A 55,474-nucleotide genomic window follows, 5' to 3' on the forward strand; every position below is an offset into this window, starting at 1 on the left:
GGCCGCCCCGGGTGCGCGTGATGCCAGACGTGAGACGTGTTTTCACGGCTGGAGTGAAGCACCGGAGTGTTGGCAGGCAATGTCAGACCCCCTGTCCACACTCCGCCATGTTTCACCGCAGTGAACGCAGCAAATCACCCAGGAGAAGCACCATGTACATCCAGTCCCAGATCGTCCGCGTGTCCGCGTCGTCCGACAAGTGCACCTGCTCCAACGGCATGGTCATCGCCGCGACGACCGTGAGCGCGGAGTAGTCGCTCCCGTCGTTTCCCAACTCCAGACATCCATCCCAGGAGAACCACCATGTACATCCAGTCCGAGATCGTCCGCGTTTCCGCCGCCACCGACAAGTGCACCTGCTCCAACGGCATGGGCACCGTGATCGTCATCGCGGAGTAACGCGTTTCACGGCCGGGAGGAGGGCCTCGGTCCTCCTCCCGGCTGTGTCTTTCCCCGAAAGCGCCGACACGCCCCCGCCCATGCTGCCCGCATCCACGCAGTTGTTGCTCTTCACCCAGGCGGACGTCGGCGGACACGCGCTCTTTCGAGTCGTGCCCGTGGAGGTGTCCGTGCGCCCCGGCCAGGGACGGCTGTGGACGGACGTGTCGCGGGGCAACGCCTTCACCCCCGCGTGGCAGGACCACGCGCGCCACCTGTCGGCGGTGGGCCGCGCGCGCTACGCGCTGCCGTGGGAGCAGACCGACCTGCACGTCTCGCCGCGCGGCCGGAACGTGACGCTGGATGGCCGGAGCGCGTCGCTGCCGCTGTTCGTCGCGTGGGTGGCGCTGCTTTCGGGCCTGCCGCTGCCGTCGCCCTTCCTGGGCACGGGCGTGGCGCTGGAGGCGCATGGGGAAGCGCTCGCGCCCGCGCCGCGCGAGTTCCTCCAGGGAAAGCTGGGCGTGGCGCAGGCCTACGTGACGCAGGTGTTTCCGCGGGCGGGGAGGGTGGCGGTGTTCGTGCCGGAGGGCAGCGCCTTCGACGCGGCGCCCCTGACGGCGCTGGACGTGCGGCCGGTGCCCACGCTCACGAAGGCGGTGGAGGCGGTGCTGGGGCTGAAGCCTCGCGCCGCCGGAGCCGACGCCGGGGAAGGGGTGGGGGGATGATCCGCCAGGGCGTGGGGGCCATCCGGGAGATGTATGGGCTGACGCGGGGGCTGGGGAACCTGCGGGTGATGCTGGGCTCGGGGCTGTTGGGCATGGCGGCGTCCGGCCTGCTCAACCCGGTGATGCCGTTGTACCTGCGCTCGCGCGGGCTGGGCTTCCAGGAGATTGGCGCGCTCTACACGGTGGGGGCGCTGCTGCCCATCTTCGTGCAGCCGGTGCTGGGGGCGCTGTCGGACCGCCATGGGCGCAAGCCCTTCGTGGTGGGCCTGTCGCTCGTCACGTCGCTGATGGTGCCGGCGGTGGCGCTGGTGGACGACCCGCAGCCGCTCGCCGCCGTGATGATCCTCAAGATGCTGCTGTCGCGCAGCGCGGCGCCGGTGTCCAACGCGATGGTGGCGGACTTCGCGCCCGCGAAGCAGCGCGCCACGCTCTTCGCGCTGCTGGATGCCACGTCCAACCTGGTGTTCGTCGCCGCGCTGTTCGCGTCCTCCGCCGTCATCCGCGCGCTGTCGGTGGCGGGCACCTTCTTCCTGGCGGGGGGCCTGTTCCTCGCGGGCAGCCTGCTGCTGCTGGGGCTGGATGAACCGGCGCGGCCTCCGCGCGCGGAAGGAGTGCGTGGGGGCGCGGGGTGGGGCCTGGTGTTCCGGGGGCTGTGGTCGCCGTTCACCTACGTGAAGGAGCGGCCGGGCGCGGCGGCGCTGTTCCTCTGGCAGTTCTTCTTCACCTTCGCGCTGGCGCTGTTCCCCACGTACCTGCCGCTGTACGCGGTGGAGCTGGGCGCGCCCCGGGAGGCGGTGGGGCCGCTGGTGGCGGCGTCGTGGCTGACGTACGCGTTCGCGCAGCCCTTCGGCGGGCGGCTGTCGGACCGGCTGTCCCGGCGCGTGGGCCTCATTGTGCCGGGCCTCGCGGGCATGGCGGTGATGGCGGCGGTGCTGGGGGCCGCGGGGTGGCTGCCGGACGGCGCCGCGCTGGTGACGCTGGTGGGGGCCTGGGTGCTGCTGGCCATCCCCGACGGCCTGCACCGCTCCTCCGCGTCCGCGCTGGTGGTGGAGCAGTCCCCGGCGCCCTCCGAGCGCGGCCGGTTCATGGGCGCGCTGGGCGCCTGCGGCGCGCTGGCCTCCGTGCTCGCGCCCGTCACCTACGGCTTCGTCGCGCAAGCGGCCGGCATTGGCTTCACGTTCCTTCTTTCCTCGGTGTCCCTCGTGCTGGCGCTCGGCTGTGTGTCGCGCGTGCGCGAGGCGTCCTCACCCGTCACACCTCCACCGGCCCCCGTGGCCGCCCTCACCCCCACCTCGGAGCCCGGATGAGCCCCCTTCGCCACGTGTGTCGCTGGGGCACCGCGCTGTTGGCCGCGCTGGTGCCCACGCTGGGACACGCTGATTCAACGTACAAGGTCACCGCGACGCGGACGCAGGACGCCATCACCATCGACGGCAAGGGGGATGAGCCCGCGTGGCAGGCGGCCCCGGAGATTTCCGGCTGGTACCTCACGCGCGTCAACTACGGCAAGCCCGCGCCGGACGACACCAAGGTCCGCATCCTCTACGACCAGGACAACCTCTACTTCCTCTTCCACTGCATCGACTCCAAGCCGGAGCGCATCACCGGCTACACGGTGCAGAACGAGGGGTTCCTCCACCAGGAGGACAACATCACCATCATCCTGGACACGTTCCTGGACCACCGGAACGCGTACTACTTCTGGACCAACCCGCTGGGCGTGCGCACCGACGGGCGCATCGTGGATGACGGCGAGGCGTTCTCCACCAACTGGCGCGGCGAGTGGGAGACGAAGTCCACCATCGTGAAGGACGGGTGGATTTCAGAGGTGCGCATCCCGTTCGCCAACTTCCAGTTCGAGACGAAGGATGAAATCTCCTTCGGCATGCTCCTGGACCGCGAACAGTCGCGCAACCAGGAGTGGAGCAACTGGACGCCGGACGGCGTCAACAGCGCGAAGGTGAGCCGCTACCCGCACCTGGAGGGGCTCAAGGGCATCAAGCCGCGCAGCATCTTCAGCATCACCCCGTACGTGGCCACCACGGTGGCGCTCAAGACGACGGACGACCGGGGCGTCTTCCGTCCCAACGTGGGCGCGGACGCGCGCATCGACCCGACGCCCTGGCTGGCGGTGAAGCTCACCGCCAACCCGGACTTCAGCGACGCGGAGGCAGACCAGAGCTTCCTCCTGCTGGACACGGACCAGCCGCTCCTGCCGGAGCGCCGCGCGTTCTTCACGGAGAGCGAGCACCTCTTCATCGCGCCCATCAACGTCTTCACCTCGCGCCGCATCGCGCTGCGGCCGCATGACCGGGTGTGGGGCGGCCTGCAGCTCACCGGCAAGCTGGGGGGCTTGAGCTTCTCGATGATGGACGTGCAGCACCGCGACCTCACCGGCCGGGACGCCAACGGCCGTGAGGTCTTCGAGAACGTCAACTCCGGCGTCATCCGCTTGCAGCAGGACATCGGCAAGCGGTCGATGATCTCCCTGGTGGCGCTCAACCGCAGCGGGCGGGGCGGGCTGTTCGGGGACTCGGACTTCCAGACGGTGGGCGTGGACGGCAACTTCCACGTCTTCGAGGAGTTCTTCATCCAGGCGCAGGCGCTGAAGAGCTGGAGCCCGCTGGGCAACGAGGACTCGGACGCGTACCACGTGGGCCTGCACCGCTTCGACACGCTGTCGGAGTTCTGGTTGCAGTTCGAGGACATCGGGAAGAACTACGCGAACCCGCTGGGCTGGACGCCGGTGGTGGACAAGCAGGGCTACAACTCGCGCCTGTTCCTGAACCCGTTCCCCGGGTGGCGCTTCCTGCCCCGGCTGGACGTGACGTGGGACTCGCTGTGGCGCCGCAACCACGAGGGCGAGCGCACGCGCTGGCGCAACCGCCTCAACGTGCAGCCCTACCTGCACCACGACTTCGCGCTCTACCTGGAGGGCATCTACGACGACAACCTGGGCTTCCGGGACCGGCTGGGCACGTTCGGCTTCACCCTGTTCCCGCACGACTGGCAGAGCTACACGCTGACCGCCGTCGCCGGCCGCTTCCTGGGCGGGGAGATCCGCGGCTTCAACGGCGCGGCGAACATCAAGATTGGCCCGCACATCGTCGCGCGCTTCAGCGGCTTCTACACGCGCAACTTCAACGTGCCGACGAACAGCGACCTCTACGGCACGTCCGGGGACGGCTACAGCTTCTCCGGCTACGCGCAACTGCGTTACCACTTCAGCCCGGACCTCTACGCGCGCCTGACCTTGCAGAAGGGCGGCGTGTACGAGCTGGCGGACTACAACTCCGTGAAGGGCACGTTCCTGGACGCGATGGTGGGGTGGCACTACCGCCAGTGGAGCGACATCTTCCTCGTCTACACGGATCAGCCCTTCGGCGGCTCCCAGGAGCGGCGGATCCTCTCGAAAATCTCCTTCAACTACTGACCTGTCCCAAGGGCCATCCGCATGACCTCCGCCGACCCGCAGAGCCTCAAGCGCCGCTACGACGAGGTGTCCCCGAAGTACGACCAGGGCGCGCCGGACGCCACGGCCATCAAGCTGTTCTGGCTGACGTACGAGCACCTCACCTGGAAGCCCGTGGAGGCGCTCCTGCCGAAGGACGGCACGGCCTGGCGCGTGCTGGACGCGGGCGGCGGGGGCGGCAAGTTCGGCACGCGCTTCGCGGAGGCCGGTCACCACGTCACCGTGCTGGACATCTCACCGGGCATGCTCGACGGCGCGAAGGCGCAGTTCGCCGCGAAGGGGCTGCTGGACCGCGCCGCCTTCGTGGAGGGCAACGTCGCGGCGCTGGAGCTGCCGGACGCGGCCTTCGACCTGGTCTTCTGTGAAGGCGATCCGGTGTCGTACTGCCTGGACGCGTACCCGCGCGCGGTGAAGGAGCTGGTGCGCGTGGCGAAGCCGGGCGCGCCGGTGGTGCTGGGCGTGGACAACCGCTACGAGGCGTTCTCCGGCTACCTGAAGCTGGGCAAGCCGCAGGAGGCCTTCCGCACGCTGCACGACGGCCGCACCACGTGCCCGTACGGCCTGCCTGTGCACGCCTTCACGGTGCGCGAGCTGGAGCGCGCGGTGGCGGACGCGGGCGCGGAGCTGCTGGAGGTCTTCGGCAAGCCGGTGATGTTCTTCGACATGCTCAAGGCGATGGCGGCCTCGCACGGCGGCACCGCGGAGAAGCCGTGGGACGCGTGGGCCGCGCGCGAGGAGATATTGGCGTTGCAGGAGAAGCTGGCGCACGAGGGCTTCGCCGTCCTGGGGCAGCACCTCCAGGTGATGGCGCGGCGCAAGGGCTGACGCCATGGGCCTCCCCTTCCTGGGCGTGGGGCTCAGCTACCGCTGGGACCTCAATCCGCACCTGGCGCGCGGCAACCCCGGCGTGGACTGGCTGGAGGTGACGCCCGAGCACTTCCTGCCGCTCACGCCGGACTCGGAGCGGCGGCTGGAGCTGCTCGCGAAGCGCTACCCGCTGGTGGGCCACAGCCTGGAGCTGTCGGTGGGCTCGGACGGCGTGGACGCGCCCGGCTACCGCGAGGGCTTGAAGCGCATCCGTCACGTCACGAAGAGCGTCTGGCACGGGGACCACCTGTGCTTCACGCGCGTGGGCAACCTGCCCCTGCGCGCGCTGACGCCGGTGCCGCTGACGGAGGAGGCGGTGGCCACGTGCGTGCGCAACGTGAAGGCGGCGCAGGCGGACCTGGACGTGCCCTTCGTGGTGGAGAACATCGCGTATCTCTTCCACACGCCGCTCAACACGCTGGATGAGGCGGAGTTCCTGCGCCGCGTGGTGGAGGGCGCGGACTGCGGGCTGCTGCTGGATTTGCACAACCTCCACTGCAACGCGGTCAACCACGGGTTCGACCCGTATGCCTTCCTGGACCGTCTGCCATTGGAGCGCGTGGTGCAGGTGCACCTGGCCGGCGGCGTCACGGTGGAGGGGCTGAGATTGGACAGCCACTCCGCGCCGTCGCCGGAGGAGGTGTGGCGCTTGTTGGAGTACGTGGCGCCACGCAGCCCGGTGCGCGGGGTGAACTTCGAGATGGACAGCGGCTTTCCTCCCTTCTCGCGGCTGGTGGAGGAGCTGGCCCGCGCGCGCGCCATCCTCCAGCGCTGCGGTGCGAGCGCGGCATGAGCTACCCACGAACCTTGGAGGTCCTGGCGCGGCTGCACGTGGATCCCCGCTTCCGTGAAGCGTGGCGCCGCGATGCCCCCGGCGCCCTGGCCCCGCTGGGCCTGACGCCGTCGGACGCGGAGGCGCTCCAGCGGGTGGAGCCGGTGGTGGTGGAGCGCGCCGGCCGGATGATGGACTTCCACCGCACCGAGCGCGTGCGCGAACAGCTCCCCTGGGTGGATGAAGCGAAGCGGCCGGAGCTGGGATGGCTGCGCGCGCGCTTCCTCCAGGACGTGCCGCCGGAGGTGCTCAACCGCGAGGAGGCCATCGCCTACTGCCGCTTCCTGGAGGCCGGTGAGCACGCGAAGCTGCCCGCGTACGTGCCTCAGTTGGCCCGGTGCGAACGGCTGCGCCTGTCGCTCGCGTGGGGGCTCGTCCCCATGCCGGCGTCAGGGCTGTTCGTGGAGTCCTTCGACCACCCGGTGCTCACGCTGCTCGCCGCGCTGGACGCGCCGGGCTGGCCCCCGGTGGAGCCGAAGCCCACGCGCGTGGAGTACCTCAAGGTGCCCGGCCTGCCCGCCGTGATGCCTCGCGAGCTGCCGTCACCTTGAGGTGCCCCGTGAGCCTTCAGTGCTTGCGGTGGTGCGTCTTCTCGTAGGTGCCCATGAGCTGCGTCTCACCCACGATGTGGCCCTGCATCGCCTTGAGCAGCTCCGTGCGGGTGGGCTGGTTCAGGTCCGGCAGCACCGTGTCCAGGGCGTACAGCTTGAAGAAGTACCGGTGGCTCCCGATGGGAGGCATGGGGCCGCCGTAGTCCTGCCGGCCGAAGTCGTTGCGCCCCAGCTTCACCCCGTCGGGCAGCACGTCCAGGGTGGCCCCGTCCGGGATGTTCTGGGCGTTGACCGGGAGGTTGTAAAGGACCCAGTGGCAGAAGGTGCGCTGGGGGTTCGCCGGGTCCGGCGCGTCCGGGTCCTCCACGATGAGGGCCAGGCTCCTGGCCCCGGCGGGGAGGTTCTCCCAGTGCAGGGGAGGCGCCTTGTCGTCCCCCTCGCCGGTGTAGGCGATGGGGATGGGCATCCCGTCCTTGAACTTCGGAGAGGTGAGCTCGAGCGGCTTCGGCATGCGTGACTCCTCGGGCATGAACGGCCAACGTGACCCCTGCCAAGCTGGCGATGACGTGGGCCCGGTGCTGAGAGACGGAGGGCGCTCCGCCCGGCCGCCCGTCACCTCCCTGGGGCCCCGTCGCCGCTGATCCTCCGGGCGCCCCCCGGGACGCCTGCTCCTCCGAGCCCCTCTTTCAGAGGAGAAACCACCCCCATGGCCCCGGCGCCGTGGTAGCTGCGCTTGCGGGTGCCGCAACCGCTGCTGGCGGTGGGGTGGCCCGGGTCCCCGTACCGGTTGCACGCGCCGCGCATTCGGTGCTAAGCGGCGCCCGCGCGTGTATGGGCGGGGTCGGGGTTGGTGAAGGAAACCCAAGACTTTCCCGGGGTTTGGTGAGGCGTCCGCATGGCAGACCAGGAGCCTCGCAAGCAGGAGGACGCGCCGGGCAGTGAGCTGGGCGAGACGGCCCGGCAGATGCGGGCGGCGGAGCCGTACATCTCCGCGGTCTGGAAGCTGGTGGGCGGGGCGGTGGTGGGGGTCCTGGGAGGCTACTTCCTGGACCGGTGGCTGGGGACGTCGCCCTGGCTGCTCCTGGGCTTGAGCCTGGTGGGGATTGGCGTGGGGTTCTACGGCTTCCTCCACGCGATGGCGCGGCTGGGGAAGCGCAAGTGACGGGGACGGGCGGACAGCCGAAGCGGGACCCGTTCTGGTCGCACGCGGGGCTGGCGGCGGCGGTGATGGGCGTGGGCGCGGTGGTGGCGGCGGCGCTGCCGAAGGTGACGGAGGACCGGGTCTCCGCGCTGCTGGGCGTGGGAATCGCGGCGGTGACGGGCGTGCTGGCGCTGGTGCTCAAGCGGCGCGCGGCGATGCAGGCGGATTTGAAGGCGGCGTTGAAGGTGGTCGGGGTGGTCTTCGCTCTGCGGGGCGTGGGCGTGGGGATCGGGCTGGCGTGGGTGGTGTCCCGGGGTTTGAGCGCGATCGCGTTCGTGGGCGGCTTCTTCGGCGTCTACTTCGCGCTGCAGTGGATTGAAGTCAGCTACGTGATGGCCGCGTCGAAAGACACGGCGGGCGGAGACGAGTGATGCGCAAGGCAATGGTGCTGTTCGCCTGTCTGTTCGCGGGCGCCGTGTGGGCCTCCGACCCGGCCGGCGAGCACGGTTACGCGAACGAGTCCAAGGACGCCGAGGGCGAGGACGTCGCCGGCTACATCCTCCACCACGTGGCGGACTCGAACGAGTACGAGTTCGAGGTCCCCCTCAGCCACAACCACATCCCCATCCACCTGCCGCAGATCCTCATCCCGCTGAGCGAGGGCGCCTGCACGCCGGTGGCCGACCCGCACGGCGGCGGTCACGGCGAGGTCTACCCGGGCCTGGGCGCCGGCTGCCTGGACCTCTCCATCACCAAGCACACGGTGATGATGTGGCTGGCGGCGCTGCTGCTCATCGGCTCCATCCTCATCTGGAGCAACCGCGACAAGACGAAGCTCGTGCCGCGCGGCGCCGGGGCGAACCTCTTCGAGATGCTCGTGCTGTTCGTGCGCGACGAGCTGGCCATCAAGAACATCGGCAAGGAGGAGGGCCCCCGGTACGTGCCCTACCTGCTCACCGCGTTCTTCTTCATCCTCTTCATGAACCTGCTGGGCCTGTTCCCCTGGATGGCGACCGCCACGGGCAACATCGCGGTCACCTGCGGCCTGGCGCTGTGCACCTTCTTCGTCACGCAGGCGGCCGGCATCCGCGCGGCGGGCATCGGCGGCTACCTCAAGCACCTGACGGGCGGCGTGGCCCCCTGGCTGTGGCCCATCATGATTCCGGTGGAGTTCCTGGGCCTGTTCACCAAGCCCTTCGCGCTCACCATCCGTCTGTTCGCCAACATGCTGGCGGGCCACATCGTCATCTTCTTCCTGCTGGGCCTCATCTTCATGCTCCGCAACCCCGCGGTGGCGCTGGTGAGCGTGCCGTTCGCCTTCGGCATCTACCTGCTGGAGCTGTTCGTGGCCTTCGTGCAGGCGTACGTGTTCACCATGCTGTCGGCGCTGTTCATCGGGATGAGCGTGGCCATGGGCCACCACCACGACGAGCACCACGAGGGTGGCGCCAGCCACGACCACGGCAAGGCCCACCACGTCGGCTGAGCCGCAGAAGTTGACGGGGCGCACGTCGGTGTGACGGCGCGCCCCGGTTGAAGACCCGGCGGTTCGAAAGGCCGCCGGAGGTAGTCCTGAAGGGATTTCACGACCCCCCCACAAGCGGGTCCCGCCTCACGAAAGAAGACGTGCTCCCATGACCAACCTCGCTCTTGCCTTCCTCGCCGCCGGTATCGGCGCGGGTCTCTCCATCATCGGCGCCGCGCTCGGCATCGGTAAGCTGGCCGCCGCCGCCATGGACGCCACGGGCCGTCAGCCGGCCGCTGGTGGCGACATCCGCACCACGATGATCATCGCCGCGGCCCTCATCGAAGGCGCCACGCTGTTCGCGCTGGTCGTCTGCATCCTGCTGGCCATCAAGGTCTAGTCAGGGCGTCGGTGTCACCGGGAGCCGGCGTCCTCTTCGGGAAGAAGGGGCGCCGGCGTTCCGGCTCGCAGTGCGCAGCACCTGTGTCACCTGAAGTCTCCCGCATCCTCCCTCTGTCTTTCCGCTTCACCGGGACCCGCCATGTTCCTGCCCTCTGTCCTCGCCGCCAGCAGCTTCGTGGAGGTCCGTCCGGGCCTCATCTTCTGGACCATCGTCACCTTCGTCATCGTCCTGCTGGTGCTGCGGGCGAAGGCGTGGGGGCCCATCCTGTCGCTCGTCGAGGAGCGCGAGAAGCAGATCTCCAACGCCATCGAGAGCGCCAAGCGTGAGCGCGCCGAGGCGGAGAAGCTGCTCGCCGACCAGAAGACGGCCATCGCCGAGGCCCGCCGCGAGGCCGCGGAGACCACCCGCCGCGTGCAGGCGGACATGGAGAAGTTCCGCGACGAGCTGATGGCCAAGAGCCGCAAGGAGGCGGAGGAGCTGAAGCTGTCCGCCCGCCGCGAGATTGAAGACCAGAAGGCCAAGGCCATCGCGGAGGTCCGCGCCATGGCCGTGGACCTGGCCATGGAAGTGGCCGGCAAGCTCATCAACGAGCGCATGGACGACGCCAAGCACCGCGCGCTGGCCGAGCAGTTCGTGCAGGGCCTGCCCGGCGCCACCAGCGCCACGGCGACCCGCCGCTCGGCCTAAAGGCCGGGAGTCTTCCGCCGCGCCCGCCTGTTCCAGGAATCCATCATGGCTCTCTCCATCGGCATCGTCGGTCTGCCCAACGTGGGCAAGTCCACCCTGTTCAACGCCCTGTCCGCCGCGGGCGCGCAGGCGGCGAACTATCCGTTCTGCACCATCGAGCCGAACGTGGGCGTGGTGCCGGTGCCGGACGACCGCCTGGACCAGTTGTCGGCGCTCGTGAAGCCGCTGAAGAAGATCCCCACGTCGCTGGAGTTCGTGGACATCGCCGGCCTGGTGCGCGGCGCGTCCAAGGGCGAGGGCCTGGGCAATCAGTTCCTGGGGAACATCCGGCAGGTGAACGCGGTGCTCCACGTGCTGCGCTGCTTCGAGGACGACAACGTCACCCACGTCGAGGGAGGCGTGAACCCGGTGCGGGACCGGGACGTGGTCGACACGGAGCTGTGCCTCAAGGACCTGGAGACCGTGGAGAAGCGCCGCGAGCGCTCGCTGAAGAACACCAAGGTCGGCGGCAAGGCGGGCGAAGAGGCCAAGGCCGAGGTGGCGCTCCTGGAGCGCATCAAGGCGAAGCTGGATGAAGGCATCACGGTGCGCGCGCAGAAGCTCACCGACGAAGAGAAGGCGACCATCCAGGACCTGTTCCTGCTGACGGACAAGCCCGTGCTGTACGTGGCGAACATCAGCGAGAAGCAGATTGGCAAGGAGGACGCGGACCCGCGCGTGCAGGCGGTGCGCGAGATGGCCGCGAAGGAGGGCGCGGGCGTGGTGGTGCTGGCGGCGGCGCTGGAGTCTGAAATCCAGCAGCTCCCCGAGTCCGACCGTCCCGGCTTCCTGGCGGACTCCGGCCTGACGGAGCCGGGCCTGCACAAGGTGGTTCGCGAGGGCTACAAGCTGCTGGGCCTGTGGACGTACTTCACGGTGGGCGAGCAGGAGTGCCGCGCGTGGACCATCCACAAGGGCTTCAAGGCGCCGCAGGCGGCGGGCGTCATCCACTCCGACTTCGAGCGCGGCTTCATCAAGGCGGAGGTCTTCTCGTGGACCGACCTGGTGAAGCTGGGCAGCGAGTCGGCGGTGAAGGAGAAGGGCCTGCTGCGCGTGGAAGGCAAGGAGTACGTCGTGCAGGACGGCGACTGCATGCACTTCCGCTTCAACGTCTGACGCGAAGCCTTCCCCGCTGTGGGAAGTGACGACGGGCGCTGCCTTCCACTCACGGAAGGGGCGCCCGTTTCGTTTGCTAGCGGGGACCGCTCAGCCACGTATAGCCCCAGAGGCCCACGGCCAGTGCGGCCAGCACGGTGGAGAGGATGGCGGAGCGCTTCGTGCGGCCGGCGGGGTCCGGGTAATTCAGGGCGTACTTCCACACGCCGCCCACGCGCAGGCCCAGGAAGAGGAGCAGGAGCACGGGGCCCACGACCTGCCAGCCCTCGGGGCGCTTGAGGATGACGATCCACGAGGCGATGAACGCCACGTTGCCGAGCAGCATCAGGGCGGGATAGGGCAGGGTCGGGCGGGAGGTGTTCACGGGGCCGCCAGTGTGCGCACGGGAGCCCGGAGCACCAAACGGAAAGCCGCGCGGCGTGCACGCCATGTGACAGCCGTTTGAAATGTTTCACGGTGCTACCGGGCGGGGGCTTCCACGTAGCGTGCGCGGGGGCGGAGCAGGTGGCCCTGTTCCCGCTGCTCCAGGACGTGGGCGACCCAGCCCGCGGTGCGTCCCAGGCTGAAGAGCACGGTGGCGGCGCCGGAGGGCAGGCCCAGCGCGTCCGCGAGCATCACCAGGCCCCAGTCCAGGGACGGTGGGGGATGGCCGGCGTCGCGCATGGTGTCCATGACGGCGCGGGCCACGCGGACCCTGGGGGCTTCGGGCTTCACGCTCAACGCGGCGGCGACGAGGGGCGGCGTGCGCGGGTCGCCCTTCAGGTAGAGGCGGTGGCCGAAGCCCGTCACGGCTTCGCCCCGGCGCAGGCGGCCGTGGACGACCTGCGCGGCGCGCTCCGGACGGCCGACCTCCGCGATGAGCGCTTCCACGCGGTCGCAGGCGCCGCCGTGGCGGTGGCCGGAGATGGCCGCGAGCGCCGCGCTGATGCACGCGTACAGGTCCGCGCCGGAGGAGGCCGTCACGCGGGCCGCGAAGGTGGAGGTGTTCAGCTCGTGGTCGGCGCAGAGCACCAGCGCCAGGTTGATCAGCTCCGCGGTCCGCTTCGGCTTCGCGTCCCAGGCCGTGGCGAGTGAGGCGGCCACCGTGGGTTCCTTCAACGCGCGAGCCACGCGGCCGGGAGCCTGGGCCACGCAGACCCAGGCGCCCAGGTGACGGATGAGCCTGCGCGCGCGGAGCATGTCCTGCTCCACGGGCGCGGCGAAGCGGCCCGCGTCGTTCGCGGCGAGGAGCGGCACCAGCGCCGCGAGCGCGGAGAGGGGCGGGGTGTCTCGCGGCAGCATGGCCGCCAGGGCGGTGGGGGTGACGGGCGATGGCTGCGCTTCCGGCGCGGGCCATGCGGTGGGCTCCCGCGGCAGGTGCCCGGTCCACAGCAGCTCCGCCACGTCCTCGAAGCGGTGCCCTCGCGTGGCCAGCGCCACCGCGTCGTGGCCCCGGTACGCGAGCCCCTCTTCGCTGATGCGTGACACCGACGAGTCGATGACGGGCTCGCCCCAGCGCAGGGCTCCGGAGGCCACCGCCGCGTGGCCCGCGCGGGCGTCGTGGCGCGTCTTCAGCCGCTCCACGTCCGCGCGCAGGTAGCGGTTCTCCTTCGTGCCCTTCTCCGGCACGCACCGCACGAGCCCCCGGCTGACGTAGGTGTAGAGCGTCGCCCGCTTCACGCCCAGCAGGGCCGCCGCCTCCTCCGCGCGCAGCAGCTCCTCCTCAACTGGATGGTCGAATCGAGATTGAGAACGTCCCCCTGCACGACGCACCATGTTTCACGTGCCTCCCGGGCGCGGAGTCTCGACTCGACTGGACCCTCCTGTCGAGCTGGGCCGCTCGTGGGCGAGGCATGACCTGGCGGGGAGAACGACCATGAACGTGGATTTCGGACGCACGTCGTCGGACTACGCGAAGCACCGGGCAGGCTTCCCGGAGGCCTTCTACACACGGCTCGAACAGGACGGCGTGCTCACGCCCGGCCTGCGCGTGCTCGACCTGGGCACGGGCACCGGCACCGTCGCGCGCAACCTGGCCCGGCGCGGCTGCGACGTCACCGCCCTGGATGTGTCCGCTCCGCAGTTGGAGGCCGCGGCCCGGCTCGCCCGCGACGAGGGCCTCGCCGTGGACTTCCGTGAGGCGCCCGCGGAGAACACCGGCCTGCCCTCGGGGACCTTCGACCGCGTGTTCGCGGGCCAGTGCTGGCACTGGTTCGACCGCGCCGCCGCCGCGCGCGAGGTGTTCCGCCTGCTCAAGCCCGGCGGGAAGCTGATCCTCTGCCACTTCGACTGGACCGCCCTGCCCGGCAACCTGCTGGAGGCCACCGAGGCCCTGGTGGAGCAGTTCAGCCCCCGCGTCCAACTGGCCGTGGACCACTTCGGCCAGGGCGTGGGCCTCTACCCGCAGTGGTTCCGCGACGTGGGCGTGGCCGGCTTCCAGTCCCTCACGTCCTTCACCTTCGACACGCTCACGCCCTACACCCACGAAGCGTGGCGCGGACGGATGCGCGCCAACGCGCGGATCGGCGCCATGCTCGCGCCCGAGCAGGTGGCCCGCTTCGACGCCGCGCTGGCCGCGCTCCTCGCCGCGCGCTTCCCCCAGGAGCCGATGTCCGTTCCCCACCGCGTGTTCGCGCTCGTCGCGGAGCGCCCGTGAAACAGGAGCCCCCCATGGCCTCGCCCCACCTCATCCACGCCGAAGACGTTCCCTGGACCGAGCTCGCCCACGGCAGCCGCGTGGCGCTCAAGCGCAAGCAACTGGGCGCCGCCGCGCACGGGCGCAAGCTCGGGTGCAGCCTGGTGGAGATTCCGCCGGGCCGCCGCTCGTGGCCGCTGCACTACCACCTGGGCAATGAAGAGGCCGTGTACGTGCTGTCCGGCACGGGCTCGCTGCGCCTGGGCACGGAGACGCTGCCCGTGCGCGAAGGGGACTACGTCGCGCTGCCGCCGGGCGCGGAGTGCGCGCACCAGCTCATCAACGACGGCCCACAACCGCTGCGCTACCTGTGCTTCTCCACCATGGAGGCGCCGGACGTGCTCGTGTACCCGGACTCGAAGAAGGTGGGCGTCTTCGCGGGCGCCGCGCCCGGGGGCGACAAGGCCTCGCGCACGCTGCACGCGTACCTGCCCCTGGACGCGCAGGTGGATTACTGGGAGGGCGAGGAGCCCTGATAGGGTGACCCCGCCATGGCCTCCCTGCTGGATGCGCTCGACCGCGAGCGGCTGCTCAAGGACCCCGCCGCCGCGTCCGGGCTCGTCCCGAAGGGCGAGCCTCCCCACGTGTCGCTGCTGCGGCTGTGCGACGCGGGCCTGCTCGTGGGCGGGCTCACCGTGGGGTACGGCGTCCGGCCGGATGAGCTGGTGGGCCCGCTCACCGCGGCCATGGGCGGCGCGGCCCGCAGGCTCAAGGTCGTGGACGTGCGCGAGCGCCCCGCGCTGGAGCTGCACGTCGCGGCGGGCGACGTCACGGAGCGCTGGGAGGTGGAGGACGTGTCCGCGCTCGTGCACAACCTCAACGACCTGTACCGCGACGCGGCCGACGTGCGCGCGGTGGCGGTGCTGGGGGAGTGGGAGGACTCGCTGCAACTGCTCTGCGTCGAGCGCCGCGCCCTGGGGCGGCTGTTGCGGCAGCCCTTCTTCGCGCCCCTCAACGCGCGAGGGCTCCAGGACCTGATTCCGTCCCGCTGAAGCCGGGGGCCACCCTCGACCCCGGACGGCCGGTGGGGCACCATGGGGGCATGCGCATCACGCTGGCTCTCATCGTTGGATTGCTCCTGGCGCAGGTCGCTCGCGCGGAGCCGGATTCCTTTGACCTGGGCACCGGACGCGACGGCGCGCTCAACCTCGCCACGGGGCAGGGCGTCGCACTGAGCGAGCACGCCCCGCTGGGAAAGAGCGTCGCGGCGGGGGGGCTGGAGCTGGCCGTGTCCGGCCTCAAGCTTGCCGCCGGCGACCTGGTGATGATCCACGAGAGCACCGGCCTGTCCTCCGCGCCTGACGTGGGCAACACGAAGCCCGTGTCGCTGGTGGGGTCGGTCACGGTGGGGCGCTGGGAGCTGGCGCGGGTGGAGAAGGTGTCGGCCACCACGCCCGCCGTCCTCACGCTGACCGCGCCGCTGCGCTACGCGTACGCCACGGGGCGCGCCCAGGTGGTGCGCGTGGCCGAGTACTCCGACGTCACCCTCCAGGAGGGCGCGCGGCTCACCGTGACGCCGTGGAACGGCCGGTCCGGCGGCATCCTCGCGATGCTGGTGAGCGGGAAGGTGGTCAACGATGGCCGCATCGACGCGGATGGCCTGGGCTACCAGGGCGGCGTCTTCCAGCCTGACACCGCCGACCTGACGGGCTGCACGGCGATGGAGCTGGAGCAGGGCAAGGGCGGCGCCGAGCGCGGCGAGGGCGTGGCGGGCACGGTGTCCCGGACCGGGCTCGCCAGCGGGCGCGGCAACCTGACCAACGGCGGTGGCGGCGGCATCTGCGCGGCGGCCGGCGGTGGCGGTGGCGGACACGGCGGGGTGGGCGGTTTCGGTGGGCGCACGTCCGCGGGGGACGGCGCGCGCGACCAGGGCGGGGTGGGCGGCGCGCCGCTGAGCTACTCCCTCTTCGAGCGCTTCACGTTCGGCGGTGGCGGTGGCGCGGGGCAGGGCTTCGACACGGCCGGCTCCAACGGCGCCGCGGGCGGCGGCGTGGTGTTCATCCGCGCCAGCGCGTTCGACGGCAGGGGCGTCTACAGCGCCTCGGGCTCGACCGCGGGGGCGTCCGCGGGCAACGACGGCGCGGGCGGTGGCGGCGCGGGCGGCGCGGTGGTGCTGCGCGCGGTGGAGTTCGTGAACTGCGGCGGGGTGGAGGCGCGGGGCGGCGCGGGCGGCAACACCCTGATGGACAAGCAGCCCTTCGGGCCGGGCGGGGGTGGCGCCGGGGGCCGCATCCTGCTCGAGGGCAAGAGCATCGCGTGCGCGCCCAACGCGAGCGCGGGCAGCGCGGGCGTGTCCGGCTATCCGGGCGCGGGTTCGTACGGCGCGGGGCCGGCCTCCGCGACGTCGGATGGCGGCACGCCCCCGGCCGGCACGTCCACCGGGACGGTGGATCAGGTGGTCCAGTCCTTCCAGGTGCCCGTCACGCCCGCCATCACGGCGCCCGTGTCGGGCGAGGCCTCCACCACCACGCGCCCGCGCTTCGAGGGGACCGCGGGCACGACCGGCCCTATCGTCCACCTCGTCGTGGATGGGCGGGAGATTGGCGCGGTGGTGCCGGGCTCGGACGGCCGCTTCACCTTCGACCCCTCCACGCCGCTGAGCGCGGGCGCGCACGACGTCGTCGCGTGGGCGGAGGCGCTGGGCGTGGCGAGCAAGGCCTCCACGCCGGTGCGCTTCAGCACGCCCGCGGTGGTGCTCGCGGACGGCGGCGTCGTGCAGATGGCCGTGCTGGTGGTGCCCTCGAACGGGGACACCGTGGGGCCCACGCCGCTGTTCGCCGGCACCGCGCCCAACGGCGTGAACGTGGGCGTGGTCATCGACGACGGGCCGGACATCCTCGTGCCGTTGGACCTGCTGGGGCGCTTCCGCTACCAGGTGCCGGACTCCGCGCCGCTGGGCGTGGGGCCGCACAAGGTCACGGTGCACTCGCACAACGAGGCGGGGGATGACGGGCCGTACTCCGACGTCGTGGGCTTCGAGGTGGTGGTGGCCGGCGCGGACGGCGGCACCGACGCGGGCACGGTGGATCCGGCGACGCCCATGGTGCTCGTGCCCGAGGAGGGCGCCACGGTGGATCCGGCTTTCATGTTCGTGGGCGTGGCGCTGCCCGGCACGTCCGTGAGGCTGGAGCTGGACGGCGCGGCGCTCGCGACCGCCACCGCGGACGCGGAGGGCGTCTTCCGCCACGTGCTGACGGCGGACACCGCGCTGGCGACGGGGGCGCACAAGGTCGTCGCGCAGGTGGTGACGGCGCAGGGCGAGGCGGGGCCGCGCTCACCGGAGGTGGGCTTCCAGGTGCGAGGCCCCACGGACCTGGACGTGGGCTGCGGCTGCGGGTCCGCGCCCGCGGGGATGATCAGCCTCTGGGCGCTGGTGGGCCTGGGCGCCCTGGCGCGCCGCCGCCGTTCGTCGAGCTGACAGGGGCAGGGCGCGGTGCCTCGCGGGCGCCGCGCCCGGCCATCAGCCCTCGTCCAGGGCTTCGAGTTGAATTCGCGCGATGTCGCGGTAGAGCGGCACCACTTCGTCCTCCACGATGTCGCGAAGCACCTGCCGCGCGCCGTCCACGTCGCTCGCCTCCTGCAGCCGCGTCGCTTCGCTGAGGGCGCGTGACAACCGGTGAGACCCATCCCGGATGCGCCTTGCAACCTCAGTGAGCAGCGTCGCGGCGCTTGCCTCGCCATGGAGCGCCCGCTCGACGTCCGCTGCTGGAATGCCGACCTGGGGGCCGGTGCGCTCGAGGATGGCACGCGACTCGGCGGTGAGCTTGAACGGCTCCCCGTCCGAGACGCGACGCGAGAGGTCCCGAACGTCGTCCCAGTTCAATTCCTGCTCGTCCATGGGGCTCTCCTAGTTGCGGCGGGGGCGGCAGAGGTCGAAGGGCCACTGTTTCTGGCCCTCGCAGTATCGCAGGCAGGCGTAACAGTCCCCCAACCAGCGGGGCTTCTTCGAGTCCTTGCACTGCACGTAGCGGTCAATGCAGTGCTGTCGCCATCCCTCGTTCGGCTCATCCAGTTCCTTGAGCGTGGCGCCGACCGCTGCTGCTCCGATCGCCGCGGTGCCCACGAGGGCGGCGGCCTCGGCGTCCGTGAGTCCACAAGCGGCCGGGTTGCCCGGGTGTGCCTCCACGCAGCACGTCTCGCTGTCGATGCACGTCGCGGTCGCGCAGCCCGTTGTCAACACGCTGCACAGCGCCAGCGCGAGCCATGAACGCCAGGGGATGGACTCCATGTTCATCAAGAAATCCCAAGACAGCGCAGGCCCTCCAGGCGTCCGGCCGGGTCGGCGGGCGCGGCGGGGCGGGGGCCGTTATCTACCCGCGCTCGAAGGCGTCCCGGCTCCCGGGACGACAGGGTGGCGCGCGTGACGACGGACGTGTCCTCGGAAGAAGCTCCCTCCCGGCGGGCCCGGCGCCGGGCCCGGGCCCCGGCCTGGCGGTGGATGGTGTCCCTGCTGCTGGGGTTGGGCCTGCCCGTCGCGCTGCACGTCTACATTGGCCTGCGCCTCTTCACCGCGCCCGGCTGGCCCGCCCCCTGGGCCGCCGTGGGCTGGGGGCTGCTGGGCCTCTGCTTCCTCGTCCTGCTGGCGGGGTTCCGCGCCGCCTCGCGCCGGAGCGAGGCCTCCGGCTTCACCCGCGTCATCCAGTGGGGCGCGTACCTCTGGCTGGGCGCGTTCGGCGTGTTCCTCACCGCGGTGCTCGCCTCGGACGTCGTGGGCGCCGCGCTGTCGCTGTCCGGCGCCGTCACGGACATGCACGCGCTCGCCCGGGGCCGCGCGGCCGCCGTGCTGGGCACCGCCGTGCCCGCCGTGGCCTTCGCCTTCGTCACCGCGCGCGGCAGGGCCCGCGTGGAGCGCACCACCGTGGCCCTGAAGGACCTGGGCCCGGGACTGGAGGGCCTCCGCGTCGTGCAGTTGTCCGACGTGCACGTGGGCCCCACCCTGGACGGCGTGTGGCTCCAGCGCGTGGTGGACCAGGTCAACGCCCTGGCGCCGGACCTCGTCGCCATCACCGGCGACCTGGTGGACGGCTCCGTGGACGCGCTGCGCGACCAGATGACGCCGCTCGCGTCCCTCAAGGCCCCGCTGGGCGTCTACTACGTCACCGGGAACCACGAGTTCTACCACGGCGCCCGCGCCTGGATGGCCGAGGTCTCCCGGCTGGGCATCACCGTCCTCACCAACGAGCACCGCGTCGTGGAGCGCGGCGGCGCGAGGCTCGTCGTCGCGGGCGTCACCGACCACGACGCCGGCCACATGGATCCACCCCTGGCCAGCCGCCCCGACCTCGCGCTCGCCGGTGCCCCGCCGGACGTGCCCCGCCTGCTGCTGGCCCACCAGCCCCGCACCGCCCTGTCCCTCCAGGGCCTGCGCGTGGACCTCCAGTTGTCCGGCCACACCCACGGCGGGCAGATCTTCCCCTTCATGTTCTTCGTGAAGCTCCAGCAGCCCGTCGTCCAGGGCCTGGCCACCGTCGCCGGGACCCGGGTCTATACGCACCGCGGCACCGGCTACTGGGGGCCCCCCCTGCGCCTGGGCCCCGCTCCGGAGATCGCATCCCTCACCCTGGTAGGAGCTCCCCGTTCTGACGGTGATTCAAGCCAAGCTTGATATTTCCGTTCTTGCTGCTTATTGTTCGGGACGTGGCCACCGCACCGTCTTCCCTCCTTGTCCCGGAATTCGCTTTCAGCCGTCCCACGGTGCCCGGGGTGCCGGGTGCGCGGCGCGGGACCCGGGTCCCGGCCGCATCGCCCCGGACGGGGAAGGCGGCGCCGGTGCTGCTGGTGGTCTCCGAGGCCCCCGAGGTCCGGCTGGCGGTGGCGCGTGAGGTGGGGCTGGCGTGCCGGGTGGTGACGGCGCTGGGGGCGACGTCGGCGGACCGGCGGCTGGACATGGGCGTGGCGGTGGACGGGCTGGTGCTGGACCTGGACGCGGATCGCCGCGTCGTGAGCGACTTCCTCTGCCGTCTGGTGGACCGGGGCTTCCACGGTCCGCGCATCCTCCTGTCCTCCGGTTTCCGTCCCGAGGCGAGCGCCACCTTCCTGACGGCCTGTGACACCCACTTCGCACTCGGCCGGCCCTGGCGGGCCGGTGAGCTGCGCACGCTCCTGGAGAGGGTCCTTGGGGTCTCCCACCTCGCTCAATCCGCAAGCCGTCCGTGAGTCCCGCCGTGACGCTCCCCGCCTGGCGCCGTTGACGGCGCGGGTGGCGGACGCGGGCCACGGGCTGTTCACCGGCATCGCCGGGGCGTCCGCGGGCGCCGCGCGCAGCGCGTACCTGGCGCTGGTGCTCTTCGCCAGCGGCATGGCCCGCTGCGCGACGGGGCGCTCGCGGGACGGGCTGCCGCAGCTCAAGCGCTGCCTGTTCCGCGTGGCGCAGGTGCCGGTGGACCTGGTGCTGATGCTGGGCGGGCGCGTGCTGTCCGCCGTGCAGGTGGTGTCGGGCCTGGAGCCCGTGGGCCGCCGGCTGACGGACGCGGAGGTGGACCGGCTGCGTCCCATCTTCGGCGACAGCCTGGACTACCGCTGCGTGCGCGTGAAGGAAGGCGCCCTGGGCCTGCTGGGCCTGCCGGGCCGCGCGTTCGCCCACGGGGACGTCCTCTTCATCCCGCCCGGCTACGGCGCGGTGGGCTTCCGGCTGCTGGTGCACGAGCTCACGCACGTGTGGCAGCACCAGCACGGCGGCACGGGCTACCTGAGCGGCGCGCTCGCGGCCCAGTACCTGGGGGACGGCTACGACTGGCGCAAGGCCGTGGGCCACCGGCGCTGGGCGGAGCTCAACCCGGAGCAGCAGGCCCAGTTCATCGAGGACGCCGCCGACGCGCAGCTCATCCCCCACGTGGGCCGCCCCACGCCCCAGCAGCGGCTGCGCGGCTGGAGCGACGCCGCCCTGTGCCTGCTGGACGAGGCCCTGGACTGCCTCTACGCCGGACGGGGCGCCCCCTAGGGCCTTCCCCCAGGCGGCCCGGCGCAACCCCGGGCCCCGAACCCGGACAATCCCCCAGGACTCCCAGGACGCGTGTGTCGTTTCATGTGGGCTAATGGACCCGTGAACGGCGCGCTTCCCGTGGACGGGGGAATGCGGGACTACCTGCCATATAGGGATGGGCCCGGGTGACGTGGCGGGTTATAACGACCTCTGAACCGTTCCGGCGGTGGCGGGGTCGCGAGCCTTGCGGCCACCCCACCGGACGTCACGTGCAAGGTTGATGTGGTGAAAACCCACCCCCGAGGTCGTCTCGCATCCGGCCGCGTCCGGAAGAAGCCCCGTGTGGCGCCCGCGTCGGCGGCGGCGCTGTCGCGGCGGCAGTTGGAGCGCAAGCTGGCGGTCAGCGTGGGGGCGGCGGCCCGGGCCGCGCGGCTGCGGGCTGGCCTCACGCAGGCGGACGTGGCGGATCGCGTCGGCATCGCGTCGGAGGTCTACGGCCGGCTGGAGCGGGGCAAGATGATGCCCAGCGTGCCCACGCTGTTCCGCCTGTGCCTGGCGCTGCAGTTGTCCGCGGACGCGTCCCTGGGGCTGGCCCTGGCGGCGGCGGCGGGCGCGGGGCTGTGGGAGGAGGACTCCACGGACAAGGACGACCTGCCGGAGATGCGCCGCCTGTTGCGCGCGGTGCGCCGGCTGCCGCGCCCCCAGCTCAAGCTGATGAGCCTGGTGGCCAGCGCCATCCTGCCCACGCGCCGGTAGGGGCCTCCCGGCTCCGGCGGCGGCTCTTGGGGCTCAGGGAGCCGACGCGGGAGGGCGGGCCGTGCCCTTGCGCGGATCGGCTTGCGTCACCCGCCACACCCAGCCGGACGGGGTGGGGTCGCGCTGCGCGGTGTTCACGTCCACCGCGTACACGTCCAGGGTGTGCTCGCCCAGGGGCAGGTCCTTCAGGCGCCACGGGGATTCGCAGGGGATGTAGAGGCTGCCGTCCAGCGAGCACCAGAACACGGGCTTCAGCGTGGTGGCGGTGAAGACGAAGGTGGCCTCCCTGGAGGGCGTGGCCCCGGGGGGCCCTTCGTCGATGAACGTGTCCGGCCCCTCATTGCCCGCGCGCGCCAGCGACGGCGGGAAGAGCAGCGGCATCAACATCAGGCACAACAGCAGTGACGCGAGCAGTCCGTGGGGAAGGTAGCGCAGTGACGGCGGGGGAATCATAAGCAGGCTCGCGTGACGCCGGACGCCGCGCGCACCCTGCCTTGGAGCATGTCGTGGAAGAGAGGTCTGGGAGGGGTGGGGCGTTCCACCATGGGCATGGCGTCCGGGGAATGGGAAAGGGCGACTTCCTGGAAGGTGGGGATGGATCCGAAATGGGGCGCCCCGTCCCGGGGAGTGGCCCCGGCATCCACGGCGAGACGTGACGCGCGGAGACAATGTCCTCCAGCGGAAAGGGCGCGGCGCGGGCGGGGCCCCGGCCGGGCGGTGATGGCACGCGTCACGGCGCAGCGCTTGTCAGGGCGGACATCCCCTGGCCTCATGGGCGCTGGCCGGGACCTTCCTTGCACGAACGCCATCGCCCATGACCTTCGCGAAGAGGAGCACGCCCTGGCACGCCGCCGCGCTGGCGCTTTCCCTGGGCCTGTCGTGCCTGGCGCTCCCCGCCCGGGCCCAGGCTCCTGAGCCGGCCCCTGGCAGTGCCCGGCTGGGCGACACCCTGGACGCGGGCCTGCCCGTCACCGGGGAGAACCTCACGACCGGCGCGGCCCCGCGGAGCATGGACGCGCCGTGGACCGAGGGGGACGGCCCCCAGGACGGGGGCACGGGCACGGCCGCGAAGGAGGCGGAGCTCCAGCGCACCCCGGACGGCGGCTGGGCGGTGGAGCCCGGCGCGGCTCCGCCGGGGCAGGCAGGCGGCGCGGACGCGGGCCCCGCCCTGGCCGCCTTCGTGCCGCCCGCGCTGGTGCGGGACTCGCCCGCGCCGTACCCGCCCCGGCTGGTGGGCGAGGGCGTGGCGGGCACGGTGAAGCTGGAGCTGCTGGTGGACGAGGCGGGCGAGGTGGACACCGCCACGCTGGTGGAGGGCGTGCACCCGCTGCTCGACGAGGCCGCGCTGCACGCGGCGCCCTCCCTGCGCTTCTCCCCCGCGATGATGGAGGGCCAGCCCGTCGCGGTGCGCCTGTTCTTCGAGTACCGCTTCGAGGCGCCCGTCCCGGTGGCCACCTCCACGGACGGCGGCACGCTGGCGGGCTCCGAGCTTCGGGGCCCCATCACCCTCAAGGGCCTGGTGCGGCAGAAGGGCAACCGCCGGCCGCTGATTGGGGCGACGCTGGTGTCGGACGCGGCGCCGGACTCGCCGGTGCAGACGGACGAGAACGGCCGCTTCGAGGCGCGCTTCCCCACGGGCGGCCAGGCGGTGCGCGTGTTCGCCCCCGGCCACAAGCCCGGCCTGTTCCGCGAGGCGCTCAAGTCCACCGAGTCGCTGGAGGTCGTCTACGGCCTGGAGCCGCTCGTGGTGAACCCCTACGAGACGGTGGTGCGCGGCGACCGCGAGCGCACGGAGGTCAGCCGCATCACGCTGCACGACGCGGAGCTGCGCGAGGTGCCCGGCACCATGGGCGACCCGTTCCGCGTGGTGATGCTGCTGCCGGGCGTGGGCAGCATGCTGTCCGGCGTGGCGTACCCGGTGGTGCGCGGCAGCCAGCCCGCGTCCACGGGCTACTTCCTGGACGGCATCCGCATCCCCATCCTCTTCCACCTGTTCCTGGGGCCCGCGGTCATCCACCCGGACTTCCTGGACGCCATCGACTTCTATCCGGGCTCGCCGCCGCCGCAGTACGGCCGGCTGATGGGCGGCGCCATCGACGGGCGCCTCACCCGGCCTCGCGACGACCGCGTGCACGGCAGCGCCTACGCGGACTTCATCAACGCGGGCTTCTTCATTGAGACGCCCTTCAAGTCCACCGGCACCAACGTCAGCCTCGCGGGCCGCTATTCCTATACGCCGTGGATCATCGCGCTCGCGGCCAATCAGTTGCAGGACCCGCCGCCGCCGGGGCGCACCAACCCGAAGGTGGTGCTGGACTTCTGGGACTACCAGGCCCGCGTGGAGCAGGATGTGGGGCGGGGCAAGCTGCGGCTGTTTGCCTTTGGCTCGTCGGACACCTTCGGCTCGGAGGCGCAGGACGACCAGGGCGACACCGCGCTCCAGTCCGTCGCCTTCCACCGCGTGGACCTGAGAGGCCGCCACCCGCTGGGCAAGGGCGAGCTGGAGGTGGGCGGCACCTGGGGCCTGGACCGCTTCGCCGTCGTGTCGCGCGGGCCGGACAACGGGAACGAAATCTACATCGACCAGGACAACTTCTCCGGGCGCCTGGGCTACAGCGTGCCCTTGGATGAGCGGCTCCTGCTGCGCGCGGGCGCGGACCTGGAGCACAAGCGCGCCATCGTGGACGTGCTCACGGTGGAGAACGGCCAGCCGGTGGACGAGGACACGGTGCGCGTGCCCGTGGCGCTGGCCACCTTCACCGGCGCGTACGCGGAAGGCGTGTGGACGCCCGATGACAGATGGACGGTGGTGCCCGGCCTGCGCCTGGACAGCTACCACCTGTCCGGCGGCTTCGACCACAAGGTCATCGAGCCGCGCCTCACCGTGCGCCACAAGCTCACCGACACCGTGACGCTCAAGGGCGGCGCGGGCCTCTTCCACCAGCCGCCCACCACCCTCATCAGCCTGCCGGTGGTGGACGTGGGCAGTCTGTTGTTGGGCCTCCAGGAGGGCGTGCAGCTCTCCACGGGCGTGGAGTGGAAGGCCTTCGACAAGTGGGAGGTGGGGCTGGACGTCTACGTGAACCCCATGCTGCGCACCATCGAGCTCACGCCCTTCTCCGACGAGGGCCTGACGGATGACATCGGGGACCCGGGAGATCCGGACGTCATCGAGCCCCCGCCCTCCGGTGGGGGGCCCCCTCGCCAGGACGGCTTCCGCCGGGTGCGCGCGCGGCAGATTGACGTGGACGGACCGCCGGTCAGCCGGGACGACTGGGACCTCCCGGACTTCACCAGCCACGGCCTGGCGTATGGGTTGGAGCTGCTCATCCGCTACCCGCTGGGGAACAACTGGTTCGGCTGGCTTTCGTACAGCCTCCAGCGCAGCACGCGGCGCACCACCTTCTTCCGGTATGACTCGTCAGGTCGGGCCGTCTCCGAGGACTCCGCGGACCTGCCCTTCGCGTTCGACCAGACACACATCCTGAACCTGGTGGTCAGCCACAAGTTCTCCAACAACATCACCCTGGGGGGCGTGCTCCACTTCAACAGCGGACGTCCGGAGTACGGCACCCTGGGGAGCCAGACGCACCGCGAGGGCGTGGACGCGGACGGCCGCCCCGCGTGGGTGCAGGTGGATCGCGATCGGGTGGACCGGCTGCCGCCCTTCTTCCGCTTCGACCTGCGCGTCTCCAAGGCCTGGGCCTACGAGACGTTCAGCCTGGAGGCCTACCTGGACATGCTCAACGTCACCCTCAACACGGAGACGCTGGGCTTCGACTACCTGGGCGGCGGCTACAGCCGGCAACCCCTGACCAAGAGTGCGGTGGGACTGCCCATTGCCCTGCCCATCATCGGCGTCAAGGGCCGGTACTGACCTGCCCTGGAGGGCAGGTCCACTGCTCGGGGGTGAACCGATTTTCGCGCCCCCTGCCCTCCAGGGCTGCTCCACTCTTGGCCAGATGTGTCAGTATTCCGTGAGACGCGGGTTTTTCCAGCCTGCCCGGCACCGACGTGAAGGGTGGGGGAACAGACCTGTAGCGTCGGGGGGAGCACGATGATGGGTTTGTCCTGGGGGCCGGGAATGGCTCCGGCATGGGAACTGCCCGCTGACAGCGAGACGCCCTGCATCCTCCTCGAGCCGTTGTACGGGGAGACAGGCGAAGCGCTCGACTTCCGGTGGACGTCCATGAACGTCCCGGCGGAGGGATGGGTGCGCTCCCTGGAGCTGGGCCGTCACGTGTCCCTGTGGACGCGGGAGGGCGCCGCGCTGTTCGACGTGGCGGCGTTCGTGCGCGTGCTGATGCGCGGTGTGCCGCACGTGGGGATGCTGCCGGGGGACGCGGCGGGGCGGCGGTACGTGGTGGTGCGGCACGCAGAGGGATTGGCGCTGTGGCTGCTGCCTCGCGACGAGGGCCAGGCGGCGGACGCGCACCAGGCGGAGCGGGAGCGGGCGGCGCGGCAGGAGGTGGAGGCGGCGCTGGCGCGGGCGGAGCAGACGGTGAGCGCGCTGCGCGAGGCGGAGGAGCGCTACCGGCTGGCCACGCGCGCCACGCATGACGTGCTGTGGGACTGGCACTTCGCCACGGACCACGTGCGGTGGGACCCGGGGACGGGGAACGCGTTCGGCCACGCCACGTCCGTGCTGGAGCACAAGCTGGGCTGGTGGGGCGAGCGCGTGCACGACGACGACCGGGACCGGGTGGTGGACCGGTTGGTGGAGTTCGTCGCGTCCACGGGCGACGTCTGGAGCGAGGAGTACCGCTTCCAGCGCGCGGACGGCAGTTGGGCGCACGTGCTGGACCGGGGCGTGCTGGCGCGCGACGACGAGGGGCGCCCGGTGCGGATGATTGGCTCCATGATGGACGTCACCGAGCGCACCCGTCAGATGGAGACGATGGTGGAGGAGGCGCGGTTCCGCGAGCGCTTCATCGGCATCCTGGGGCATGACCTGCGCAATCCGCTCAACGCCATCGTGCTGTCGGCGCGGGCGCAGAAGCGCCGGGGCCCGCTGGAGTGCACGCCGGAGCAGCACCGGCAGCATGCGCAGCGGATTGAGGCGTCCGCGACGCGCATGGGGAACATGATCGCGGACCTGCTGGATTTGACGCGCGCCCGGCTGGCCGGCGGCATCCCGCTGCGCAAGGGCCCCACGGACCTGGGGGCGGTGTGCCAGCAGGTGGTGGACGAATTGTCCGCGGCGTACCCGGACCGCGCGGTGGCGGTGGACGTGGACGGCAAGGCGGAAGGGGAGTGGGACGCGGAGCGGCTGGCGCAGGTGCTCTCCAACCTGGTGGGCAACGCGCTGGAGCACGGCAGCCCGGACGCGCCGGTGTTCCTGCGCTGCTGGGCGAAGGGCGAGCACCAGGTGCTGGAGGTGCAGAACCCGGGCAACCCCATCCCGGAGGAGCTGCGCGAGCGGCTGTTCGATCCGTTCCGCCAGGGCGAGGGCGAGCGCGAGCAGGGCGGCCGGCGCAACAGCGGGCTGGGGCTGGGGTTGTTCATCGTGAAGGAGATCGTCCAGGCGCACGGGGGGACGGTGGAGGTGACGTCGAATCAGAAGGAGGGGACGACGTTCACGGTGCGGCTGCCGCGGCCGCCGCGCCCGAAGGCGAAGGCGAAGTCCGGCCGGGGTCGGACGCGAACCGCCTGATCTTTTGGAAGGGGTGAGCGTTCGCCTCCGTGCGGTGAGGGAAGGAGCGTCCGCCGCCGCACGCCGCGCGTGTTGTGCGAAGGACCGAAGGGGATGGGCCGGGAGGGCAGGGGCGCTGCTCGCTTCGTCGGAGTGCGTTTACCGGTTGATCAGGCCGCACGGCTCGTGAGGCCAACCCACGCGGAGGCAGTCCCCATGCATCTCCCTCGCCCTGTTTCATTCCCTTCCTCTCCCTGGGTGGCGCTGTGTCTGGCCGCGGCGCTGGTGGGCTGCGGCGCTCCCATTGAAGACGCCGCCGAGGCGACGGGCCGGTCCTCGGACGCGCTGGTCTCCACCAATGGGCTGACGGTGAATGGCCTGACGGTGAATGGGCTGACAGTGAATGGGCTGACGGTGAATGGGCTGACGGTGAATGGGCTGACGGTGAATGGCCTGTCCACGAACGCGTTCCAGAGTTGGTTCAGCCAGGACCCCGCGTCGTCGGAGATGGTGATGCGTTACGTGGTGAAGTGCGCGATGGCGGCGGGGATGCGCCTGACGTACCAGTCGCCGGCCACGGGGAAGAGCTACCAGTGGGACGGGAGTCTGGGATTGGCGCCGGGGTGGGCCGGGGGGCAGCCGGCGACGGTGGCGGAGCAGCAGGTGGTGAGCGCGTGTCTGGCGGCGCACGCGAACAAGTACGGCGTGCACGTGAACATCTCCGTGCTGGGGCGCGACGCGGTGGGCGGGGCGATGCCGTACTCCACGGACGAGCTGAGCACCTACAACGAGAAGGAGGCGTGCTTCTTCGGCAACCTCTTCACGAATGAGGGCGTGTTCGCGGCGAACGACGGCGCGTACCTGGACTACGACGAGAGCACGGTGCGCACCTGCGGCCTGTCGTCCTGGAGCGAGACGACGGCGTGCACGCCGATGAAGCACGTGGGGGCGTGCCGGTACTACTGCACGCTGGACACCACGCGGACGTACTACACGCGCTGCACGTACAACGGCGTGAACTACCGGCCCATCACCACGCGCATGCTGCCCCAGGACATCTACCGCTGCGGTGACGGCGTGTGCCAGTTGACGGAGAAGTGCGGCACCAGCAACACGGCCGATAGCTGCGCGGCGGACTGCGGCGCCTGCCCGTAGTCATGACTCGCGGCCCCTGGAGGAGCGGGTGCCGCAGCGGTGTTCGGGGCGGGCGTTGAGGGCTCCCAGCGGGTCCGCCCGCTAGAAGATGCCGGGGAGGGGCCGGTCGCGGCCGGGGGGCCTGGGGGCCTGGCGGGGGTCCTTCGGCGGTTCCACGCGGGGCCCGAGGATGGCTGGCAGGGAGGCGGTGAGCCTGCCCACGTACAGCAGGCCCTGGAGGCTTTCGTTCGCGGACGTGGGCTGCAGCAGGATGTGCGGGCTCTGGCCGGGGAGGGCGGCCACCTTGGGCGCGGGCGTCGCGCCCACGATGCCGCAGGCCAGCTTGCTGTCGCGGTCCAGGTCACAGCCCCAGCGCAGACCCTGCGCGTAGCTCATCTCCAGCACGACGAGGGAGCGGTGGTCCTTCATCAGGTGCGCCATGGGCGTGAAGGACGGGTCCCACTGCGTGCCCTTTTTCATCTGGGTATGCGTGTTGCCCGCGAGCACCACCTGGACCTCGTCTGGCTTCGCGGCCCGGCGCTTCGTCCAGACCTGGGCCTGGGCGGCGTCGCGTTCGCTGCCGTTGAGCACGTCCGTGTCGTAGGCCACCACCGTCACCCGCAGCCCCGCCGCGCGCAGGGCCCGCACGCGGTCGATGAGGTCCATGACGGCACGGCTGCTGCGGCCGTCCTGATACGCGCGCGTCCAGAAGCGGCCCTCCAGCAACGCGTCCTGGTCCGCCGGGGCGCCGGGGCTGGAGAGGTACGTGTCCACGCGCGCCTGCTCCGTTTCGGGGAGCGACAGGCCCAGCACCACGGCGAGCCCTGTCCGAGCGGCCTGGCACACCACGTGGCCCACGACGTCAGGCACTTCGTTGGAACCCAGTTGCTCGCCGATGAGCAGCGTGAGGCCCGGGTGCAGCAGCTCCGCCAGCCCGCGCACGGGGGGGGTGCACGGGCCTGCCGCGACGGCTTCGTCCTTCCAGCGCTCCAGGTAGAACTCCGGCGCGCGGACGGGGTCCGGGCGCTTCTCCTCCGCGACGTTGCCAGCGAGGACCTCCACGGAGGGCGCGGACTCCAGCCTGAGCGTGAGCGCCTGTTCCAGGTCCAGGTCTCGCGCGCCGTGCTGCGCGCCGCGCAGCATGGACAGACGTTTGGTCATCGTGTCGTCCTGGTCGAGGTCCACCTCCTTCACGAAGGGATTCGAGGTCTGCTCCCATCGCTCCGTGGCGACCTTCCACCACAGCTTGCGCCACTCGACGTCGTTGCCGGTGGTCTGCTGGGTCATGCGGAAGATGCGCACGACGGACTGGCGCGGGGCCACCTGGATGCCCGTCACCAGGTAGCGCGTATAGGTGGTGTTGAGCGTGCCGGCCCGGTCAGGCTCGGACCAGGTGGTGACGAGCTGGTTGGGGTCTTCCGTGTCCTCGAACGTGTAGCCCCGCGCTTCCAGCAGTTCACGCGTGGCCGCGAGCGCCTCCGTCAGGGGTTTCTGGAAGACATGCTCGTATTTGGGCAGCTCCGCTTCGGGTGCACGCTTCGAGTGGGCACAGCCGACGGACAGCAGGGTCCATGCGACGACGAGCCAACGACAATGCATTCTGCCCCCCCTGGGAAATGCAAAGCGGCTCTCAGCTAATCCCATTCCACGCCGACAAATCCAGAGGGGGTGCCGCGGAGTTGTGGTTCTTTTACGTGATTGTCATTGATTCCAGCTCCAGGTCTCCGGGTCCCAGCGGGTGATGGAGGCTCCTTCCAGGACGGGGTCGAGGAAGCGCTTCGCGGCTTCGGTCACTTCTTCAAGCGTGGGCCAGGGGAGCTGGTTGTCCTGGGCCAGGTCCTCGTAGGCCATCTCCCAATCCTTGGAGGGAGAGGCAAGGGCGCCCGGCAGTGGATGGGTATTCCGGAAGTCGAAGGTCAGCTTGAGCGCTTGCCGCAGCCGCTCTGCCTCCAGTGACTTCCGTGCCTGCGCCAGCAGCGCGAGGTCGGGCAGGTCCTTCACGCGGGAGTTCGGCCGCAGGCGAGGCATCGTGTATGCGTGCAGCTTCTCCGCGAGATGGGTTTCGACGGGGTAGAGCCGCAGGCGGGGCGGAGCGATGTTCGCGAAGCCGAGCACGTCGGGGGCCGTGACCTCATCCGGCGTTCCCAGCATGGGCTCCCCAAAGGCGACGTCCACGTCCACGTCGAAAGGGCGGCTGTAGATCTTCTGTGCGAGCCTGCACTCCGCGCGAAAGCGCAGGCCTTCATAGCGCATGCCCTCATTCTGGATCTTGGGATGCTCGTGATCCGGGCGGACCTCGAACGAAAAGAAGTCGCCAAGCTCGTGCCTTCCGGCGTCCTGCAGTTGGAGCAGCAGTCCGCTGGGGTCGCCTTGGATGCGAAGGTCGATATCCTTCGTGGCTCGCGCCCTTTCGATGCGGAGCTCCAGGACCAGCCCTCCCTTGAGGGTGACGCTGGAGCCCAGCTTCGCGTGGACACGGGCGAGGAACCTGCTGAAGACCAGCAGCTCCCGCTGACGCTCGAGTGGCACCCCTCGCTTCGAGGCCTCCGCGCGAAGCCGCAGTTCCAATGCCTGCTTGAAGGCCGCGGGCGAAGCATAGGTGCGGCCCGTCACGCTCCGAGTCCTCCAAAGGGCTTCAGGGCCTCCTCCACGGTTGGGAGGGCGCCCCTGACCATGCCGCGCTGCAGGGCTTGCAGCGCGGCCTGGCGCATCAGGTCTGGAGTGAGCGCGCCCCTCGCGCAGTCATCCAATGTCCTGGAGGGAGTCGTGACCCGCACGGCCCCCACCCACTGGCGCTCGGAGTCGAGCAGGTCTGCGTAGTGGAGCACGACGGGCTTTGGCACGCGCAGGCGGCGCGTCTTCCACGCCTCCGGGAGCGTCAGGTGGATCCTCGCGGGCAGGACGTCGGAGAGGTCGTAGAGCGAGAGGGCGGTCTGGTGCGAGAAGGTTCCTACCTGCTCGGACCAGAGCCACACCGCGACCAGATCCTCGTGCTCACCGGCAGGGAAGTGCACCAGCCGGTAGATGCCTCGCTGGAGTCGTGAGACGCGACCGATGCGCACGTAGTGGGCAAGGAGTTGTGGCGAATAGCCCGCGTGCGCGGCCTGCTGGGTCGTGAAGAGGCCCTCTTGCCCCTCGGCCACGCGGTAGAGCTGGTCCCAGTCCGGCTTGAGCGGGGGCTCGATGCTCATGCACGAAACTATAATTTCACTTTAGTTTCGTGCAACAAGCAGATCCGTCTGTTGCGCGAAGGTTAAACCTGATTTTAGTTTTGTGTGGTTGTGGGCGCCCGGGTCAGCGCGACGGCGGGTACTTCTGCAGCTTCCGCTGGAGCGACCTTCGATGGATGCCCAGCTTGCGCGCGGCTTCGGAGATGTTCCCGGCGCTGTCCGCGAGCACGCGGTGGATGTGTTCCCACTCCGCTCTCGCCAGCGATGGCGCCTGGAGGGTCTCCGGCGCGGCGACGTTGGGGGCCTCTTCCGCCCTCGCGAACGCCGCCAGGATGTCGTCCGCGTCCGCGGGCTTCGGCAGGTAGTTCACCGCTCCCAGCCGGATGGCGTCCACCGTCGTGGAGATGCTGCCGTAACCCGTCAGCACGATGACCCGCGTGGACGCGTCCACCGCCAGCAGGTCCCGCACCAGCTCCAGCCCGCTGTGGCCCGGCATGCGCAGGTCCACCACCGCGTACTCCGGTGACTCGCGCCTGGCCGCGACCATCGCCTCGTCGTGGTTGCCCGCCGTCGTCACGTCCCAGCCGCGCTCGCGGAAGGCTCGCGCCAATCGCTCGCGCAGCGTGCTGTCGTCGTCCACCAGCAGCAGGCTGGGGCGTTGATCCACTGGCGCCGTGCTCATGCCGCCGCCTCCTTCGCTTCCGCTCCCGGCAGGCTCAGGCTCGCCGTCGTGCCCTCCCCGGCCCTCGAGCGCAGCTCCAGCGACCCTCCCAACTGCTCCGCCAGCGAGCGCGCCAGGAACAATCCCAGACCCATGCCTTCTCCCGGCGCCTTCGTCGTGAAGAACGGCTCACCCGCGCGTGTCAGCACCGCCTCCGGCATGCCCTGGCCCTCGTCGCGCACCTCCAGCCGCGCCCCCGTGCCCTCCGGCAACACCCGCAGCTCCACGCCCCGGCCCGCGGGCGTCGCCTGGAGCGCGTTCTTCACCAGCCCCCGCAGCACCCTCGCCAACGCCCTCGGCGGTCCCTGGACCGGGCGCGCCTTCAACGCCTCCGGCACGTCCACCCGCACCCGCTCGCGGCCGGACAGCTCGGACAGCGTCTCCTCCACCAGCCGCTCCAGCGGGATGGGCTGGAAGGGCTCGCCCGTGGTCTGGCCCGCGTCCGCGGACATCTGCACCAGCACGTCCCGGCAGCGGTCCACCTGCTGGCGGATCAGCCTCAGGTCCTCCCTCACGGAGTCGGACGTCTGGGAGGCCGCGAGCGCCCGCTCCAGCTCCTTCGCCACCACCGCGATGGTGGACAGCGGCGTGGACAGCTCATGCGCCGCTCCCGCCGCCAGCGTCGCCAGCGAGGCCACCTTCTCCTGCCTCGCGTGCCTGGCCCGGGTCTGCTCCAACTCCTGCTCACGCAGCGCCAGCGCCCGCGTCACGCGCTGGATGAAATACACGATGAAGCCCGCCGCCACCGCGAACGCCACCCACATGCCGCTCAGGTGCAGCCGCATCAGCTCCGCGTGGTCCGGCCGCTCCAGCCCCGGCAGCGTCACGTCCTGCAACACGAACAGCGACCCGAACGCCATCAGCGTGAAGCCCAGCATCGCCCACGTGCGGCGCGGCGGCAGCAGCACCGTGCCCAGCGCCACGTTCACCAGGTACAGCGCCGTGAAGGGATTGTGCGTCCCCCCGCTCAACGCCAGGAGCCCCGTCAGCACCAGCGTGTCCCAGAGCATCAGCCCGAAGATGGCCGCCTCCGCCACCGGCCTCGCCCTCGCGAGCCCCGCGCGCACCGCCGCGTTCGTCACCGCCTCGATGCCGAGCAGCGCCACCAGCGCGGGCACCGGCAACGCCAGCTTCAGCCCCCACGCCGCCACCGCCACCAGCACCGCCTGCCCCACCAGCACGCCCCAGCGCAGCCGCAAGAGCCACACCAGGTTGATGCGGGCCCGGAGCGAGGGTTCGGAGGGAGGCGGCGGGGAGGGCGTCATGGCGCGACGGAGGACATCGCCACGGAGCGGGCCACCGTGTCCAGCGCCGCCGCCGCCGCCCCGGGGGACTCCAGGTCCACCGCCGCCAGCCACGTGTCCCAGGCGAGCACGAACGTGCGCTCGGCCGCGGGCGCGTCCTCGGACAGCGTCAGCCCGTCCAGCACCACGTCCACCGTGGCGATGTTGGACGTCACCAGCCGGAAGGGCTGGGGCTCGCCGCCTCCCGCGGGCACCCGCGTCCCCTCCAGCCACAGCGTGTGCTCCACCATGTCCACGCCGCTGTCCGCGCCCGGCAGCCCCTGCGCGTCCGCGTCCGCGGGCTCGAAGGTGAGCCGCGCCCGGCAGTAGCGCCCCGGCGGCGGCCGTATCGTGCCCAGCGGCAGCACGCTCCCGTCCGGCCGCTCCAGGCCGCTGACGTGCGGCGTGCCCAGCCTCAACGGCGAACCCTCCGAGTGCGCGTGCGCGGTGCCGATGGGCGACAGCGCCTTCAGGAGCCGCCACCCCAGCGCCTGCTCGCACGGCTTCAGCTCCACGCTGCCCAGCGCCACGTAGCCGCGCGTCAGCGTGAGCACCTGGCCATCCGCTCGCGTGAAGGAGCGCTCGCCTCCCGCCGCCTGCACGCCCTGCGCGGTGGCCCGGTGCTCCAGGCCCAGCGTGACGGTCATGCCGTCCACGCGCTCACCGCACGCGCCCAGGGCCCACAGCGCCAATGCCAGACACGCGAAACGGAGCATCACAGGTCGTACGCGAGCGAGAGCACCGCGATGGGCGTGGACGACACCCGGCGCAGTTGGTTGACGACAGGGATGCGCACCCCGGCCTGCACCACCACATCCATGCCCGGGCTGAAGAGGACGTCCGGCGACGCGTACGCGATGAAGCCCCCGCCCGCCTCTTCCGGCGTGCCGTTCGTGTCCGGCGCCTTCTCCGCGCGGGTGTCCACGCCCAGCCGCACCGCCCAGCGGGGGGAGGGCTGGTATTGCGCCGCCACCTGCGTGCGCACCGACGCGCCCAGCCGGAAGTCGTCGCGCCCCCGCGAGGGCAGGAAGCCCAGGGCGCTCGCGAGGAACGACCAGTTGCCCCGGAAGCCCTGCCACGCCAGCCCCGCCATCGGGTCCACGGAGCCGCTGCCGGGCTGCGCGTCGATGCCCAGGCTGGTGCCGTCCCTCGCGTGCAGCCGCGGGCCGGTGGGCAGCTTCACCCCGCCCACCACGCTGACCAACTGGTCCGGGGAGAACGCCTTGTCCCTCCACACGAACGCCTTCGCCGTCACGTCGACGTCGCCCAGCCCCCAGCCGCGCTCCAGCCCCAGGCTCACGTCCTGGACCTCGCGGGCCTGGAGCGGCAGGTTCACCGCCAGCACCAGCCAGGGCCTGGGCGCGTACGCGACCGCCACGTCCATGCGCAGCTCGCGCAGCCGCTGCGCGTCCACGCCCGTCACCCCTTCCGTGTGCCCCCACGCGCGCAGCATCGTGGACAGCCGCAGGCGCCCCTCGAAGGGCTGCTCGCCTCCCATGGACGTCAGGGTGGGGTCGCCGCACGCGCAGCTCGCGCAGGCCCGGGCCGGGGCGGTGGGCACGAGGAGCAGCGCGGCGCTCAGGAGGGCCAGGGTGGGGGTTCTCAAGGCGTGGCCACCCTAGCGTCCCCCCGTCCTGGGGCACTGTGGCGTGTTGTCGCAGCCCTCCAGTGCGAACGGACCGGCGGTCCCCCCGGCCGGGGAGCGGGCGTCCGGGCGGGGGCCGGCTGTCCGGCCGCCCATCCGTGCCTATCTGGAGAATGACACCGACCCGTCCGCGTTGAGGGAGGACACGCCGGAGGCATGGAGGTCATTCATGGGGCTGCTCGCACCGCTGGGACGGCTGTTGTTCTCGGTCATCTTCATCACCAGCGGGCTCAATCACTTCATCCAGCTCCAGGCCCTCACGGCCTACGCGCAGGCGTCCGGCGTGCCCGACGCGCGCACGGCGGTGCTGGTGTCCGGCGGGGTGCTGGTGGTGGGGGGCCTGTGCGTCCTGCTGGGCGCCTTCGCCCGCCTGGGCGCGGCCATGCTCGCGGTGTTCCTGGTGGCGTCCGCCTTCATGGTCCACCACTTCTGGAAGATGGATGACCCGGTGCAGGCGCAGAACAACCTCATCCACTTCATGAAGAACCTCTCCATGGCGGGAGGCGCCCTGCTCATCGTCTACTTCGGGCCCGGCCCCTTCAGCCTGTCGCGCAAGAAGCGCGAGAACGCCCTGGGCGGCATGAAGCTGGGCACGCCCCTGCGCTGAAGCGAGCGCGGGGCGCGGGCGGGTTGCTCAGAGCGCCCCGACGTAGGCGGCCTGCTGCGTGCGCAGGGTGAAGAAGGCGACCTCCGGCGTGCTGCCCCGGCGCAGGTACGGCCCGCCGAAGCCGAAGCCCAGCCCCTGGTTCACGTACAGGTGGTTGCCGTTCACCCGGTAGTGGCCGCGGATGTACGGCTGGCCCGCGCGGCGGAAGAGGGCCTCCGTGAGGCCCCGGACGATGAACTGCCCGCCGTGGGTGTGCCCGGAGAACTGCACCAGCCCCGCGTGCGCGGGCAGCTTCTCCGCGGTGGGCGGCGTGTGGGCCAGCACCAGCCGCGTGCCGGACGTGGGCGCGCCCCGGAAGGTGGCCTCCACGTCCTCCATGCCGGTGAGCCCGTCGTCGATGCCCAGCACCGTCACCGGCGCGCCCTTCACGTGCACCACGCGGTGCTCGTTCTGGAGCACCGTGTAGCCCAGGTCCTCGAAGCCCGCGCGCAGGTAGGGCGCGTCCACCCAGTGGTCGTGGTTGCCCAGCACGACGAAGACGGGGCCGTTGAGCCCCTGGAGCAACTGGCGCACGCGCGGCAGCGGCTTGGGGCTGTGCGTGACGTAGTCGCCCGTGAGGAACACCAGGTCCGGCGCGGCCTCGTTCACCGCGGCCACCGCGCGGCGGATGCGCACGTCGCTGGTCGCCTGGCCCACGTGCACGTCCGAGAGCTGCGCGATCCGCAGCCCGTCATGCTCCGGGTGGATGGCGTCCAACTGGAGCAGGTGCTCGGTGAGGACGAAGTGGTCCCGCCAGCGCAGCCGCCGGTCCGGCCGGAAGGGGTCGGGGCCTCGCGCCTGGAGCTCGTTGCGACCGTGGGGTTCCACCGCTTCGGAGATGGCGAGGGTGGAGGCGGCACCAGCGGCGTGACGGCGGCGGGCGAGTCTCAGGCGCATGCGTTCGGATTCCTCCGGCGGGGCGAGGGCGATTGTAGTGAGCGGTCCGGAGGGCCGTGAAGCCCGGGGGCCCGGCCCGCCTGCCCCCTTGCACGAAGGCGCGGGGGCGGAAGCAGAACCGGGCCTCGTTCCAGAACATTTCCCGCGCCTTCCGGGCAGCCTGGCCCTCCGTGACGCCGGGTGCGACATGCGCATCGCACCGGCGTCAGGGTGGGAGTCCTGCTCAGTAGCCGCGCAGGACGGTCAGGCCCTCCGACGTCAGCACCAGCAGCATGCCGGAGGCGGTGGAGCCGTCGTACACGAGCTGGAGCACCTTGTTGCCGCGCACGTTCGCCACCTTCTCCACCGTCTTGCCCGGGGTCAGCCGGTAGAGGCCGCCCGCGTTGGTGCCGATGAAGAGCGAGCCGTCATTGGTGGAGGCGAGCGCGTTGATGTTGCTGAGCGCCGGCACGTCCGCGCCGATGCGCGTCCCCTTCTGGAAGGGGTTGTTGGCGGAGAGGATGGTCATCTCCCACAGCCCCAGGTCCTTGCTGCCCAGGTAGTACTTCTTGTCCGTGGTCTGCTGGAAGCCGCGCCAGGAGTCGAAGTCCGCCTGCGAGTTGACCTCCGGGAGGTAGGAGGACTTCACCTTCTGCAGGTTGATGCCCGGCGTGGTGGTGTCGTCCCAGTTCTCCATCTTCGTGTCGGGCGTGACGGTGCCGAAGTTCCACTCGTTCGCGATGAGCACGTCCCCGTCCGGCGAGATGCCCAGGCCGTAGGTGTAGCCGGCGTACTGCGAGCCCTTCGCGTCGAACCACACCGGGTGACGGTGGGCGTTGTAGGTGAGGCCGCGGATGCGGGTGACGCCGTGGTTGGAGCCGAAGAAGACGTCGCCCTTGTTGGGGCCGCGCAGCACGGACGTGCAACTGTACATGGCGCGGTCTTCGTCGAAGTGGTGGTCGTTGCTGTTGCGGATGCCCAGGCTGACGCCGTCCACCACGCTGGGGCCGGTCTGGATGAAGGGGTTGCCGTTCGCGTCCTTGTTGGCGCGGCGGGACTGGTTGATGTGGCCCTCCAGGACGACCTGGCCGCTGGCGTCCAGCTTCACCGCGTCCACGTCTCCCTGCTTGTAGAACTGGAGCCGGCGCGTGCTGAAGGGGAAGCAGGTGGTCTCGTTCACCGGGACCTCGCACGGCTTCGCGGTGACGATGAAGTTGGTGTGGATGTCCGGCCACTCCGGATCCACGCCCAGGTCATCGGCGTAGTAGCCCACGTAGGCGCGGCCCGCCTCGCCGCCGCAGATGACGCTGGAGGGCTGACCCGCGGCCGCCTGGCCCACGGGGCCCGGCACCCAGACCAGCTTCTGCGTGTCCGCGCGCACCACGCCGATGCGGTCGCCGTCCAGCACCCAGACGTTCCTGCCCAGGTCGATGCCGACCGACTTCACCCTGCCGATGCCGTAGCGGTCCGAGTAGTTCGTCACCGGATCCGCCGGCCAGGGGTCCACCGTGCCCGCGTCCGTGCCCGCGTCGGTGCCGGCATCCGTGCCGCCCCCGGTGCCCGCGTCCGTCTCTCCGCCGGTGCCCGCGTCGGTGCCGGCGTCCGTCTCACCGCCCGTGCCGGCGTCCGTGCCCGCGTCCACTTCCGTCCCGGCGTCGGTGTCACCGCCCGTCCCCGCATCCACCCCCGGCCTTGGATTGATGGTGTCCGTGTCATCGATGGGGGCCGTGGGCGAGTCCGACCCGCCGCAACCCCACGCCGACAGCATCACCGCACCCGCACACACGCCCAGCCCCAGCAGTCGTCGATTCACCATGGTCTCCCTACGCGTACGCGCCACCTAAGCAAGCGGCGTACCCGCCCCGGGGAGCAGGCTTCCCGTGCGGCATTGCGTGGAGAGAGGGCAAATTTCTTCCCAGTCAGGGCAGGGGCCGCCCCTGGGAGGGCAGTGAGGTGATGGCTGTCAACTCGTGGCCGGTCCCGCCTCGGGCAGCTCCATCACCACCTCGGCGCCGGGGCCCTGGGGCTCCGCCACGAAGGCGTGGCCGCCGTGACGCCGGGCCACCTCCTGCACCACCGCGAGCCCCAGGCCCGCGCCCCGGCCGGAGGGCTCCGCGCGGTAGAACGGGGTGAACACCTTCTCCCGGTGCTCCGGAGGAATGCCGGGCCCCCGGTCCCGCACGGCCAGCCGCCACAGGCCGTCATGCCGCTCCGCGCGCAGGGTGATCTCCGTGCCGCGCGGGGCGAAGCGCAGCGCGTTGGCCAGCAGGTTGTCCACCGCCTGCCGCACGGAGCTGGCGTGGACGGGGCACGGCGCTGGCTCCGGCGCCTCCACCGTCACCCAGACGCCCTGCTCCTCCGCCTGGGCTCGCGCCGCCGCCGACGCATCCTCCAGCAGCACGCGCAGGTCCTCGGGTTTCACCTCCCACGTGCCACGGCCGAAGGAGGCGAGGTCCAGCAGGTTGCCCGCCAGGAGGGACAGGCGCTCCACCTCGCGGCGGGTCTCCTCCAGCGACTCGCGCAGCTCGGCGCCATCGCGCTCCTTCCACAGCGCCAGGTCCAGTTGGGTGCGCATGAGCGCCAGCGGTGTGCGCAGCTCGTGCGCGGCGCGGGCGATGAGCTGCTCCTGGGCCTCGCGCGCGGACGACAGGCGCTTGGCGGCCTCGCGCAGCGCGGCCTCCACCTCCGCCACCTCGTCCCGGGCCGTCCCTGCCGCGGGGGCTCCGGACCACAGGCCCTCGCGCAGGTGGGTGATGAGGCCGCGCAGCTCCGCGAGCCTGCGCTCCAGCCACCGCGCCTGCCAGGTCTGCAGGCCGAAGAACACGAGCCCCAGCAGGCCGGCCAGCCCCAGGGTGATGCCATGGAAGGCGCGCACCGCCGTCTCCTCCCACGCCAGCGACGCGGACAGCCGCAGCACGTACGGCATGCCCCGGGGAGACACCACGCGCACCGTCACGCGGCGCAGCAGCGCGCCGCCCTCGCGCACCGTCTCCAGCCGGGGCGCGTCCGTGTCGGGGAGCCGCTGGAGCGGCGCTCCGGACGTGTCGGCCGTGGGCGGGAAGGACAGCACGCGCCGCCCGTCCGGCCCGTACACCTCCGCCACCGGCGCGAAGGACCGCACCAGGTCGGAGAGCGGCGAGTCCTCCATGTGCAGGTGGGGCTCCCCGCCGGGGCCGTCGAAGAGGCTCACCGCCTCCGTGGCGGCCTGCGACAGCAGCGCGTCGTCCACCACGCGCTCCAGGTAGGCCTCGAAGAGCTGGCCCGCCAGCAGCAACGCCAGCACCACGCCCAGCACCGGCACGAGCGCGCCCAGCAGCCACAGCCGCACGGCCAGCCTCACGGCGCCTCTCCCTTCACCAGCCGGAAGCCCACCCCGCGCACGGACTGGATGGACACCGCGCTCCCCGCTCCCAGCCGGGCCAGCTTCCCGCGCAGGTAGCCCACGTACACGTCCACGATGTTGGGGGGCCCGTCGAAGGCGTCACCCCACACGCGCATGAGGAGCTCCGAGCGCGAGTGCACCTCGCCCAGGTGCCCCGCGAGCTCCTGGAAGAGGGCGAACTCGCGCCCGGTGAGCGGCTGCTCCTGGTCCCCGTGCCGCAGCACCCGCCGGCGGGCGTCCAGCACCAGCGGGCCGATGTTCCGCACCGGCGTGCCCGTGTCGCCCCGGCGGTGCAGGGCCTCCAGCCGCGCGAGCAGCTCCTCGAAGGCGAAGGGCTTCGCCAGGTAGTCGTCCGCGCCGGCGCGCAGCCCCACCACCTTCTCACCCACCGTGCCGCGCGCGGTGAGGAGCATCACCGGCGTGCGCAGGCCGCGCTCGCGCCAGCGCCGCAGCACCGCGAGCCCGTCCAGGTCCGGCAGGTTCCAGTCCAGCAGCACGACGTCGTACGGCACGTCCATGCCCTGCTGGAGCGCGTCCTCGCCCCGCTCGCACACGTCCACCTGGTGGCCCGCCTCGGACAGCCCCCGGCGCAGCAGCAGGGCCATGCGCTCCTCGTCCTCCACCAGCAGCAGCTTCATGCGGGCTCCTCCGGTGCCACGGGCAGACGCCCGGCCCGGGTGCGGCGCCGGGACAGCCACGGATAGAGCGAGGGCAGCACGCCCAGGGTGAGCAGCGTGGACGTCACCAGCCCGCCCACCACCACCGTGGCCAGGGGCCGCTGTACCTCCGCCCCCATGCCCCGCGCCAGCATCATGGGCACGAAGCCCAGGGTGGCCACCAGCGCCGTCATCACCACCGGGCGCAGCCGCTCGCTCGCGGTGAGGCGCACGGCCTCCGTCACCGGCATGCCCTCCGCTTCATGGTGCAGCAGGCGCGACACCCACACCACGCCGTTGAGCACCGCGATGCCCGACAGGGCGATGAAGCCGATGGCCGCGGAGATGGACACGGGCATGCCTCGCAGCGACAGCGCCAGCATGCCGCCCACGCAGGCGAAGGGGACGTGCGTGAAGATGATGAGGGCCGGCCTCGGCCGCCCGAAGGCCGCGATGAGCACCGTCACGATGAGCAACGCCACCGCGGGGATGACCACCGACAGCCGCCGCGTGGCCGCGGTCAGCGTTTCGTACTGGCCGCCCCAGACGGCGCGGTAGCCGGACGGGAGCGGGACCTCCGCCGTCACGCGCGCCCGGGCGGTCTCCACGACCGTGCCCAGGTCCGCGCCGCGCACGTTGAAGCCCACCACCAGCCGGCGCTGCCCCTCCTGCCGGTTCACCAGCGCCGGGGCGGACGTCAGCCGCACGTCCGCCACGCGGGACAGCGGCACCAGGCTCCCCGACGCGGTGGGCAGCGGCAGGGACTCCAGCGAGAAGGCCTCCGTCGTCTCGCCGAGCCGCAGGACGATGGGCACGCGCACGGGCCCGTCGAAGGTGGCGCCGACCTCCAGCCCCGTGCGCACGCCCTGCACCGCCTCCAGGACCTGCTTCACGGAGAAGCCCACGCTCGCGGCGTCCAGCGGGCGGGGCTCCACCTCCAGCAGGGACACCTCCGGCGGCGCGAGCACGCGCACGTCCACCGCGCCCTTCACGCCCGTCACCCTGGCGGCCACGGCCTCCGCCAGCCGGTGCAGCTCGCGCAGGTCCTCGCCGTAGAGGCTCACCGCCACGTCGGCGACGGAGCCTCCGAGCAGCTCGTTGAAGCGCATCTGGATGGGCTGCGTGAAGGAGGGCTCCCCGCCGGGAGCATGGGCATCGAGCGCGCGCTGCATGTCCTCCACCAGTGTCTCGGGTGTGAGCCCGGGGCGCCACTGCTCGCGCGGCTTGAGGGTGACGAAGACGTCCGCCTGCTCCAGGCCCATGATGTCGGTGGCCACCGCGGGGCTGCCCACGCGGGACACCACCTGCGTCACCTCGGGGACGTGGCCCAGCAGGGCGGCCTCCAGCCGGCCGGCCTCCTTCGCGGCGGCCTCCAGGCCGATGTCTCCCCCGCGCGTCGTCTGCACCACCAGGTCGCCCTCGCTGAGCTGCGGGGTGAACTCGATGCCGGCGCGCAGGTAGAGGACGACGCCCAGGACGAGCAGGGCCCCCGCGCCGCCCGCCACCCAGGCGGGGTGGCGCAGCCCGTGCTCCAGCAGGGGGCGGTAGGCGCGCTCCACGGCGCGCACCAGCCAGGGCTCGCGCTCGGGGATGTCCTGGGGACGCAGCACGAGGCTCGCCGCCGCGGGGATGAAGGTGAGCGCCAGCACCAGCGAGGTGGCGAGCGCCAGCACCACCGTGAGGGCCATGGGGCGGAACATCTTTCCGTCCACGCCGGTGAGCGACAGCACGGGCACGTAGACGAGCATGATGATGAGCACGGAGAAGAACACGGGCCGCGACAGGGAGGCCGTCACCGAGCCCACCTTGTCGCGCCACGCCTCGCGGGACAGCTTGCCGCGTGCGTGGCCCAGGTGGTGGAACACGCCCTCCACCATCACCACCGCGCCGTCCACGAGCAGGCCGAAGTCGATGGCGCCCAGGCTCATCAGGTTGCCGGGGATGCCCAGCAGCACCATGCCCATGGCGGCTCCCAGCATGGACAGCGGAATCGCCGAGGCGACGAGCAGCCCCGCCCGGAGGCTGCCCAGCAGGGCGAGCAGCACCGCCATGACGAGCAGGCCGCCCTCCGCGAGGTTCTTCGCCACCGTGCGCAGCGTGCCGCGCACGAGGACGCCCCGGTCATAGACGAGGTCCACCCGCACGTCCCCGGGGAGCGCGGCCTTCACGTCCGGCATGCGGGTGTGGAGGGCCTCCACCACGTCCAGGGCGTTGGCGCCGCGGAGCATCTGCACCATGACGTAGACGGTCTCGCCCCGGCCGTTGGCGGTGGCGGTGCCGATGCGGGGCAGGGCGCCCGGGACGACCTCGGCGACGTCCGACACGCGCACGGTGGCGCCGTTGGGCGTGCGGAGGATGGCGCCGCCCAGCTCCGTGGCGCCCGGGGGACGGGCCACCGCGCGCACCAGGACCTGGCGCTCTCCGGCGGGGAGGCTGGCGCCGGGGACGGCGCCCGAGGCCTCCTCCAGCGCGCCCCGCACGTCGGAGAGGGTCAGCCCGCGAGCCGCGAGCTTCGCCGCGTCCGCGCGCACCTCCAGCGTGCGCTGCTGGCCTCCCCAACTGTTCACCTCGACGACGCCCGGGACGGCGCGCAGGAGCGGGGCCACGCGGAACTCGGCCAGCTCGCGCAGCTCGGCGGGGGTGCGCACGGGGGAGCCCAGCGTGAAGTGGAAGACCTCCCCGAGCCCGCCGGTGAGGGGGCCGAGCTCCGGCGCCTCCACGCCGAGGGGCAGGCTGGAGGCGAGCCCGTTGAGGCGCTCCTGCACGCCCTGGCGCGCGCGGTACGCGTCCACGGAGTCCTCGAAGACGGCGGTGACGGAGGAGATGCCGTAGCGGGAGAGGCTCCGGTGCTCGACGAGGCCGGGGATGCCGCCGAGCGCCGTCTCGATGGGACGGGTGACGAGCCGCTCGACCTCCTCCGGCGTGAGGCCCGGGGCCCGGGTGAGGACGAGGACCTGGTTGGTGGTGATGTCGGGCAGCGCGTCCAGCTCCAGGCGCCACGCCACCACGCCCGCGGCGATGGCGAGCACCGCCGTCAGCACGAGCACCTGGACGCGATACCGGACGCTGGCTTCCACGAGGCGGGCAATCATCGCGTGCCCTCGGCCAGGAGCAGGGCCTCCGCGTCCTCGGCCACCACGTCCGCTGCTCCGGCGCCACGCACCAGGGCCTCCGCGCCGGAGGTGGCCACGACCTCCACCGGCTGACGGCGGAAACCGTCCGCCGTGCGCACCAGCACCTCCGCCTGGCCGGACTCCAGCAGCAGCGCTCTCGCGGGGACGACGCTGACGCCCGGCAGGCTGTCCGCGCGCACCCGCACCCTGCCGGTGAGACCCGAGGGCAGGGCGCGCGGTGTCTCCGGGATGAACCACGCGGCCGTGGTGCCATCGCGCGAGTCCATGGCGGGCGCGCGGCCGGCCTCCTTCAGCGGCAGCGGGGGCTCTCCGGGGAGCACCAGCTCGAAGCGCGCCTCGGCGGGGAGGGGGCGGGCGAAGCGGGCTTCGAGCAGGGCTTCACCCGCTCCCATGACGCGCACCAGTGGCTCGCCTCCGCCCTCACGCGTCTCGCCCAGCACGCCGGAGACCTCGGTGACGACGCCGTCCACGGGGCTGCGCAGCGGCACCGGGCCCCCGCGCGCCACGGCGGCCGCGTCCGCGGCGTTGAGTCCCGCCACCGCGAGCAGCGCGAGCGCGGCCTGGGCTTCGGCCTGGGCCTCCGCGAGCTGGGTCTCGGCTTCGGCCAGCTCCGTCAGCCGCGCCATGCCTTGTGCCTGGAGGGCGAGCAGTTGCTCCCGCCGCCTGGCGTAGGCCTCACGACGGAGCGTCGCCGCCTGGTGTCGCCCCGCGGCCTGGACGGCCTCGGGCATGCGCACCTCCATCAGCACGTGGCCCTTCTTCACCTGCTGGCCGGGGCGTACGGCGACGCGGGACACGCTGGCTCGCAGGGGCACGCCCACCACGGCGGCGCCTTCAGGCGAGGGCAGCACGCGGGCGGGGGCCTCCGTCAGCGGGACGCCCCGGGCGGGACGGGGCTGGACCCACGCGGAGGCGGAGCTGGGGCGGGGCGCCTCGGGACGGGTCGTCGCGGGGGGCTCCTCCTTCGGCGAGGCGCAACCCGGTACGGCTCCCAGCAGGAGGGTGTGAAGCAGGACGTGTCTCATCATGGGTTGGCGAGGAGTGAGGGAGCCGGTGCGAAGCGGCGCGGCCCCGTGTTGAAGGCAGGTGCAGGCCGTGCTCAGGGGGTGGCTTCGTTCGTGGCGGACGCGTCGAGCGCGTCGATGAGGAGCCGGGCTCGCACGCGCGCCAGCGCCTCGTCCGCCAGCGCGTGGCCCAGGCGGATGCGGGCCTGGGTGCGCGCACGCCGCAGGCGCACCACTTCGAGGACCGTGGTGTCTCCGGCGCGGAAGAGCAGCTCGCCCAGCCTCGCCGCCTCCTCCGCACCGGGGAGCAGCGTGTCGCGCAGCACCTCCACCACCTCGTGGGAGTGCTCCACCTCGTGGAGCGCGAGCGCCAGCGCTGAAGCCGCGGCGGCGGCGGCCTCCAGGCCTTCACCCTCCAGCCGCGCGGCGTTCGCCAGCAGGGTGCCCCGCTCGCGTTCGCCATGGTCGAACACGGGAGGTGTCAGGCCCACCGTGGCCACTCCACCCACCGCGCCGTCGTACTCGCGCAGGGCCGCGACGCCGAGCTGCAACTGGAGCCCCCTGGCCGCCTTCGCCTCGTCCGCGCGGGCACGCTCCGCGCGGGCCAGCGACATGCGAGCGGTCACCTCCGGAAGACTCGCGGCGCGCTCCTGCAACGCGGGCCACCGGGACTCCTCGGGCAGGGCCACTTCGGGCAACGGGCCCGTCGCGGTGACGGAGACCGCCTGCCGTGCGCCCACCTGCCGGGAGAGCTCCGTGCGGCGCGCGATGGCCACGCCCTGGACGTCCAGCTCCGTGAGCCGCGCATCGGCCGCGTAGGTCGCGGCCTCCGCCACGTCCAGCTTCGTCGCCGCGCCCAGCGCCGCCGCGGACTCCACCGCCTCGCGGAACGCGTCGGCGAGCCGCGCCTCCTCGGCCGCTCGTGCCTGGGCCTGCTCGGCGGCCCACAGCGACAGCCAGGCCTCCGCGACGGTCAGCCTGCGGGCCAACAGCGCGGAGCGGGCCTCCTCCGACAGCGCCTGGGTCTCCCGCCGCACGGCCTCCTTGCGCGCGGAGCCGAGGCCGGAGAGGTGAAACGGCTGGGCCACGCCGACGCGCAGGTCCAGTCCGCTCCCCGCCGTGGCCGAGCTCCGCCATCCGGGCTCCACCACGAGCTGTGGGTTGGACAGCGAGGAGACCCGGGACGCCTCGGCGCGCTGGGACACCACGGCGCGCGCGGTGGCGGCGGGCAGGGGAGCACGCTCCGCCAGCGCGAGCGCCTCCGCGAAGCTCATCGAGGTCGGCTCGGGCGAAGCGGCGAGCAGGAACGCGGTCAGGACAACCACCATGCGCGGCACCGTAAAGGCCTGGCGCGAGGGCATCCTGAGACGTCCGTGAGAGGAGTCTCAGAGAATGCCGGGCCCTGTATCGAGCACGCAGCCCTGCTTATGGCGTCCCGCCTCCTTCCCGCGAAGACGCCGGGCCCGCTCCCAGCGGTGGAAGCGGGCCCGGCGAAGGACTTCGTGGCGCCGCGAAGGCTACTTCGTGGCCTTGGGCGAGGTGGCCTTCAGCTCCAGCGCGATGGGGTCATCCCCCTTCAACTGGAACTTCGCGCGCACCTTGGCGCCCTCCGGCAGCTCGCTCGCCTTCACGGCCTTGCCGTCCAGGGTCACCTTCGTCTGGTCATGCACGTCCAGCTTCACCTCCGGCAGCGTGTCCTTGCGCGCCAGGGTGATGTCGTCGTTGTCCTTGGCCTTCACGGTGCCTTCCAGGCTGAAGGCGTCCTTCTCCTTCCACATGCCCGCCTGCGCCGCGGCCTCCTTGGAGGTGTCCTTGCCCACGACCTTCTTGGCGGTGTCGCTGATGGCGGGGCCCACCTCCTGGGCCTCGATGCCCGTGGACGGGCCGTTGATCTGCTGCGAGCTGGGCGCGCTCGGCGCCGGGTGCTGCGGCGTGCCGGTGGTGTCCTGCGCGAAGGCAGCCGTTCCCACGCACATCACTGCCGCGACGATGAGCTTCTTCATGGTCCCGCTCCCTTTCGTTCATGGGATTCGTGTTGTTCTCAAGGGTGGGGCGGCCGTCCTCCGCCGCCAACCGGCCCATCGAGTCCTGCGCCACCATGCCGCCCCGCCGCAGGTGGGGCAGGCAGGCGTTCAGACCGGCAGGCACAGTTGCTTCACGGTGGTGAGCAGCGCGGACAGGTCCAGGGGCTTGCGCAGGTAGGCCGCCACGCCCATCCCATCCACCGTGTCGCGCACGTCCAGGTCCGCGCTGGCCACCACCACCGGGATGTCCGAGCACGCGCGCTCGTGGCGCAGCGCCTCCCGGAACGCGATGCCGTCCATGCGCGGCATCATCAGGTCCAGGAGGATGAGCTGCGGCCGGGGCTCCGACGAGCGCAGCCGCTCCAGCGCCTCCAGCCCATCCGCCGCCAACTGCACGGCGTAGCCCTCCAGCTCCAGCGCGTCCTGGAGCGCATCCCGGATGTCCATGTCGTCGTCGACGACCAGCAACGTGTGATGGGCTTCCATCCCAGTCCCCCTGCGAACCCTGGAGCACCCACGCCGTTCCCCGAGCCGGAACGGCGGGTCCCCGCCTTCGCCAGACAGAATCTGTGCCTGGGGCCAGGAGAGCGGAAGCTCACGTGTAGGCGTATGCCTACCAGTGAGCACATTTCCACCAAGGGCTCCCCTGGCTGGCGGGAGGGGGCGCTACTCGCAGCGGTCGCAGAGGCCGCGGAGCTGCACCTCCACGGCGCGCTGCGACACGGCGCGGGGGACACCGCGGGCGGTGGTGAGGCGCACGGACTCCTCGGGGAGGCAGGAGACGGTGCCGCAGTCGGTGCAGGTGAAGTGGGGGTGGTTGTTGGCGTGCTCGGTGGCGCCGGGGCGCTTGAGCTCGAAGCGCCAGACGTGGTCGCCCAGGTCGGCGCGCACGACGAGGCCGGCCTCGGTGAGGTCGGTGAGGTTGCGGTAGATGGTGACGCGGTCGTAGCCCTCGCCGCCCAGCTCCTCCACCAGGTCCGCGTGGCTCATGGGGGCGGTGGCGGTCTCCAGCTTGCGCAGCACGGCCACGCGGGGGGCGGTGCTGCGCAGCCCCGCGGCGCGAATCCGGTCCTGGAACCCGGTCAGCTTCTCCTGCGCCGTGACTTTCTTGGCACCCATGCGCGGTCGAATAACACAGCGCCGCGCCCACGTCCCCACGCCGGTGCAAACGAAGTGTACCTGTAGCCCGGTTGTACCTGTGACGCGGCAGGCCAGCGGCCGGCCGCTCTCCCGGGTCCGTGGCCTTCCAACTTCCAACACTTCCAAAGGGTTGCCTTGACTCGGGGGCCCCCGTCACCAGACTGCGCCCTTTCCACACCCTGGAGGGTGGGCCGTTGGGGTCCCTCCCTTCCAGAACGACCTGTCGCCCGCGTCCGTCCGCCTCCCACCCGATGAAGCCCACCCTGCTGCTCGCCGAAGCTCCGGGCCCCCACCGGGAGCTCCTGTCCCTGGCGTTCCAGGGGCAGGGGTGGCGGGTGCTGCTGGCCGCGGGGGTGGAGCCGCTGGTGCGCGCGCTGCGCGAGTCCGCGCCGGTGCACCTGGTGCTGGTCGCGGGGGCGCTGCTGGCCTCGGCGGTGGAGCCGCTGGACGCGCTGCGCGAGGCGCTGGCCGCGTCCGGGGCCTCCCTCTGGGTGGAGGCCCCGCCGGCCGAGCAGGACGCCCTGCGGCGCTCGGGCCCGCCGGTGGCGGGGTTCCTCGCGCCGGGGATGTCGCTGGGGGCCCGGGTGGAGGCGGTGCGTCAGGCCCTGCCCCGGGAGGCGCGGGAGGCGCGGGACGGCCGGCCCGCGCTGCGGGTGCTGGTGGCGGAGGACGACCCCGTCTACCGCAAGCTCCTGCAGTTGGCGCTGGCGCCCTTCCGCTTCGAGCTCATGGAGGCGGAGGACGGGCTGGCCGCGCTGGAGCTGGCGCGGCGGCACCCGCCGGACGTGGTGCTGGCGGACGTGCTGATGCCCCGGCTGGACGGCTTCCGGCTGTGCCTGGCCCTGCGCCAGGACCCGAAGCTCGGGCGCGTGCCCGTCATCCTCACGCACGCCACCGCGCCGGACGAGCTGGACCTGCGCATGGCGGCCAACGTGGGGGCCAACGGCTTCGTGCGGCGCGCGCAGGGGGACGACGAGCTGGTGGCCACGCTCCTGCGCGAGTCCCGCGCGGAGGGGCCCCTGCCCGCGCCCGTGCACGGCGAGCTGTCCACGGAGACGCACCTGTACGCGATGGTGCGGCAGTTGGAGCGGCGGGTGGGGCTGCTGGAGCAGGCCGAGCGCACCGCGCGCGAGAGCGAGGAGCGCTACCGGCTGGTGGTGTCCGGCTCCTATGACGGTGTGTGGGATTGGGACGTGCGCGACCAGCGCATGTACTGGAGCCCGCGCCTCCTGGAGATGCTGGGGCTCCGGCCGGAGGACTTCCCGGGGACCTCCGAGGCCTTCCTCGCGCGGGTGCACCCGGAGGACCGGGACGGGGTGGCGTCCGCGCTGGCGCGGCACCTGGAGCAGGGCGCGCCGTACGACGTGTCCTTCCGGCTGCGGCACGAGGCGGGGGGCTACCGCTCGTGCGTGAGCCGGGGCCGGGCGCTGCGCGACGCGCAGGGGCGGCCGGTGCGCATGGCGGGCATCATCGGCGACGTGACGGAGCAGCTCCGGCTGTACCGCGAGGCGCGCGAGGCGGTGCGCGTGCGGGACGAGTTCCTGGCGGTGGCCGCGCACGAGCTGCGCACGCCCCTGGCCGCGCTTCGCTTACGCGTGCAGGGCACGGCGGCGGCGCTGAAGCACGAGCGCCAGGTGGCGCCGGAGCGGCTGGAGCGCGCGCTGGTGGCGGCGGACCGGCAGGTGCAGCGGCTGGCGGACCTGGTGGAGGGGCTGCTGGACGTGTCGCAGATGCAGGGCCACGCGCCCCGGCTGAACCTGGAGGACGTGGACCTGGGGCAGGTGGTGCGGGACGTGGTGCTGCGCTGGGAGGAGCTGGCGGCGCGCGCGGGGTGCCTGCTGGTGGTGCGCGACGTGGCGTCCGCGGTGGGGCGCTGGGACTCGCTCCGGCTGGGGCAGGTGGTGACGCACCTCTTGGTGAACGCGGTGAAGTTCGGTCCGGGCAAGCCCGTGGAGCTGGAGGTCCAGGCGGACGCGCACACGGCCTGGCTGGTGGTGCGCGACCACGGCATCGGCATCGCGCCGGACCGGGTGGACGGCCTCTTCCGCCGCTTCGAGCGCGCGGTGCCCACGCGCAACTACGGGGGGCTGGGGCTGGGGCTGTATCGCCTGTACCGCATCGTGGAGGCGCACGGCGGGGACGTGACGGTGACGAGCACGCTGGGACAGGGGGCCACGTTCCGGGTGCGGCTGCCCCGCGCGGGGCCCCCGGTGGGCCACGCCTGACGGCCGTCCGGGCGGCCGCCGCCTCTGTCGGGTGCGCTACATCCGGAGGGCGCGGGCCGCTTTTCTCCCGGCTGGGCGGATGCACCTTCCCCGCATGGGAAAGCGACCCACCGTGCTGGTGCTCAACGGGAGTGAAGACCTCATCGAGGCGCTGGAGGAGGTGCTCGACGAGGCGGGATTCCAGAGCAAGGGCGTGCGCGTGCAGGACGTCATCCGCGGCCCCCTGGACTTCGCCACGCTGGTGCGGGAGACGGCGCCGACGGTCATCGTCTACGACATCAGCGTGCCGTTCGACCTGAGCTGGCACGCGTTCCAGAAGCTGGCCGCCAACCCGGCCGCCGCGGGCATCCCCTTCGTGCTCACCACCACCAACCGCGAGGGCGCCAGGGAGTACACCGGGACGGATGTCATCGAGTTGCTGTTGAAACCCTATGACATCGACCAGTTCACCCGGGCGGTGGACCAGGCCGCGAGGCGCGGGGCTGGCAGGGCAGGCGCGCGGTGAGGGGGACTCGTCTCCGCGGGCGCTGCGTGGCGCGCCTGCGCGCTGCTCCCGTCACGACCGGTGTCGCTCCGCTTCCCGGAAGAACTGCGTGAGCGAGTGCGTCAGCAGCGACTGGCGGGACGCCATGTACCGGCGGGCGCGGAGGAAGGGCAGCCAGACGCGTTTGCCGACACGCACCTGGGACTCTTCGGGGTTCTGGCGCGGAATCCAGGTCCCACCCAGGCGCTTCACCAGGATGCCGCCCAGGTAGGCCCCCAGGGCCGGGGCGGTGTGCGTGTCGATGAGCTCGCGCTTGTATCGCTCCGGGAAGTTCTCCCGCCAGAAGTAGAAGTCGAGGTCGGTGAGGGACTCGGGCGTCGCGTCGAGGATGCTGGGCACCTTGGTATGCAGCGCTGCCATGAGGCCTTCGGTCAGGTCTCCGTAGCCGCTGTGGACCTGCGCCGGGCTCGCTACGTCCGAGGGCAGGGCGACCGGGAGCCACTCTTCCGGCTCGGGGGGTTGGAAGACATTGAGTTCGGCGATCTTCTGCTGTCGCTCGCTGATGGCGTACTCGCCAGACAGCCGCGAGAGGAGCGGCGCCAGGTCCGGGTGGAAGCGGGGCTCCACCGGCGCCAGCGCCGCGCTGCGCTCACGCAGGTTGCGCAGCACCGTGTCGAAGTCGAGGTCCGGCCGCAGGTGCACATGCGCCCGGGCCTGGGCCACGCGCGCCTCGTCGCTGGCGAAGTCGGCGGCGGTGGGCCACAGCACCAGGAGGACGGAGCCATTGGGGAGCTCCTCCACGAGGTGCGCAGGCGTCGAGAGCATCCGCTCACGGCCTAGACGCTCTACGAGTTTGGGACCGAAGACGTTCAGCCAGGACACTTCTTGAATCCTGTCGTCCCCAGTCTCCTCTGAAGGGTCCACGGCGCTGTCAGGGCTTGAGCCCTCCGCCAGTTGATCCTCGGCTAGACTGTTGGCTGTGGCGCCAGCAACAGGGTAATGAGAAGCCCAGGCGCGGACCATGCCCACAAACTCGCTGCAAGGCGCTGTCTCCCTGAAAAGCGATAGTGGCTGAACGGAGATCCATACATACAATCTGGGGGCTGATGGCGGCAACGAGAGCCTGAGAGACATATCCAACACGGGCCACGTCGCACGAGAGAGGCCAACGGACATGCTTTTCTTTCCGCGCTTCTCGTCCAGCGCCTTCAGGACGGAATCGCGGGAGTATGTGTACTGCCGCTTGCCTTCAACAACTTCCGGCATCCACGTGCCCGCGTGAGACTCAAGCGCCCTGAAAAAGGGCTCCAACGCCTGATTCAGGTCTAGGGCCTGATCGAAGGTAGCCTCAAGGGAGAGACGAAGACGGTCGTCGGTGTCAGGTCCGCGTTTCTCAGCTCCATTCATTGGAACGACACCTCCACTCCCTCCACTTCATTCTGGGCATCTCGCACGGCCGCTCGCGATGCTTTCGGATCCGCAGGCTTGAGCTTTCCGCCCTCATATATAAGACGGACTCTCTGGACCTGTGCCGTCTGTTCGATTCCGGGGCGGCGAATGTTCAGGGTCTCCCCGTAGTATCTTGAGGCAGCGCTCGCGTCCTCGATCATTTGAGCCGTGAGAGCCTCGGCTCCGAGCTGCGAAAGATCACGACTCTTGAGGCTGAAGGTCTCCACGCGTGGCGTCGCGCCAGCAGTGGGCCCATCTTCGATGACAAGCACGTCCGCGAAGCGAAGGTCCACCTTCGCCACCCCCACGTGCGTCGCGATGCGGGGCCGGTCGAAGTCCTTGAGCCACCGCCGCTGCGCCCGAGGGAGGGCGGCGTCCGCCTCCAGGAGGGACACCATGGTCCGTTCGAAGGCCAGGCCCCGGGCGTAGAGCGCGCGCATCTCCCGGTAGCCCTCCCACTTCAAGGGGCCTTCGACAGCGGCGCCGCTCTGGAGTTCCTGGAGGCGCCTCTCCCGGTACGCGACGTATTCTCTCCAGAGTCCCGTGCCCTGATCGAGTCCGGGCGGTGGTGCCTCCACCTTCGGCGCCAGATGTTTCAGCAGCTTCACGTCCTTGGGAAGGCGCGGGCCCGAGGCCTCCAGCTCCGCCTGGAGCAGCCTGGCCTTCGCCGCCTCCGAGACTGCTTCGGATGAAGCGCGTGACACGCCCCTCGCCGGCACGCCTCGTGCGGACTCACGATGGGCCTCCGCCAACATCGCCTGGGCCTTCGCGGGGTTGCCGCGAGCTTCATACAGCGCCAGCACCCCCGCCTCGCCCCACTCGGCGGCGACCCGCGCGCCCTCCCGGCTCGCCTGGAGGTAGCGGAGCAGGTCGCGCGCGGCGGTGACGCCCAGTTGCTCCTCCAGCCGCTCCACCAGTGCCTTCAATCCATCCAGGTCGAACGCGGGCATCCGGAGCCGCGGCGGCCCACCGCGCGCTTCTACGAAGGCCCGTGCGCCCTTCCCGCCGGCGTACAGCGCCACCATCAACGCGGCAGGAGCCAGCTCACGCGTGGCCTGTTCGTACTGCCCCTGCGACAGCGAGTACGCGCCGTGCCCCGTCCCCGCCACCAGGTGGTAGAAGCCCAGCGGCACGCCGAACGTCAGGTGGTCGAAGCCACCCAACGCCACGCTGCCCGGCGAGAAGTGCCGCTCCATCAGCGCACGCTCCACCTGGTCGAGCGCTTCCTGGTAGGGCGGCGGCAGTTGCTCACGCCTTGCGTGGAGATCCGCGTACCGGGCCCCGTCACCCACCGGGGTGGTGGAGAGCATGTCCCTGCCAGCACGCCCCAGGCCTCGCAGGACGTCTCCGGCCTGTTCATCCCGGTCTGGGAACGCCTCCAGCGGCAGCCCGCGCCGCCGCAACTCCTCGCGGACGGTGGCCATGCTCCCCAGCGTCTGGCTCAGTTGCTTGTCGCGGGCCAGTGTGCGCACCACGCCGGGCAGCTCGTCGTCGAAGGAGGAGTGGAGGACGAAGAGGGCGAAGACCTCGGCATGGGGGAGGCCGTACTTCTCGCTGGCCGTGACGAGGAAGGCCGCGCGCTTGCGGCCGAGGACCTCCGAGGCCTTCGCATCCAGCGGGCCCAGGGCACCCAGCCGGACGGCATCCCAGTCCTCCAGCGACTCCACCAGCCGGGCCATGTCCACGCCCCGCTGCATGGCCACGAACGCGGCGGGTGAGGCGCATGCCAGGAAGGGCTCCAGCACCTCCCGGCTGGAGGCCAGATGGGGCCATCCCGCGGGCACTGCGTCGTCTCCACGGACGACAGCCGCTGCATGGGCCGGCGCCTTCGCGTTCGGCGCGTGGGGCTCCTCGCTTTCCTCGGCGAGGGGCGCGCGGCGATGGTGGAGGGGCGCATTCGAGATCGCCACCGTCTGGGCGGAGGCGGAGCGGGGGCTGAAAGCCAGGGTCGCTCCCGGGTCTGTCCTCGCTGACAACGAGACACAGCCCGCGTTGAGCAGCGCCGCCGCCAGAAGCAGCAGGCCCACGCTTCCGCGCAGCGGATGCTCAACGCACATTGTCCACCCCCATGCCCACGGCCGCGAAGGCCCCCGGCCTGAGCGACCCCTCCGCCGTCGGGAACAGCAACGTGCCTGCCTGTCCCAGCGCGTACAGCTTCCCCCCGAGGAAGCGCCACCGGGCCTCACCCGACACGAGGTAGCGCGCATCCGGCGCTCCCAGCCCCACCGCCAGCCCTCCTGCCGCCACGGTCAGGTCGCGGTGCGGGGACTGCACCTCCAGGCGTCCGTCCACGTCCACCCGGCCCCAGTTGAAGGCCTCCGCGCCCAGCGTGATGCGGAAGTGGCGCTGCCCCAGGATGCCCAGACGCCGCGCATCCCAGCTCAGGATCACCTCTCCGTAGGCCGAGGCTCCCTCCCGAAAGGGCGTGTCCGCCAGGGGCAGGGGGGAGGTGCCCGCCACTTCGAAGCGCGCCAGCTCATGGTCCGGGCCGAAGGCTCCCTGCCGGAAGCCTCCGCGTTGAAGGCGCCCCTCCAGGCGGGCCCGCAGGTCCATCGTTGGTGACACCGACTCCACGCCCAGGCCCGCGACCGCGCCCCATGCACCGCCCTTGCCCGGACGTCCGCCCCAGCCTCCCAGCAGGTGCAATTCGAAACCACCCTCCGGGGTCCTGCGACTCACCACGACGGCAGTGCCGTCCAGATGCGCCAGCGTCATCGGCCTGGAGGTGCCGCCGGCCTTTCCCCAGTCATGCGCGGCGGACAGCGAGAGCGTGTAGCGCGAGGGGAGGAAGGGCCGGCCGGCGAGGACGTGCTGCATGTCCAGCACGACCTCCGCGCCCAT

At 71.7% G+C, this 55,474-nt stretch carries 52 protein-coding genes (1 of these 52 running past the window's edge); 26 read left to right on the forward strand and 26 right to left on the reverse strand.

The features are described 5' to 3' along the window. Positions 1–479: 479 nt before the first annotated feature. From K8612_RS23180 to K8612_RS23205, 6 genes are read left to right on the forward strand one after another with little or no spacing between them, the layout of a single operon-like run. Complete coding sequence (locus K8612_RS23180) at positions 480–1,103, forward strand: hypothetical protein (RefSeq protein ID WP_223744435.1); 624 nt, start codon at positions 480–482, stop codon at positions 1,101–1,103. After that, positions 1,100–2,410, forward strand: coding sequence for an MFS transporter (locus K8612_RS23185; protein WP_223763892.1), 1,311 nt, complete (start codon positions 1,100–1,102; stop codon positions 2,408–2,410). Before K8612_RS23180 ends, K8612_RS23185 begins: the two co-directional genes overlap by 4 nt. Next, a complete protein-coding gene (locus tag K8612_RS23190; protein WP_223763893.1) occupies positions 2,407–4,536 on the forward strand; it encodes a carbohydrate binding family 9 domain-containing protein in 2,130 nt (709 codons plus the stop codon). The genes K8612_RS23185 and K8612_RS23190 overlap by 4 nt, the downstream gene beginning before the upstream one ends. A gap of 21 nt (positions 4,537–4,557) precedes the next feature. Further along, on the forward strand, positions 4,558–5,400 hold the full coding sequence (locus tag K8612_RS23195; RefSeq protein WP_223763894.1) for a methyltransferase domain-containing protein: 843 nt from the start codon (positions 4,558–4,560) through the stop codon (positions 5,398–5,400). Between the two features lie 4 nt (positions 5,401–5,404). Then, a complete protein-coding gene (locus K8612_RS23200; RefSeq protein WP_223744439.1) occupies positions 5,405–6,235 on the forward strand; it encodes a DUF692 family multinuclear iron-containing protein in 831 nt (276 codons plus the stop codon). Further along, positions 6,232–6,825, forward strand: a complete 594-nt coding sequence (locus K8612_RS23205; RefSeq protein WP_223744440.1) for a hypothetical protein — start codon at positions 6,232–6,234, stop codon at positions 6,823–6,825. Before K8612_RS23200 ends, K8612_RS23205 begins: the two co-directional genes overlap by 4 nt. A gap of 16 nt (positions 6,826–6,841) precedes the next feature. On the opposite strand, the gene K8612_RS23210 is transcribed toward K8612_RS23205, so the two are convergent. Beyond that, positions 6,842–7,336: a YbhB/YbcL family Raf kinase inhibitor-like protein gene (locus K8612_RS23210; RefSeq protein ID WP_223744441.1), complete on the reverse strand. Its 495-nt coding sequence runs from the start codon at positions 7,334–7,336 to the stop codon at positions 6,842–6,844. 384 nt (positions 7,337–7,720) lie between these two features. Here K8612_RS23210 and K8612_RS23215 point away from each other — a divergent pair, with 384 nt between their 5' ends. The 6 genes from K8612_RS23215 to ychF all read left to right on the forward strand — a co-directional run bounded on the left by K8612_RS23215 (position 7,721) and on the right by ychF (position 11,676). Beyond that, on the forward strand, positions 7,721–7,987 hold the full coding sequence (locus K8612_RS23215; RefSeq protein WP_206787122.1) for an AtpZ/AtpI family protein: 267 nt from the start codon (positions 7,721–7,723) through the stop codon (positions 7,985–7,987). After that, positions 7,984–8,397: a hypothetical protein gene (locus K8612_RS23220; protein ID WP_223763895.1), complete on the forward strand. Its 414-nt coding sequence runs from the start codon at positions 7,984–7,986 to the stop codon at positions 8,395–8,397. Before K8612_RS23215 ends, K8612_RS23220 begins: the two co-directional genes overlap by 4 nt. Continuing rightward, complete coding sequence (gene atpB, locus K8612_RS23225; RefSeq protein WP_223744444.1) at positions 8,397–9,452, forward strand: F0F1 ATP synthase subunit A; 1,056 nt, start codon at positions 8,397–8,399, stop codon at positions 9,450–9,452. The genes K8612_RS23220 and atpB overlap by 1 nt, the downstream gene beginning before the upstream one ends. A gap of 148 nt (positions 9,453–9,600) precedes the next feature. Continuing rightward, entirely contained in the window at positions 9,601–9,831 is a 231-nt protein-coding gene (locus tag K8612_RS23230) for an ATP synthase F0 subunit C (protein WP_206787128.1), read from the forward strand. Between the two features lie 141 nt (positions 9,832–9,972). Beyond that, on the forward strand, positions 9,973–10,521 hold the full coding sequence (gene atpF / locus K8612_RS23235; RefSeq protein ID WP_223744445.1) for a F0F1 ATP synthase subunit B: 549 nt from the start codon (positions 9,973–9,975) through the stop codon (positions 10,519–10,521). A gap of 45 nt (positions 10,522–10,566) precedes the next feature. Continuing rightward, positions 10,567–11,676, forward strand: coding sequence for a redox-regulated ATPase YchF (gene ychF, locus K8612_RS23240; protein WP_223763896.1), 1,110 nt, complete (start codon positions 10,567–10,569; stop codon positions 11,674–11,676). A 76-nt stretch (positions 11,677–11,752) separates the two neighbouring features. Here the strand turns inward: ychF and K8612_RS23245 are convergent, their stop codons facing one another. After that, positions 11,753–12,040 carry a hypothetical protein gene (locus K8612_RS23245; protein ID WP_223763897.1) on the reverse strand — a complete coding sequence of 96 codons (288 nt, stop codon included), beginning with the start codon at positions 12,038–12,040 and terminating at the stop codon, positions 11,753–11,755. A 95-nt stretch (positions 12,041–12,135) separates the two neighbouring features. After that, positions 12,136–13,431 carry a citrate synthase gene (locus K8612_RS23250; protein WP_223744448.1) on the reverse strand — a complete coding sequence of 432 codons (1,296 nt, stop codon included), beginning with the start codon at positions 13,429–13,431 and terminating at the stop codon, positions 12,136–12,138. Between the two features lie 100 nt (positions 13,432–13,531). Here K8612_RS23250 and K8612_RS23255 point away from each other — a divergent pair, with 100 nt between their 5' ends. Genes K8612_RS23255 through K8612_RS23270 form a run of 4 tightly spaced genes read left to right on the forward strand, consistent with a single transcriptional unit; the run spans position 13,532 to position 17,768 of the window. Then, complete coding sequence (locus K8612_RS23255) at positions 13,532–14,311, forward strand: class I SAM-dependent methyltransferase (protein ID WP_223744449.1); 780 nt, start codon at positions 13,532–13,534, stop codon at positions 14,309–14,311. Positions 14,312–14,325: 14 nt separating this feature from the next. Continuing rightward, on the forward strand, positions 14,326–14,826 hold the full coding sequence (locus K8612_RS23260) for a cupin domain-containing protein (protein WP_223763898.1): 501 nt from the start codon (positions 14,326–14,328) through the stop codon (positions 14,824–14,826). Positions 14,827–14,841: 15 nt separating this feature from the next. Then, on the forward strand, positions 14,842–15,342 hold the full coding sequence (locus K8612_RS23265) for a hypothetical protein (protein ID WP_223744451.1): 501 nt from the start codon (positions 14,842–14,844) through the stop codon (positions 15,340–15,342). A 50-nt stretch (positions 15,343–15,392) separates the two neighbouring features. After that, positions 15,393–17,768, forward strand: a complete 2,376-nt coding sequence (locus K8612_RS23270; protein WP_223763899.1) for an MYXO-CTERM sorting domain-containing protein — start codon at positions 15,393–15,395, stop codon at positions 17,766–17,768. Positions 17,769–17,810: 42 nt separating this feature from the next. Here the strand turns inward: K8612_RS23270 and K8612_RS23275 are convergent, their stop codons facing one another. Then, complete coding sequence (locus tag K8612_RS23275; protein WP_223763900.1) at positions 17,811–18,188, reverse strand: DUSAM domain-containing protein; 378 nt, start codon at positions 18,186–18,188, stop codon at positions 17,811–17,813. A gap of 9 nt (positions 18,189–18,197) precedes the next feature. Beyond that, a complete protein-coding gene (locus tag K8612_RS23280; protein ID WP_223763901.1) occupies positions 18,198–18,584 on the reverse strand; it encodes a hypothetical protein in 387 nt (128 codons plus the stop codon). A 204-nt stretch (positions 18,585–18,788) separates the two neighbouring features. On the opposite strand from K8612_RS23280, the gene K8612_RS23285 reads away from it, so the two are divergent. The 4 genes from K8612_RS23285 to K8612_RS23300 all read left to right on the forward strand — a co-directional run bounded on the left by K8612_RS23285 (position 18,789) and on the right by K8612_RS23300 (position 22,028). After that, positions 18,789–19,955 (forward strand): metallophosphoesterase, encoded by a 1,167-nt coding sequence (locus tag K8612_RS23285; protein WP_223763927.1) that lies wholly within the window; start codon positions 18,789–18,791, stop codon positions 19,953–19,955. Positions 19,956–20,119: 164 nt separating this feature from the next. Beyond that, positions 20,120–20,506 (forward strand): hypothetical protein, encoded by a 387-nt coding sequence (locus K8612_RS23290; RefSeq protein WP_223744453.1) that lies wholly within the window; start codon positions 20,120–20,122, stop codon positions 20,504–20,506. Beyond that, complete coding sequence (locus K8612_RS23295; protein ID WP_223744454.1) at positions 20,466–21,290, forward strand: DUF4157 domain-containing protein; 825 nt, start codon at positions 20,466–20,468, stop codon at positions 21,288–21,290. The genes K8612_RS23290 and K8612_RS23295 overlap by 41 nt, the downstream gene beginning before the upstream one ends. Positions 21,291–21,614: 324 nt before the next feature. Beyond that, positions 21,615–22,028, forward strand: coding sequence for a helix-turn-helix transcriptional regulator (locus tag K8612_RS23300; protein ID WP_223639461.1), 414 nt, complete (start codon positions 21,615–21,617; stop codon positions 22,026–22,028). A 33-nt stretch (positions 22,029–22,061) separates the two neighbouring features. On the opposite strand, the gene K8612_RS23305 is transcribed toward K8612_RS23300, so the two are convergent. Next, positions 22,062–22,481, reverse strand: a complete 420-nt coding sequence (locus tag K8612_RS23305; protein ID WP_223744455.1) for a hypothetical protein — start codon at positions 22,479–22,481, stop codon at positions 22,062–22,064. Between the two features lie 556 nt (positions 22,482–23,037). On the opposite strand from K8612_RS23305, the gene K8612_RS23310 reads away from it, so the two are divergent. The 3 genes from K8612_RS23310 (at position 23,038) to K8612_RS23320 (ending at position 28,815) form a co-directional block, all read left to right on the forward strand. Further along, positions 23,038–25,905 carry a TonB-dependent receptor domain-containing protein gene (locus K8612_RS23310; RefSeq protein WP_373692131.1) on the forward strand — a complete coding sequence of 956 codons (2,868 nt, stop codon included), beginning with the start codon at positions 23,038–23,040 and terminating at the stop codon, positions 25,903–25,905. 207 nt (positions 25,906–26,112) lie between these two features. After that, complete coding sequence (locus K8612_RS23315) at positions 26,113–27,681, forward strand: ATP-binding protein (RefSeq protein WP_223763903.1); 1,569 nt, start codon at positions 26,113–26,115, stop codon at positions 27,679–27,681. 195 nt (positions 27,682–27,876) lie between these two features. Continuing rightward, positions 27,877–28,815, forward strand: coding sequence for a hypothetical protein (locus tag K8612_RS23320; protein WP_223763904.1), 939 nt, complete (start codon positions 27,877–27,879; stop codon positions 28,813–28,815). 81 nt (positions 28,816–28,896) lie between these two features. Here the strand turns inward: K8612_RS23320 and K8612_RS23325 are convergent, their stop codons facing one another. From K8612_RS23325 to K8612_RS23355, 7 genes are all read right to left on the reverse strand, one after another. Further along, positions 28,897–30,393, reverse strand: coding sequence for a hypothetical protein (locus tag K8612_RS23325; RefSeq protein ID WP_223763905.1), 1,497 nt, complete (start codon positions 30,391–30,393; stop codon positions 28,897–28,899). 102 nt (positions 30,394–30,495) lie between these two features. After that, entirely contained in the window at positions 30,496–31,407 is a 912-nt protein-coding gene (locus tag K8612_RS23330) for a nucleotidyl transferase AbiEii/AbiGii toxin family protein (protein WP_223763906.1), read from the reverse strand. Continuing rightward, positions 31,404–31,985: a type IV toxin-antitoxin system AbiEi family antitoxin domain-containing protein gene (locus K8612_RS23335; RefSeq protein ID WP_223744462.1), complete on the reverse strand. Its 582-nt coding sequence runs from the start codon at positions 31,983–31,985 to the stop codon at positions 31,404–31,406. Before K8612_RS23335 ends, K8612_RS23330 begins: the two co-directional genes overlap by 4 nt. Before the next feature lie 103 nt (positions 31,986–32,088). Further along, positions 32,089–32,646 (reverse strand): response regulator transcription factor, encoded by a 558-nt coding sequence (locus K8612_RS23340; RefSeq protein WP_223744463.1) that lies wholly within the window; start codon positions 32,644–32,646, stop codon positions 32,089–32,091. Then, positions 32,643–33,950: an ATP-binding protein gene (locus K8612_RS23345; RefSeq protein ID WP_223763907.1), complete on the reverse strand. Its 1,308-nt coding sequence runs from the start codon at positions 33,948–33,950 to the stop codon at positions 32,643–32,645. Before K8612_RS23345 ends, K8612_RS23340 begins: the two co-directional genes overlap by 4 nt. Then, positions 33,947–34,684, reverse strand: coding sequence for a hypothetical protein (locus tag K8612_RS23350; protein WP_223763908.1), 738 nt, complete (start codon positions 34,682–34,684; stop codon positions 33,947–33,949). The genes K8612_RS23345 and K8612_RS23350 overlap by 4 nt, the downstream gene beginning before the upstream one ends. After that, the gene (locus K8612_RS23355; protein WP_373692128.1) at positions 34,684–35,574 is read right to left on the reverse strand and encodes a transporter; all 891 of its coding nucleotides are present in this window, start codon (positions 35,572–35,574) and stop codon (positions 34,684–34,686) included. Before K8612_RS23355 ends, K8612_RS23350 begins: the two co-directional genes overlap by 1 nt. A gap of 208 nt (positions 35,575–35,782) precedes the next feature. On the opposite strand from K8612_RS23355, the gene K8612_RS23360 reads away from it, so the two are divergent. Next, positions 35,783–36,220 carry a DoxX family protein gene (locus K8612_RS23360; protein ID WP_223763909.1) on the forward strand — a complete coding sequence of 146 codons (438 nt, stop codon included), beginning with the start codon at positions 35,783–35,785 and terminating at the stop codon, positions 36,218–36,220. Between the two features lie 27 nt (positions 36,221–36,247). Here the strand turns inward: K8612_RS23360 and K8612_RS23365 are convergent, their stop codons facing one another. From K8612_RS23365 to K8612_RS23410, 10 genes are all read right to left on the reverse strand, one after another. Continuing rightward, on the reverse strand, positions 36,248–37,156 hold the full coding sequence (locus K8612_RS23365; RefSeq protein ID WP_223763910.1) for a metallophosphoesterase: 909 nt from the start codon (positions 37,154–37,156) through the stop codon (positions 36,248–36,250). A gap of 223 nt (positions 37,157–37,379) precedes the next feature. After that, positions 37,380–38,951, reverse strand: a complete 1,572-nt coding sequence (locus tag K8612_RS23370; protein WP_223763911.1) for a hypothetical protein — start codon at positions 38,949–38,951, stop codon at positions 37,380–37,382. A gap of 147 nt (positions 38,952–39,098) precedes the next feature. Further along, positions 39,099–40,475 (reverse strand): HAMP domain-containing sensor histidine kinase, encoded by a 1,377-nt coding sequence (locus tag K8612_RS23375; protein WP_223763912.1) that lies wholly within the window; start codon positions 40,473–40,475, stop codon positions 39,099–39,101. Next, entirely contained in the window at positions 40,472–41,155 is a 684-nt protein-coding gene (locus K8612_RS23380) for a response regulator transcription factor (protein WP_223744470.1), read from the reverse strand. Before K8612_RS23380 ends, K8612_RS23375 begins: the two co-directional genes overlap by 4 nt. Next, a complete protein-coding gene (locus K8612_RS23385) occupies positions 41,152–44,265 on the reverse strand; it encodes an efflux RND transporter permease subunit (RefSeq protein ID WP_223763913.1) in 3,114 nt (1,037 codons plus the stop codon). The genes K8612_RS23380 and K8612_RS23385 overlap by 4 nt, the downstream gene beginning before the upstream one ends. After that, positions 44,262–45,158, reverse strand: a complete 897-nt coding sequence (locus K8612_RS23390; RefSeq protein WP_373692129.1) for a hypothetical protein — start codon at positions 45,156–45,158, stop codon at positions 44,262–44,264. The genes K8612_RS23385 and K8612_RS23390 overlap by 4 nt, the downstream gene beginning before the upstream one ends. 248 nt (positions 45,159–45,406) lie before the next feature. Further along, positions 45,407–46,639, reverse strand: coding sequence for a TolC family protein (locus tag K8612_RS23395; RefSeq protein WP_223763914.1), 1,233 nt, complete (start codon positions 46,637–46,639; stop codon positions 45,407–45,409). Positions 46,640–46,828: 189 nt separating this feature from the next. Next, a complete protein-coding gene (locus K8612_RS23400) occupies positions 46,829–47,314 on the reverse strand; it encodes a hypothetical protein (protein ID WP_223744474.1) in 486 nt (161 codons plus the stop codon). A 129-nt stretch (positions 47,315–47,443) separates the two neighbouring features. Continuing rightward, a complete protein-coding gene (locus tag K8612_RS23405) occupies positions 47,444–47,821 on the reverse strand; it encodes a response regulator transcription factor (protein WP_223744475.1) in 378 nt (125 codons plus the stop codon). Positions 47,822–48,001: 180 nt separating this feature from the next. Then, positions 48,002–48,454, reverse strand: a complete 453-nt coding sequence (locus K8612_RS23410; protein ID WP_223744476.1) for a Fur family transcriptional regulator — start codon at positions 48,452–48,454, stop codon at positions 48,002–48,004. A 272-nt stretch (positions 48,455–48,726) separates the two neighbouring features. On the opposite strand from K8612_RS23410, the gene K8612_RS23415 reads away from it, so the two are divergent. Beyond that, on the forward strand, positions 48,727–50,700 hold the full coding sequence (locus K8612_RS23415; protein ID WP_223763915.1) for an ATP-binding protein: 1,974 nt from the start codon (positions 48,727–48,729) through the stop codon (positions 50,698–50,700). Between the two features lie 94 nt (positions 50,701–50,794). Beyond that, positions 50,795–51,205: a hypothetical protein gene (locus K8612_RS23420; RefSeq protein ID WP_223744478.1), complete on the forward strand. Its 411-nt coding sequence runs from the start codon at positions 50,795–50,797 to the stop codon at positions 51,203–51,205. Between the two features lie 51 nt (positions 51,206–51,256). On the opposite strand, the gene K8612_RS23425 is transcribed toward K8612_RS23420, so the two are convergent. The 3 genes in view from K8612_RS23425 to K8612_RS23435 are tightly spaced (each overlapping or abutting the next) and all read right to left on the reverse strand, a layout consistent with a single transcriptional unit that may run on beyond the window. Then, complete coding sequence (locus K8612_RS23425) at positions 51,257–52,591, reverse strand: DUF3396 domain-containing protein (protein WP_223744479.1); 1,335 nt, start codon at positions 52,589–52,591, stop codon at positions 51,257–51,259. Continuing rightward, on the reverse strand, positions 52,588–54,690 hold the full coding sequence (locus tag K8612_RS23430; protein WP_223763916.1) for a hypothetical protein: 2,103 nt from the start codon (positions 54,688–54,690) through the stop codon (positions 52,588–52,590). Before K8612_RS23430 ends, K8612_RS23425 begins: the two co-directional genes overlap by 4 nt. Beyond that, positions 54,680–55,474, reverse strand: the 3' portion of a protein-coding gene (locus K8612_RS23435) for a hypothetical protein (RefSeq protein ID WP_373692132.1). Its footprint extends 540 nt past the window's final position; only the last 795 of its 1,335 coding nucleotides appear in the window; its start codon lies off the right edge, out of view — the gene reads right to left on this strand; the stop codon is at positions 54,680–54,682. The genes K8612_RS23430 and K8612_RS23435 overlap by 11 nt, the downstream gene beginning before the upstream one ends.

Origin of the sequence: Corallococcus sp. AS-1-6, assembly GCF_020037015.1 — a bacterium.
In the GTDB taxonomy this organism is placed as follows: Bacteria; Myxococcota; Myxococcia; order Myxococcales; family Myxococcaceae; genus Corallococcus.

What these genes read in the sequence shown, in the direction of transcription:
- K8612_RS23180 (WP_223744435.1), top strand. Translation starts at nt 480, where the DNA reads ATGCTGCCCGCATCCACGCAGTTGTTGCTCTTCACCCAGGCGGACGTC.
- K8612_RS23185 (WP_223763892.1), top strand. Translation starts at nt 1,100, where the DNA reads ATGATCCGCCAGGGCGTGGGGGCCATCCGGGAGATGTATGGGCTGACG.
- K8612_RS23190 (WP_223763893.1), top strand. Translation starts at nt 2,407, where the DNA reads ATGAGCCCCCTTCGCCACGTGTGTCGCTGGGGCACCGCGCTGTTGGCC.
- K8612_RS23195 (WP_223763894.1), top strand. Translation starts at nt 4,558, where the DNA reads ATGACCTCCGCCGACCCGCAGAGCCTCAAGCGCCGCTACGACGAGGTG.
- K8612_RS23200 (WP_223744439.1), top strand. Translation starts at nt 5,405, where the DNA reads ATGGGCCTCCCCTTCCTGGGCGTGGGGCTCAGCTACCGCTGGGACCTC.
- K8612_RS23205 (WP_223744440.1), top strand. Translation starts at nt 6,232, where the DNA reads ATGAGCTACCCACGAACCTTGGAGGTCCTGGCGCGGCTGCACGTGGAT.
- K8612_RS23210 (WP_223744441.1), bottom strand. Translation starts at nt 7,336, where the DNA reads ATGCCGAAGCCGCTCGAGCTCACCTCTCCGAAGTTCAAGGACGGGATG.
- K8612_RS23215 (WP_206787122.1), top strand. Translation starts at nt 7,721, where the DNA reads ATGGCAGACCAGGAGCCTCGCAAGCAGGAGGACGCGCCGGGCAGTGAG.
- atpB (WP_223744444.1), top strand. Translation starts at nt 8,397, where the DNA reads ATGCGCAAGGCAATGGTGCTGTTCGCCTGTCTGTTCGCGGGCGCCGTG.
- K8612_RS23230 (WP_206787128.1), top strand. Translation starts at nt 9,601, where the DNA reads ATGACCAACCTCGCTCTTGCCTTCCTCGCCGCCGGTATCGGCGCGGGT.
- atpF (WP_223744445.1), top strand. Translation starts at nt 9,973, where the DNA reads ATGTTCCTGCCCTCTGTCCTCGCCGCCAGCAGCTTCGTGGAGGTCCGT.
- ychF (WP_223763896.1), top strand. Translation starts at nt 10,567, where the DNA reads ATGGCTCTCTCCATCGGCATCGTCGGTCTGCCCAACGTGGGCAAGTCC.
- K8612_RS23250 (WP_223744448.1), bottom strand. Translation starts at nt 13,431, where the DNA reads ATGGTGCGTCGTGCAGGGGGACGTTCTCAATCTCGATTCGACCATCCA.
- K8612_RS23255 (WP_223744449.1), top strand. Translation starts at nt 13,532, where the DNA reads ATGAACGTGGATTTCGGACGCACGTCGTCGGACTACGCGAAGCACCGG.
- K8612_RS23260 (WP_223763898.1), top strand. Translation starts at nt 14,326, where the DNA reads ATGGCCTCGCCCCACCTCATCCACGCCGAAGACGTTCCCTGGACCGAG.
- K8612_RS23265 (WP_223744451.1), top strand. Translation starts at nt 14,842, where the DNA reads ATGGCCTCCCTGCTGGATGCGCTCGACCGCGAGCGGCTGCTCAAGGAC.
- K8612_RS23270 (WP_223763899.1), top strand. Translation starts at nt 15,393, where the DNA reads ATGCGCATCACGCTGGCTCTCATCGTTGGATTGCTCCTGGCGCAGGTC.
- K8612_RS23275 (WP_223763900.1), bottom strand. Translation starts at nt 18,188, where the DNA reads ATGGACGAGCAGGAATTGAACTGGGACGACGTTCGGGACCTCTCGCGT.
- K8612_RS23280 (WP_223763901.1), bottom strand. Translation starts at nt 18,584, where the DNA reads ATGAACATGGAGTCCATCCCCTGGCGTTCATGGCTCGCGCTGGCGCTG.
- K8612_RS23285 (WP_223763927.1), top strand. Translation starts at nt 18,789, where the DNA reads ATGGTGTCCCTGCTGCTGGGGTTGGGCCTGCCCGTCGCGCTGCACGTC.
- K8612_RS23305 (WP_223744455.1), bottom strand. Translation starts at nt 22,481, where the DNA reads ATGATTCCCCCGCCGTCACTGCGCTACCTTCCCCACGGACTGCTCGCG.
- K8612_RS23310 (WP_373692131.1), top strand. Translation starts at nt 23,038, where the DNA reads ATGGACGCGCCGTGGACCGAGGGGGACGGCCCCCAGGACGGGGGCACG.
- K8612_RS23315 (WP_223763903.1), top strand. Translation starts at nt 26,113, where the DNA reads ATGGCTCCGGCATGGGAACTGCCCGCTGACAGCGAGACGCCCTGCATC.
- K8612_RS23320 (WP_223763904.1), top strand. Translation starts at nt 27,877, where the DNA reads ATGCATCTCCCTCGCCCTGTTTCATTCCCTTCCTCTCCCTGGGTGGCG.
- K8612_RS23325 (WP_223763905.1), bottom strand. Translation starts at nt 30,393, where the DNA reads ATGCATTGTCGTTGGCTCGTCGTCGCATGGACCCTGCTGTCCGTCGGC.
- K8612_RS23335 (WP_223744462.1), bottom strand. Translation starts at nt 31,985, where the DNA reads ATGAGCATCGAGCCCCCGCTCAAGCCGGACTGGGACCAGCTCTACCGC.
- K8612_RS23340 (WP_223744463.1), bottom strand. Translation starts at nt 32,646, where the DNA reads ATGAGCACGGCGCCAGTGGATCAACGCCCCAGCCTGCTGCTGGTGGAC.
- K8612_RS23345 (WP_223763907.1), bottom strand. Translation starts at nt 33,950, where the DNA reads ATGACGCCCTCCCCGCCGCCTCCCTCCGAACCCTCGCTCCGGGCCCGC.
- K8612_RS23350 (WP_223763908.1), bottom strand. Translation starts at nt 34,684, where the DNA reads ATGCTCCGTTTCGCGTGTCTGGCATTGGCGCTGTGGGCCCTGGGCGCG.
- K8612_RS23360 (WP_223763909.1), top strand. Translation starts at nt 35,783, where the DNA reads ATGGGGCTGCTCGCACCGCTGGGACGGCTGTTGTTCTCGGTCATCTTC.
- K8612_RS23365 (WP_223763910.1), bottom strand. Translation starts at nt 37,156, where the DNA reads ATGCGCCTGAGACTCGCCCGCCGCCGTCACGCCGCTGGTGCCGCCTCC.
- K8612_RS23370 (WP_223763911.1), bottom strand. Translation starts at nt 38,951, where the DNA reads ATGGTGAATCGACGACTGCTGGGGCTGGGCGTGTGTGCGGGTGCGGTG.
- K8612_RS23380 (WP_223744470.1), bottom strand. Translation starts at nt 41,155, where the DNA reads ATGAAGCTGCTGCTGGTGGAGGACGAGGAGCGCATGGCCCTGCTGCTG.
- K8612_RS23385 (WP_223763913.1), bottom strand. Translation starts at nt 44,265, where the DNA reads ATGATTGCCCGCCTCGTGGAAGCCAGCGTCCGGTATCGCGTCCAGGTG.
- K8612_RS23395 (WP_223763914.1), bottom strand. Translation starts at nt 46,639, where the DNA reads ATGGTGGTTGTCCTGACCGCGTTCCTGCTCGCCGCTTCGCCCGAGCCG.
- K8612_RS23400 (WP_223744474.1), bottom strand. Translation starts at nt 47,314, where the DNA reads ATGAAGAAGCTCATCGTCGCGGCAGTGATGTGCGTGGGAACGGCTGCC.
- K8612_RS23405 (WP_223744475.1), bottom strand. Translation starts at nt 47,821, where the DNA reads ATGGAAGCCCATCACACGTTGCTGGTCGTCGACGACGACATGGACATC.
- K8612_RS23410 (WP_223744476.1), bottom strand. Translation starts at nt 48,454, where the DNA reads ATGGGTGCCAAGAAAGTCACGGCGCAGGAGAAGCTGACCGGGTTCCAG.
- K8612_RS23415 (WP_223763915.1), top strand. Translation starts at nt 48,727, where the DNA reads ATGAAGCCCACCCTGCTGCTCGCCGAAGCTCCGGGCCCCCACCGGGAG.
- K8612_RS23420 (WP_223744478.1), top strand. Translation starts at nt 50,795, where the DNA reads ATGGGAAAGCGACCCACCGTGCTGGTGCTCAACGGGAGTGAAGACCTC.
- K8612_RS23425 (WP_223744479.1), bottom strand. Translation starts at nt 52,591, where the DNA reads ATGAATGGAGCTGAGAAACGCGGACCTGACACCGACGACCGTCTTCGT.
- K8612_RS23430 (WP_223763916.1), bottom strand. Translation starts at nt 54,690, where the DNA reads ATGTGCGTTGAGCATCCGCTGCGCGGAAGCGTGGGCCTGCTGCTTCTG.